The 57,341-nt window shown below is 43.2% G+C and carries 57 protein-coding genes (2 of these 57 cut by a window edge); 24 read left to right on the top strand and 33 right to left on the bottom strand.

Translation table 11 applies throughout. From position 1 onward, the window contains the following. The 5 genes from ACFS5N_RS18340 to ACFS5N_RS18360 all read right to left on the bottom strand — a co-directional run. Nucleotides 1–426: the 5' portion of a hypothetical protein gene (locus tag ACFS5N_RS18340; protein WP_377189150.1), read on the bottom strand. It extends 384 nt beyond the left edge of the window; the window shows 426 of its 810 coding nt (coding positions 1–426); the start codon lies at nucleotides 424–426; its stop codon lies beyond the left edge, outside the window. 187 nt (nucleotides 427–613) lie between these two features. Beyond that, nucleotides 614–1,579 carry an ROK family protein gene (locus ACFS5N_RS18345; protein WP_377189153.1) on the bottom strand — a complete coding sequence of 322 codons (966 nt, stop codon included), beginning with the start codon at nucleotides 1,577–1,579 and terminating at the stop codon, nucleotides 614–616. A gap of 1 nt (nucleotide 1,580) precedes the next feature. After that, nucleotides 1,581–3,056: a family 43 glycosylhydrolase gene (locus ACFS5N_RS18350; RefSeq protein WP_377189156.1), complete on the bottom strand. Its 1,476-nt coding sequence runs from the start codon at nucleotides 3,054–3,056 to the stop codon at nucleotides 1,581–1,583. A 171-nt stretch (nucleotides 3,057–3,227) separates the two neighbouring features. Further along, on the bottom strand, nucleotides 3,228–4,607 hold the full coding sequence (locus ACFS5N_RS18355) for a sugar porter family MFS transporter (protein WP_377189159.1): 1,380 nt from the start codon (nucleotides 4,605–4,607) through the stop codon (nucleotides 3,228–3,230). A gap of 84 nt (nucleotides 4,608–4,691) precedes the next feature. Continuing rightward, nucleotides 4,692–5,705: a LacI family DNA-binding transcriptional regulator gene (locus ACFS5N_RS18360; protein ID WP_377189162.1), complete on the bottom strand. Its 1,014-nt coding sequence runs from the start codon at nucleotides 5,703–5,705 to the stop codon at nucleotides 4,692–4,694. Nucleotides 5,706–5,811: 106 nt separating this feature from the next. Between ACFS5N_RS18360 and hemW the strand changes: the two genes are divergently transcribed. The 4 genes from hemW (at nucleotide 5,812) to ACFS5N_RS18380 (ending at nucleotide 9,853) form a co-directional block, all read left to right on the top strand. Continuing rightward, entirely contained in the window at nucleotides 5,812–6,933 is a 1,122-nt protein-coding gene (hemW, locus tag ACFS5N_RS18365; RefSeq protein WP_377189165.1) for a radical SAM family heme chaperone HemW, read from the top strand. A 155-nt stretch (nucleotides 6,934–7,088) separates the two neighbouring features. Continuing rightward, nucleotides 7,089–7,631, top strand: coding sequence for a fasciclin domain-containing protein (locus ACFS5N_RS18370; RefSeq protein WP_377189168.1), 543 nt, complete (start codon nucleotides 7,089–7,091; stop codon nucleotides 7,629–7,631). 208 nt (nucleotides 7,632–7,839) lie between these two features. Continuing rightward, nucleotides 7,840–8,721, top strand: coding sequence for a cupin-like domain-containing protein (locus ACFS5N_RS18375; protein WP_377189171.1), 882 nt, complete (start codon nucleotides 7,840–7,842; stop codon nucleotides 8,719–8,721). A 250-nt stretch (nucleotides 8,722–8,971) separates the two neighbouring features. Beyond that, nucleotides 8,972–9,853 (top strand): cupin-like domain-containing protein, encoded by an 882-nt coding sequence (locus ACFS5N_RS18380; RefSeq protein WP_377189174.1) that lies wholly within the window; start codon nucleotides 8,972–8,974, stop codon nucleotides 9,851–9,853. Between the two features lie 623 nt (nucleotides 9,854–10,476). Here the strand turns inward: ACFS5N_RS18380 and ACFS5N_RS18385 are convergent. Then, a complete protein-coding gene (locus ACFS5N_RS18385; protein WP_377189177.1) occupies nucleotides 10,477–10,899 on the bottom strand; it encodes a YybH family protein in 423 nt (140 codons plus the stop codon). 53 nt (nucleotides 10,900–10,952) lie between these two features. Between ACFS5N_RS18385 and ACFS5N_RS18390 the strand changes: the two genes are divergently transcribed. Beyond that, nucleotides 10,953–11,831 carry a carbohydrate kinase family protein gene (locus tag ACFS5N_RS18390; RefSeq protein WP_377189180.1) on the top strand — a complete coding sequence of 293 codons (879 nt, stop codon included), beginning with the start codon at nucleotides 10,953–10,955 and terminating at the stop codon, nucleotides 11,829–11,831. Here the strand turns inward: ACFS5N_RS18390 and ACFS5N_RS18395 are convergent, their stop codons facing one another. Together ACFS5N_RS18395 and ACFS5N_RS18400 are read right to left on the bottom strand one after the other, a co-directional pair. Beyond that, nucleotides 11,832–12,200, bottom strand: a complete 369-nt coding sequence (locus tag ACFS5N_RS18395) for a hypothetical protein (RefSeq protein ID WP_377189183.1) — start codon at nucleotides 12,198–12,200, stop codon at nucleotides 11,832–11,834. Next, nucleotides 12,201–12,485 (bottom strand): GNAT family N-acetyltransferase, encoded by a 285-nt coding sequence (locus ACFS5N_RS18400; RefSeq protein WP_377189186.1) that lies wholly within the window; start codon nucleotides 12,483–12,485, stop codon nucleotides 12,201–12,203. A gap of 285 nt (nucleotides 12,486–12,770) precedes the next feature. Here ACFS5N_RS18400 and ACFS5N_RS18405 point away from each other — a divergent pair, with 285 nt between their 5' ends. The 5 genes from ACFS5N_RS18405 to ACFS5N_RS18425 all read left to right on the top strand — a co-directional run bounded on the left by ACFS5N_RS18405 (nucleotide 12,771) and on the right by ACFS5N_RS18425 (nucleotide 18,369). Continuing rightward, the gene (locus ACFS5N_RS18405) at nucleotides 12,771–13,868 is read left to right on the top strand and encodes a vWA domain-containing protein (RefSeq protein WP_377189886.1); all 1,098 of its coding nucleotides are present in this window, start codon (nucleotides 12,771–12,773) and stop codon (nucleotides 13,866–13,868) included. Nucleotides 13,869–14,030: 162 nt separating this feature from the next. Further along, nucleotides 14,031–15,542: a sigma 54-interacting transcriptional regulator gene (locus ACFS5N_RS18410; RefSeq protein ID WP_377189189.1), complete on the top strand. Its 1,512-nt coding sequence runs from the start codon at nucleotides 14,031–14,033 to the stop codon at nucleotides 15,540–15,542. Between the two features lie 5 nt (nucleotides 15,543–15,547). Continuing rightward, a complete protein-coding gene (locus tag ACFS5N_RS18415; protein WP_377189192.1) occupies nucleotides 15,548–16,807 on the top strand; it encodes a metallophosphoesterase in 1,260 nt (419 codons plus the stop codon). 21 nt (nucleotides 16,808–16,828) lie between these two features. Further along, a complete protein-coding gene (locus ACFS5N_RS18420; protein ID WP_377189195.1) occupies nucleotides 16,829–17,710 on the top strand; it encodes a UbiA family prenyltransferase in 882 nt (293 codons plus the stop codon). 35 nt (nucleotides 17,711–17,745) lie between these two features. Then, entirely contained in the window at nucleotides 17,746–18,369 is a 624-nt protein-coding gene (locus ACFS5N_RS18425; protein WP_377189198.1) for a class I SAM-dependent methyltransferase, read from the top strand. A gap of 178 nt (nucleotides 18,370–18,547) precedes the next feature. Here ACFS5N_RS18425 and ACFS5N_RS18430 read toward each other — a convergent pair whose 3' ends face one another. Genes ACFS5N_RS18430 through ACFS5N_RS18440 form a run of 3 tightly spaced genes read right to left on the bottom strand, consistent with a single transcriptional unit; the run spans nucleotide 18,548 to nucleotide 22,761 of the window. After that, nucleotides 18,548–19,240, bottom strand: a complete 693-nt coding sequence (locus ACFS5N_RS18430) for a response regulator transcription factor (protein WP_377189201.1) — start codon at nucleotides 19,238–19,240, stop codon at nucleotides 18,548–18,550. 2 nt (nucleotides 19,241–19,242) lie between these two features. Next, nucleotides 19,243–20,886: a sensor histidine kinase gene (locus ACFS5N_RS18435; RefSeq protein ID WP_377189204.1), complete on the bottom strand. Its 1,644-nt coding sequence runs from the start codon at nucleotides 20,884–20,886 to the stop codon at nucleotides 19,243–19,245. 12 nt (nucleotides 20,887–20,898) lie between these two features. After that, complete coding sequence (locus tag ACFS5N_RS18440; RefSeq protein ID WP_377189207.1) at nucleotides 20,899–22,761, bottom strand: S9 family peptidase; 1,863 nt, start codon at nucleotides 22,759–22,761, stop codon at nucleotides 20,899–20,901. Between the two features lie 180 nt (nucleotides 22,762–22,941). Here ACFS5N_RS18440 and ACFS5N_RS18445 point away from each other — a divergent pair, with 180 nt between their 5' ends. The 3 genes from ACFS5N_RS18445 to rfbC are packed head-to-tail and all read left to right on the top strand — an operon-like array spanning nucleotide 22,942 to nucleotide 25,647. Next, complete coding sequence (locus ACFS5N_RS18445; protein WP_377189210.1) at nucleotides 22,942–24,741, top strand: tetratricopeptide repeat protein; 1,800 nt, start codon at nucleotides 22,942–22,944, stop codon at nucleotides 24,739–24,741. Between the two features lie 44 nt (nucleotides 24,742–24,785). Beyond that, entirely contained in the window at nucleotides 24,786–25,088 is a 303-nt protein-coding gene (locus ACFS5N_RS18450; protein WP_377189213.1) for a DUF4286 family protein, read from the top strand. Nucleotides 25,089–25,092: 4 nt separating this feature from the next. Then, nucleotides 25,093–25,647 carry a dTDP-4-dehydrorhamnose 3,5-epimerase gene (rfbC, locus tag ACFS5N_RS18455; RefSeq protein WP_377189216.1) on the top strand — a complete coding sequence of 185 codons (555 nt, stop codon included), beginning with the start codon at nucleotides 25,093–25,095 and terminating at the stop codon, nucleotides 25,645–25,647. Nucleotides 25,648–25,799: 152 nt separating this feature from the next. On the opposite strand, the gene ACFS5N_RS18460 is transcribed toward rfbC, so the two are convergent. From ACFS5N_RS18460 to ACFS5N_RS18550, 19 genes are all read right to left on the bottom strand, one after another. Further along, nucleotides 25,800–26,648: an OmpA family protein gene (locus tag ACFS5N_RS18460; RefSeq protein WP_377189219.1), complete on the bottom strand. Its 849-nt coding sequence runs from the start codon at nucleotides 26,646–26,648 to the stop codon at nucleotides 25,800–25,802. Between the two features lie 17 nt (nucleotides 26,649–26,665). Beyond that, complete coding sequence (locus ACFS5N_RS18465) at nucleotides 26,666–27,328, bottom strand: DUF2461 domain-containing protein (protein ID WP_377189222.1); 663 nt, start codon at nucleotides 27,326–27,328, stop codon at nucleotides 26,666–26,668. A gap of 100 nt (nucleotides 27,329–27,428) precedes the next feature. Next, nucleotides 27,429–27,704 carry a hypothetical protein gene (locus ACFS5N_RS18470; protein WP_377189225.1) on the bottom strand — a complete coding sequence of 92 codons (276 nt, stop codon included), beginning with the start codon at nucleotides 27,702–27,704 and terminating at the stop codon, nucleotides 27,429–27,431. A 118-nt stretch (nucleotides 27,705–27,822) separates the two neighbouring features. After that, on the bottom strand, nucleotides 27,823–28,395 hold the full coding sequence (locus tag ACFS5N_RS18475; RefSeq protein WP_377189228.1) for a DUF420 domain-containing protein: 573 nt from the start codon (nucleotides 28,393–28,395) through the stop codon (nucleotides 27,823–27,825). Nucleotides 28,396–28,509: 114 nt separating this feature from the next. Then, the gene (locus ACFS5N_RS18480; protein ID WP_377189231.1) at nucleotides 28,510–29,169 is read right to left on the bottom strand and encodes an SCO family protein; all 660 of its coding nucleotides are present in this window, start codon (nucleotides 29,167–29,169) and stop codon (nucleotides 28,510–28,512) included. Between the two features lie 41 nt (nucleotides 29,170–29,210). After that, on the bottom strand, nucleotides 29,211–29,558 hold the full coding sequence (locus ACFS5N_RS18485; protein ID WP_377189234.1) for a cytochrome C oxidase subunit IV family protein: 348 nt from the start codon (nucleotides 29,556–29,558) through the stop codon (nucleotides 29,211–29,213). A gap of 22 nt (nucleotides 29,559–29,580) precedes the next feature. Continuing rightward, nucleotides 29,581–30,306 (bottom strand): cytochrome c oxidase subunit 3, encoded by a 726-nt coding sequence (locus ACFS5N_RS18490; RefSeq protein ID WP_377189237.1) that lies wholly within the window; start codon nucleotides 30,304–30,306, stop codon nucleotides 29,581–29,583. A gap of 25 nt (nucleotides 30,307–30,331) precedes the next feature. Beyond that, entirely contained in the window at nucleotides 30,332–30,910 is a 579-nt protein-coding gene (locus ACFS5N_RS18495; protein WP_377189240.1) for a cytochrome c oxidase subunit 3, read from the bottom strand. Then, complete coding sequence (gene cyoE / locus ACFS5N_RS18500; RefSeq protein ID WP_377189243.1) at nucleotides 30,910–31,800, bottom strand: heme o synthase; 891 nt, start codon at nucleotides 31,798–31,800, stop codon at nucleotides 30,910–30,912. The genes ACFS5N_RS18495 and cyoE overlap by 1 nt, the downstream gene beginning before the upstream one ends. After that, nucleotides 31,797–32,858 carry a COX15/CtaA family protein gene (locus tag ACFS5N_RS18505; RefSeq protein WP_377189246.1) on the bottom strand — a complete coding sequence of 354 codons (1,062 nt, stop codon included), beginning with the start codon at nucleotides 32,856–32,858 and terminating at the stop codon, nucleotides 31,797–31,799. The genes cyoE and ACFS5N_RS18505 overlap by 4 nt, the downstream gene beginning before the upstream one ends. 154 nt (nucleotides 32,859–33,012) lie before the next feature. Further along, nucleotides 33,013–34,788 (bottom strand): cytochrome c oxidase subunit I, encoded by a 1,776-nt coding sequence (locus ACFS5N_RS18510; protein WP_377189889.1) that lies wholly within the window; start codon nucleotides 34,786–34,788, stop codon nucleotides 33,013–33,015. A gap of 117 nt (nucleotides 34,789–34,905) precedes the next feature. Further along, nucleotides 34,906–36,087 carry a cytochrome c oxidase subunit II gene (locus ACFS5N_RS18515; RefSeq protein WP_377189249.1) on the bottom strand — a complete coding sequence of 394 codons (1,182 nt, stop codon included), beginning with the start codon at nucleotides 36,085–36,087 and terminating at the stop codon, nucleotides 34,906–34,908. Nucleotides 36,088–36,131: 44 nt separating this feature from the next. Beyond that, nucleotides 36,132–37,391, bottom strand: coding sequence for a quinol:cytochrome C oxidoreductase (locus tag ACFS5N_RS18520; protein WP_377189252.1), 1,260 nt, complete (start codon nucleotides 37,389–37,391; stop codon nucleotides 36,132–36,134). A gap of 12 nt (nucleotides 37,392–37,403) precedes the next feature. Continuing rightward, nucleotides 37,404–37,979, bottom strand: coding sequence for a c-type cytochrome (locus ACFS5N_RS18525; protein ID WP_377189255.1), 576 nt, complete (start codon nucleotides 37,977–37,979; stop codon nucleotides 37,404–37,406). Continuing rightward, complete coding sequence (locus tag ACFS5N_RS18530; protein ID WP_377189258.1) at nucleotides 37,972–38,508, bottom strand: DUF3341 domain-containing protein; 537 nt, start codon at nucleotides 38,506–38,508, stop codon at nucleotides 37,972–37,974. The genes ACFS5N_RS18525 and ACFS5N_RS18530 overlap by 8 nt, the downstream gene beginning before the upstream one ends. 9 nt (nucleotides 38,509–38,517) lie before the next feature. After that, nucleotides 38,518–39,990, bottom strand: a complete 1,473-nt coding sequence (nrfD, locus tag ACFS5N_RS18535; RefSeq protein WP_377189261.1) for an NrfD/PsrC family molybdoenzyme membrane anchor subunit — start codon at nucleotides 39,988–39,990, stop codon at nucleotides 38,518–38,520. A 19-nt stretch (nucleotides 39,991–40,009) separates the two neighbouring features. Further along, nucleotides 40,010–43,054: a TAT-variant-translocated molybdopterin oxidoreductase gene (locus ACFS5N_RS18540; protein WP_377189264.1), complete on the bottom strand. Its 3,045-nt coding sequence runs from the start codon at nucleotides 43,052–43,054 to the stop codon at nucleotides 40,010–40,012. A gap of 41 nt (nucleotides 43,055–43,095) precedes the next feature. Next, the gene (locus tag ACFS5N_RS18545; RefSeq protein WP_377189267.1) at nucleotides 43,096–44,367 is read right to left on the bottom strand and encodes a cytochrome c3 family protein; all 1,272 of its coding nucleotides are present in this window, start codon (nucleotides 44,365–44,367) and stop codon (nucleotides 43,096–43,098) included. A gap of 606 nt (nucleotides 44,368–44,973) precedes the next feature. Beyond that, entirely contained in the window at nucleotides 44,974–45,954 is a 981-nt protein-coding gene (locus tag ACFS5N_RS18550) for a deoxyhypusine synthase family protein (protein ID WP_377189270.1), read from the bottom strand. A gap of 174 nt (nucleotides 45,955–46,128) precedes the next feature. Here ACFS5N_RS18550 and ACFS5N_RS18555 point away from each other — a divergent pair, with 174 nt between their 5' ends. Further along, complete coding sequence (locus ACFS5N_RS18555; RefSeq protein ID WP_377189273.1) at nucleotides 46,129–47,268, top strand: polymerase; 1,140 nt, start codon at nucleotides 46,129–46,131, stop codon at nucleotides 47,266–47,268. Between the two features lie 184 nt (nucleotides 47,269–47,452). On the opposite strand, the gene ACFS5N_RS18560 is transcribed toward ACFS5N_RS18555, so the two are convergent. After that, nucleotides 47,453–48,238 carry an O-methyltransferase gene (locus ACFS5N_RS18560; protein WP_377189276.1) on the bottom strand — a complete coding sequence of 262 codons (786 nt, stop codon included), beginning with the start codon at nucleotides 48,236–48,238 and terminating at the stop codon, nucleotides 47,453–47,455. Between the two features lie 41 nt (nucleotides 48,239–48,279). Here ACFS5N_RS18560 and ACFS5N_RS18565 point away from each other — a divergent pair, with 41 nt between their 5' ends. From ACFS5N_RS18565 to ACFS5N_RS18585, 5 genes are all read left to right on the top strand, one after another. After that, on the top strand, nucleotides 48,280–49,137 hold the full coding sequence (locus tag ACFS5N_RS18565; RefSeq protein ID WP_377189279.1) for a transglutaminase-like domain-containing protein: 858 nt from the start codon (nucleotides 48,280–48,282) through the stop codon (nucleotides 49,135–49,137). Between the two features lie 117 nt (nucleotides 49,138–49,254). Further along, nucleotides 49,255–50,304, top strand: a complete 1,050-nt coding sequence (locus ACFS5N_RS18570; protein WP_377189282.1) for a sensor histidine kinase — start codon at nucleotides 49,255–49,257, stop codon at nucleotides 50,302–50,304. 15 nt (nucleotides 50,305–50,319) lie between these two features. Then, the gene (locus ACFS5N_RS18575; protein WP_377189285.1) at nucleotides 50,320–51,345 is read left to right on the top strand and encodes a hypothetical protein; all 1,026 of its coding nucleotides are present in this window, start codon (nucleotides 50,320–50,322) and stop codon (nucleotides 51,343–51,345) included. A 2-nt stretch (nucleotides 51,346–51,347) separates the two neighbouring features. Then, entirely contained in the window at nucleotides 51,348–52,022 is a 675-nt protein-coding gene (locus ACFS5N_RS18580) for a LytR/AlgR family response regulator transcription factor (protein WP_377189288.1), read from the top strand. Nucleotides 52,023–52,165: 143 nt separating this feature from the next. Then, complete coding sequence (locus ACFS5N_RS18585) at nucleotides 52,166–53,233, top strand: branched-chain amino acid aminotransferase (protein WP_377189291.1); 1,068 nt, start codon at nucleotides 52,166–52,168, stop codon at nucleotides 53,231–53,233. Between the two features lie 143 nt (nucleotides 53,234–53,376). Here ACFS5N_RS18585 and ACFS5N_RS18590 read toward each other — a convergent pair whose 3' ends face one another. Further along, nucleotides 53,377–53,661, bottom strand: coding sequence for an ATP-dependent Clp protease adaptor ClpS (locus ACFS5N_RS18590; RefSeq protein WP_377189892.1), 285 nt, complete (start codon nucleotides 53,659–53,661; stop codon nucleotides 53,377–53,379). A gap of 81 nt (nucleotides 53,662–53,742) precedes the next feature. Here ACFS5N_RS18590 and ACFS5N_RS18595 point away from each other — a divergent pair, with 81 nt between their 5' ends. Continuing rightward, nucleotides 53,743–54,591 carry a hypothetical protein gene (locus tag ACFS5N_RS18595; protein WP_377189294.1) on the top strand — a complete coding sequence of 283 codons (849 nt, stop codon included), beginning with the start codon at nucleotides 53,743–53,745 and terminating at the stop codon, nucleotides 54,589–54,591. A 130-nt stretch (nucleotides 54,592–54,721) separates the two neighbouring features. Here ACFS5N_RS18595 and dcd read toward each other — a convergent pair whose 3' ends face one another. Further along, nucleotides 54,722–55,258: a dCTP deaminase gene (dcd, locus tag ACFS5N_RS18600; protein WP_377189895.1), complete on the bottom strand. Its 537-nt coding sequence runs from the start codon at nucleotides 55,256–55,258 to the stop codon at nucleotides 54,722–54,724. A 75-nt stretch (nucleotides 55,259–55,333) separates the two neighbouring features. On the opposite strand from dcd, the gene ACFS5N_RS18605 reads away from it, so the two are divergent. The 4 genes from ACFS5N_RS18605 to ACFS5N_RS18620 all read left to right on the top strand — a co-directional run. Continuing rightward, on the top strand, nucleotides 55,334–55,972 hold the full coding sequence (locus ACFS5N_RS18605) for a 4'-phosphopantetheinyl transferase family protein (protein ID WP_377189297.1): 639 nt from the start codon (nucleotides 55,334–55,336) through the stop codon (nucleotides 55,970–55,972). Between the two features lie 4 nt (nucleotides 55,973–55,976). Further along, nucleotides 55,977–56,708, top strand: coding sequence for a lipoyl(octanoyl) transferase LipB (lipB, locus tag ACFS5N_RS18610; RefSeq protein WP_377189300.1), 732 nt, complete (start codon nucleotides 55,977–55,979; stop codon nucleotides 56,706–56,708). Nucleotides 56,709–56,911: 203 nt separating this feature from the next. Further along, a complete protein-coding gene (gene parS, locus ACFS5N_RS18615) occupies nucleotides 56,912–57,319 on the top strand; it encodes a type II RES/Xre toxin-antitoxin system antitoxin (RefSeq protein WP_377189303.1) in 408 nt (135 codons plus the stop codon). Further along, on the top strand, nucleotides 57,316–57,341 hold the 5' end (the start) of the coding sequence (locus ACFS5N_RS18620) for an RES family NAD+ phosphorylase (RefSeq protein WP_377189306.1). 433 nt of this gene lie beyond the right edge of the window; only the first 26 of its 459 coding nucleotides appear in the window; it begins with the start codon at nucleotides 57,316–57,318; the stop codon falls past the right edge of the window. Before parS ends, ACFS5N_RS18620 begins: the two co-directional genes overlap by 4 nt.

Raw genomic sequence — 57,341 nt, forward strand, 5'->3', positions numbered from 1 at the left:
CCGGTTACCGCTGATCAGGATTTTTAAACGGCCATGAGGATTTTCAGGACTTAACAGATAGGCATCCAATGGCTTTAACTCTTTTACCAATGCAGGTAACACCTTTTGGTAATCGGCCTTAATATCGATCAGTAAATTAAGGCGGCGGCTGGTGTCACGACGCAATTCATAGGCAATCGGATCGAGATACATACCCTTAAGCGTGCGCTCAGGAAACAAATACTTATCGCTATGTGAAACAAGTAATGTGCCGTCAACCAGGAATATATCAGCCTCGATTGAATTAAAACCATTAGTATACGCCCGGTAAAAGGGGATGCTATTGGCGTAATCATTATGCGAGTGGATAAATTTTGCCTGTGCAAAGCTTTTAGAACCGGTAAGCAGCAAAGCCACAGACAGTAACAAAGAGTGTTTCAATTTCATGCCGATAAAACTAGGATATTTCGGTAAATAATGAGGTTACCAAATGGTTAAATTTTAGGGATGTTAGACAGGTTGGCGCAGTTATTTTAAAGTTTGTCATCTCGACCAACAGAAGAGATCTATACACGCGCAATTCTGGTCTATGTATAGATCTCTCACTTCGTTCGAGATGACATCCGGATATATTCTACTCCCCACTCATCACTGCCAAACTCAAAGCCGCCATATCACCAATACTCTCCCCCAATCCGGCTGGAACAATCCGGCAAACCTCATGAGCACCTACATAAGATTCGCGATGAATGACCTGCATCATCCACTCATCCAGCAAAGATTTGGCGCGACCGTAAATACTACCCATAATGATCACCTCCGGGTTCAATATATCAATCAGCAACGACAGACCGCGGCCCAGGTACTCAGCGCAAGTGTTGTAAATATCTATCGCCGTTTCGTCACCCAGGTATGCCGCTTCTGCTACTGTCTTTGCCGTAAGTTGACTTAACTCGTCCATACCTGTACAGAAACTTACCTTTTCTCCTACTTGTAGTTTTTCGCGCACTTTGATTTGCGCCAATTGGGCTATGCCACCACCGCTGCACCAACCCTCGAACGAGCCGGCCTTGCCAAAACCCACCGGCCCCATGTCCGACAGGCGCAGGTGGCCCACCTCGCCGGCAAAATCTGAGGTACCTGAGTAGAGTTTGCCATTCAGGATCAGGCCAGCACCCATGCCGGTGCCAAAAGTCAGAAAGATCACGTTTTCGTAACCCTTCCCGGCACCGTATTTCCACTCGGCCACGGCGCAGGCATTGGCATCATTTTGCAGCAGGGCATTACGGCCAAAGCGTTCAGTCGTCATTTTTACTATCGGGATATTATCCCACCCGGGCAGGTTGGGCGGCGATAGGATCAAGCCCTTTTTGCTGCTTAACGGCCCGCCGCAACTGATGCCGATACCTTGCAAACCGGCGTTAGTTAAATGGTGCTTTGCCAGCAACTCATCGGCCGTAACAAATAGCTTCTCGATCATAGCATAAGGCGGTTGCACCGTGGGCATGGCTATTTTATCGACGATCTCTAAGCTATCGCCCCGCTCCCGACCCAGAACCACGGCACATTTGGTACCGCCAATATCAAATCCTAACAGCATATCAGTCTTCTTTAAGCGCGCTAACTTTTACCGACTTAAACTTAACATTTCCATGTTTGGCAAAAAAATACAATTGCGTGCCTTTTTGCTCAGGACAACGGTTTACAATAGTACGTTTTCTGTTGATGGACATATCGATAATATCATCCTTCATCACAATATCCAGCTTAACCGGCTTGTCCAATCCGTCAACCGCGCGAATCATCGTGTTACCGAGCCATACGGTTTTGTCGTGTGGTGAAAAGCTAACGCGATATCCATGATCGGCCTGATCGTCGGCACGCAGGTAAAAACCGTAATCAGCAATTGAGGCAGGATCGATCTCCATAGTGATACGGCAATTAACCGGGATATTGTCGGCATGTGCTGAGCCGATACCGCTGGTGGTACGGATTGTTATACCACCCATACCATCGGCTTTAGTATGGCCATCATCTTTTATATTTAAACTTACAAGTACGCCTGTAGCAGGGATCATCTCTTCCGGGAAACCGGTTGACAATGTACCGTCCGGTTCCTGGAGCAATTCGCGAAAAACCATATTGCCGCCAAAGCGCTCACCGTTGTTGTCTTTATTCTGATCGCGGCTCGGCATCCACGCGCCAACTATCCTACGGCCATTTTTAAAGGCAGCAGTCTTGGCCACGTTAACCCATTGCTCGTTAAGGGTTTGATACCTCGGCTCCTGCCACGGCCCGTACGCGCTGCGTGACATCACATAGTAAGTATCGCCGCTATCGCCATAAACCAGGTAGTACCAGCCATTCCACAAAAAGTAATCAGGGCATTCAGGTACCGAAGGCTGACCGGTTAATACCGGATCAAGCACGGTCCAGTTTTTAAGGTCTTTTGATACCATGTGCACCAGGCTGCCGCCCTCGTGGCGCAAAGGCGTGTTCTCTTTCCAGCTGGCTACAAACAAATGAAATTCGCCGGTCTTATCGTCCACAAAAACTTTAGGGTCGCGAAAATCGCGCTTGCTGTAACCCGGCGCCGAGGTGTAAAACGGATTTGGCTTTTGTTTGTCGAAATGGATGCCGTCTTTACTAATGGCATAGCTTAACTGTTCGTTGACCTTGCCATCGTTAATTAATCGCGTAGCATAAAAAGCGTAGTATTTGCCTTTGTAATAAACAACCGAGCCTGTACAGATCGATTTTTCCCATTGCTCGTCAATACCCAATACAATGGGCTCCTGTTTCCAATTTTTCAAATCTGTAGTGGTACTCAAAGCCCACTGGTGGCCGCCTAAACCACCCAGGCTGGCATGATGAGCCGAGTCAAGCAGCCAGTACATCGAGAATTGGCCGTCTTTGTAAAAGGGCATGCAATCGCCTACAAACAAATTGCCTTTTGGCCGCCAGTACTGCAGGTTTTTGGTGGCTTGGATGGTTGGGTCGTACTTAACACCGAGCTTTTGGGCCTTCAGGCTGATGGCTCCTACGGCAAGGGCTAATAGTAGGATGTATTTTTTCATGTGTGTGGTTTTATATGATCATTTTAATCCCCTCCCTCGGGAGGGGTGTGTTGACTTGCGCGGTGGAAGGGAGGGGTTTCGCCGCTACGTGTGTACATCGTTTAAACCCCTCCCTTCCCCTCCCGAGGGAGGGAATCGCACAGCCTCTGCTTTTTCTATTGCATTATTAGTTTACAAATCCCTCGGGCTGCCTCCCTTTCGCCAGTGCGCCTCAATTTCTTCGAGCGATTTACCTTTGGTTTCAGGAATATAAATCCGCCCCCAAAACATACCGATTAAACAAATGCCCGAATAGAAAAAGAACGTTTGCGATACCCCAAAGGCATTCACCAACTTAAAGAAAGTAAAGGCAACAACAGCGTTGAACCCCCAGTGCGACAAAGAGCCAATGCTCATACCCACCCCGCGGACGTTTAACGGAAACACTTCTGAAATAAGCAGCCAGCCCAGCGGCGCCAGACTTATCGCAATAAAAATGATATAGCATACAATACTAAGCACGGCAAAAATCGGCAAACTGGCACCCAATGCCTCCTTAAAATGAAAGCAGATACCTAGTAAAGCAAGCGAAGGGATCATGCCCCATATACCGATCATGTACAGCTTACGACGGCCAACTTTGTCCAGCAACATCACCGACAGAAAGCAAGCCAGCACATTGACCGTACCGATGATAATGGCCGGTAAAATAGATTCGGTATTACTTACTATACCTGCCATTTTAAAGATGATGGGCGAATAATAAATGATGGTATTTACCCCTGAGAACTGCTGGAAGAAGAATATCCCAACAGTAATGATCAAAGCCGGGCGCAGCCATGGCTTCAATATCTCGCTGCTGCCCGCCTGGTGTTTATCGAGTTCTATGTCGCGTTTCAGATCGGACAGCGTTTGCCGGATCAGATCGGGATCTTCGACCTTGTTGAGCACAGCCTCGCCTTCGGCCCAGCGGTTTTTGCTGATAAGCCAGCGCGGCGTTTCGGGTAAAAAGAACATACCGATGAGCAGGATCAGCGCCGGGAACAGTCCGACAAAAAACATCCAGCGCCATGATTGCAGGTTGGCATCGTTACCCAGCAAATAATCGGTAATGTACGATACCAGGATACCGATAGTGATCATCAACTGGTTTAAAGTTACCATAGCCCCGCGCCGGCGGGTTGGGGCTATCTCGGCAATATACATGGGTACTACATAAGATGTAATACCAATTGCAACACCGATGATAACCCGCATCACCATCAGGAAATTGATGTCGTTGGCATAGGTACAACCTACGGCCCCTATGGCAAAAATGATGGCGTTAACGATGATCATTTTTTTGCGGCCCAGGTAGTCTGACAGTTTACCACTGCTGACAGCGCCTATTACGGCGCCGATAAGTACAGTGGTAGTTACCCATTCCAGGCTGGAGTCGGGCAGTTTCCAGTACTCTTTCATAAAGGGCAGCGCACCGGATATTACCCCGGTGTCAAAGCCAAAGAGCAAGCCGCCCGTAGCCGCCACCACCGAGATGAGCAGCACGTTTGATCTGTTTTTTGTTGGTTCCATTTATCTTCTTTTTTGGGTTATAATTTGGTTTTAGTTTTCAGCATGTTAACAACTTTAAACGTTTAAAGTATTTGTCAAAAAAATTTATTCCCTACATGAACGTCCTATAACAAGCGTCGATTCTAAGCTCAATTGCCGGTTAATTTTATTATGGTCTATCAAACCTATCAGCGTATCAACCGCTGCTTTGCCCATAGCTTCCAGTGGCTGTTGTAAATGCGTAACCGGGCAATAAAACAACTCAAAGGCTTCTGACTCATCAAAACTCATTACTGATAGCTGCTCAGGTATTTTTACGTTTTGTTTGTTCAGATATTTCAACCCATTGATTGCCAACGTATCGGTAGCGAAAAATGCGGCGTCGCAAGGTTCGGAGTGGTTCAGGATCAGGTCTAGTCCGCGCTTAATATCTGCTGCCCTGTCGCTGCTGCACACCTGTTGTAACCAGTGATCCTGAAAAGCTATACCATAATCTTTCAAAGCATCCAGATAACCCTGGTTGCGCTGATGCAGATGGTAAAAACTTGTTTGATAATTAAAAAACGCAATGCGCCTGTGGCCCTGTTTGATTAGGTAAGCCGTAGCATCATATGCGGCTTTGTGGTTATTAAGCGTTACGTGATTTGCCTGTATCTCAGGGAAATTTCTATCCAGCAGCACAAATGGCACGCCCGATTTTTGCAACATTTTAATCTGTGGCTGCGAATTCTCTACCGGTACCAGGATTAGCCCGTCAACCTGGCGATTAATGAGCGCGTTTACCAGTTCCTCGAAACTATCCTCGCTCTCGTTCGAGCTACCGAATAATACCGTGTAATTAGCTTTTTTAGCCTCAGCCTCAATAGCCCGGGTAATACCGGTGCTAAAACGGTAATTAATATCGGCCACTACCAAACCAATGGTATGCGTTTTCAGCATTTTTAAACTCTTGGCTATCTGATTGGGTCGATAATTAAGCTCTTCGGCAGCTTTTTTAATGCGTTCGGCGTTTTCTTTGCTTACCTGCTTTTGCTCGGCCTGTCCATTCAAAACATACGACACCAGGGCTATGGACACACCAACGTGTTCGGCAATATCCTTGAGTCCTACTTTTTTCATGGCGAGATTTTAATAATTGGTAAGGCCAAAATTATTACTTTAAACGATTAAAGCAAGAGTCAGGTCAAAATTATTTCCATTTATTCAGAAAGCGTACCTTTGCAGCATGGCTGGCATCTACTTACATATCCCCTTTTGCAAACAGGCGTGCCATTACTGTGATTTTCATTTCAGTACCTCGTTAAAATATAAGGAAGACCTGCTGCAGGCGCTGGTTAAAGAGCTGCATATACAAAAAGATTATTTGCAAGGCCAAACCATCGAGACCATTTATTTTGGCGGAGGCACGCCTTCCATTCTGCCGCCTGCCGATATTAATTTGCTGCTCGATACCATAACGCAATTGCATACCGTTGCCGAAAATGCTGAGATCACTTTAGAAGCTAATCCTGACGATCTGGACAAAGCCAGGATACAGGGCCTGCGCCAAACACTGGTGAACCGTTTCAGCATTGGCATACAATCATTTTTTGATGAGGATTTGCTGTGGATGAACCGTGTACATCGTGCACATGAGGCTGAGGCTTCTGTAAAACGCGCGCAGGATGCCGGTTTTGAAAATATTACGATCGATCTGATTTATGGCTATCCGCTGCTTACCGATGCCAAATGGAAACACAACCTGGATAAAGCTTTTGAGCTGGAAGTTCCGCATGTTTCGTCTTACTCCATGACCGTGGAGCCGCAAACGGCACTGGCCTCATTCATCCGCCAACATAAGCAGCCGGCTATGAATGAGCAGCAAAGCGCCGAACAGTTTAGCTACCTGATGCAGGCCATGCAAACACGAGGCTTTGAACATTACGAAATCTCTAATTTTTGTAAACCCGGCCATTACAGCCGCCATAATTCCAATTACTGGCGGGGCGTGAGTTATCTGGGGATAGGCCCTTCGGCACATTCTTACAATGGTGAAGTGCGGCAGTGGAATATCGCCAATAATCCTAAATATATCCAGTCGATATTTACTGATCAACTGCCTGCCGAGATTGAGGAATTAACTGAAACCAACCGCCTTAATGAATATATCATGACCTCGTTACGCACCAGTTGGGGTTTAGATCTGGAAGCATTGAACAACATCGCCGCAGGTGCGGCAACTGAGCTTACCAAAACGGCGACCCCGTATTTTGACAAAGGCTGGATTACTCAAAATCAAAATATTATCACGCTTACCCCCACCGGCAAACTCTACGCCGACCACATTGCCGCCGAGCTGTTTTTTTAGACATTAGTATCCCCAAAACTATACAGTTGGCGCGCATTTACGCATTAACATGCCGCTTGGTTTTCAAGTAGTTACAACCGGGAGTTATAACAAAAAACAATCCGCCGTGCAACCGCTGCCGTATTTTCCATCAAACAACAAATAACAATAAAACCATGAAAAAATTCATCATTACAGCGTTTGCACTTGCGGCTATCGCTATTGCTCCTAACACTTATGCGCAAACCAAAATGGTTGGCGGCGCGGCTATGTATCCTACCAAAAACATTGTCGAAAATGCCGTGAACTCAAAAGACCACACCACCTTAGTTGCTGCGGTTAAAGCGGCCGGTTTGGTTGAAACTTTAGAAGGAAAAGGCCCATTTACCGTATTTGCACCTACAAATGAAGCCTTTGACAAATTGCCTAAAGGTACTGTGGAAACTTTAGTAAAGCCTGAGAACAAGGCAACCCTTACCAAAATCCTGACGTACCACGTGGTGGCGGGCAAATTAACAGCAGCCGACTTATGGGCAAAAGTTAAAGCTGGTAAGGGCGAATTAACCACCGTGCAAGGCGGCAAGCTTTGGGTAAAAGCCGATGGCAAGAAATTATACCTGGTTGATGAAAAAGGCAATAAATCATGGGTTACCATTGCCGATGTAAACCAGAGTAATGGCATTATTCATGTAGTAAATACTGTACTGATGCCTAAATAAAGAGCTTATGGTTTAGCGGTAAGCAGTTGGCGTTGTTCGTTAGCCGAACTGGAAACCGCAGCCATAAATAACTGAGACAAACTCAGTCAAAAGGGTGGCCCGGCGCATTTGCGCCGGGCTTTTTTTGTCAGTATAATCTCATAAAACCGCTTTCCAATTTTCCTAATTTCCTGCTTTCGATTAGTTTTGCGTGTTAATTAATTGCAAAATGGGCATCAATTTAACTCCTATAGACAGGGTTGACACAATATCTAAAGAAGATTTTGTTAATAATTATTTAAAGCCGCGCAAGCCCCTCGTTATCAGAAAAGCGACCGAAAGCTGGCCCGCTTTACAAAAATGGACCTTTGACTATTTAAAGGAAACTGTTGGTGACAAGACAGTTCCGTTATACGATAGCTCAAAAGCCGACCCTTCAAAACCCATCAACGCATCGGCTGCCGAAATGAAGTTTGCCGACTATATCGACCTGATCCAGAAAGAACCCACCGATCTGCGCATTTTTTTATTTGACCCCATTAAACATGCTCCCGGCCTGCTGGATGACTACCGCGCACCCAGCGATTTGATGGGCGGCTTTTTGGATAAATACCCCAATATGTTTTTTGGCGGTGCAGGTTCCATCACTTTTATGCATTATGATATCGACCTTGCCCATATTTTCCATACACACTTTAACGGCCGCAAGCATGTTATTTTGTTTGATAATAAATGGAGCGAGCGCCTGTACAAAATTCCATTTGCTACTTACGCGTTAGAGGATTACGACATTGAGAATCCTGATTTTGCCAAGTTCCCGGCGCTTGACGGCATTGAAGGTATTGAGGCCTTTCTTGAACATGGCGATACTCTTTTTATGCCTACCGGCTACTGGCACTGGATGAAATACCTGGACGGTTCATTCTCTATATCATTGCGTGCCTGGGATAAATCATGGGCCATAAAAGCTAAAAGTTTATATAACCTAACTATACAGCGCAAGTTTGACGATGTAATGAAGAAAAACTTTAAAAACCGCTATATGGACTGGAAAGAGCAACTGGCCATTAAACGTGCCGGTAAAGCATTGGCCGAAGGCGAGCCGAGGTAAAAATCTTATTTAAATCGAGGGGTGTCACCCTGAAGCTCTCGAAGGGTGAGCGTCGGCCTATACGAAGCAATTTGGCCTTTGCGCTCATGCTTCGAGAACCTCAGCATGACACCCCTGCAATTACACCTCCCCATTACCAAACCATAACAATAGCTTAATATACAGCATTTTTTAAATCTGTTAATTTGTTGTATCAAGGTATATTCTGCAAAATATTTTTGTAGAATGATACTTGCCGATCAACAAAAACATGTGTTTTAAACTAAGTGCGATTGATACTGTAGATACCATTTCTCCGCAAGATTTCAAGAAGAATTATTTAGATGCCCGCCGTCCGCTGGTAATTAAAAACCTGACAGCCAGCTGGCCCGCTAAACAAAAATGGACGCCCGAATACTTAAAAAAAGTTGTCGGCAGCCAGATTGTCCCCCTGTATAATAATGCCAAAGCCGATCCGTCAAAACCTATCAACTCGGCTACAACCCAAATGCCGTTCAACCAGTATATTGACCTCATCATGAGTCAGCCTACTGAGTTGCGCATTTTCTTTTTTAATATTTTCAAAAAAGCGCCTCAGCTTTTAAACGATATTGAACTACCAAAAGATTTAATGGGCGGGTTTCTGGAAAGCATGCCCGCTATGTTCTTCGGCGGATCAGACTCGGTTACCTTTTTACATTATGACATAGACCTGCCCCATATTTTTCATACTCATTTTGGCGGAAAAAAGCATATCATTTTATTTGAAAATAAATGGAAACGCAGGCTGTACTGTATCCCCAATGCCACGTACGCACTTGAGGATTATGATGTAGCCAAACCCGACATTCAAAAATTCCCGGCATTGAATGGGATTGAAGGTATCGAGGTATTCCTGGAGCACGGCGACACGCTTTTCATGCCCACCGGCTACTGGCATTGGATGAAATACGTTACTGGCGGCTACTCGTTAAGCCTCCGGGCCTGGGACGCTTCGCCTGCGCGTAAAATCGCCAGTGTATATAATCTGGCAATTAAGGGGGCTTTTGATAGTGTGTTGAAAATGGCCTTTAAGGGTCGTTACGCTAATTATCGGGAACAACTGGCGGTTAAGCGTGCTGATAAGGCGTTGGCTGCGGGGTTACCGAGATAGTTTTCTAATTGGGAAGTCGTCGGATTTTTGCACATGCTAAGCTGTATCCCTAGTTTGTGCATCGTCCCGCTCAATCGCCGCGGGTGGGCTTTGTTCTTTTGCTTGATCAAAAGAACCAAAAATCAAGTCAGCTGTGATGCTTCTTTGCGCTCTGAGGCCTTTGCCCCGCAAAGCAGGTAAAACCAGGGCAGGGGCCTGTTGCCGCCATTTGTCGCACAGAGCCTACGCTTCAGTCAACATTCCCGACAGCCCTGCAACCGCACAGGGCCACCATTATTTTACCTGCTTCCGTCCGAAGCTGCACAGCTGACACTGGTGCACACATTGAGCATAGCGCTAAAATTGAAGAAAATCAAAAAACAAGCGTAAAGGCCTGCCAATCCACCGGGCCGGGAGTATGGCCTGTGCGGCTGAAGCGATTGGATTGGCTTGATTTATTCACAGGTTGTTATTTTTGTTGTGAATGAGATCGCTGCGCTAAGTATTTGGTGCTTTTTCATCTAAGGAAAAAGTACTAGGCCTCCCGCGGCCATGAGCGGGACCATCTGCACAACTAGGAATACTCATCAATGAGAGGAGGAATAACCAGGTTTCTTTATCAATCAAGTCACAGTGCTTTCTCGTTAACTTGTATGGTCACAAACAATCATCCACTTTCCGTTAATCTTTTTAAACCAAAGCGTGTAATATCCTTCAAGCATTTTAGCTGCCTGCTTTACGTGCCAGCCACCAAAAACAAAAGCGTTTTTTGTATCCAGCACCTCAACCTTAAGGATATCAAAAGTTAGCACGCCCATGGCTGCTTTATCCGGGTAACCACGTTTATAATTATTAAGCGTGTTTTGCCAGCCATAAGTTGGAGCCGTTTTGCCGACAAACATCAGTGAGTCTGACTTCCAGTAACCTTGCATAAAACCTTCCAGGTCACCGCGGTTCCAGGCCTCTCGCTGGGTATTCATAACGTTGATGATGGCCTGCCTGTCCTGGGCCTTTGCCAGGCTTAATGTACTAATGATCAATACAAATACGAGCAAATATTTTTTCATGATCTAAATATACCGATTTACTGTTAGCTTTGGCGCAGGTTCAAATCCGTTTTATGAAGAAAAATATACTATGTTTTGGTGAAGTGTTGTGGGACACCTTTGGCGAAGAAAAAGTGGCCGGCGGCGCTACCATGAATGTGGCTTTCCATTTAAACCAGCAGGGTGCGGGTGTGGCTTTTGCCAGCAGTGTAGGCACTGACAGCTCGGGAAACGATCTGGTAAATTTTTTGAAAGACAACGGCCTTTTTAATGAACTGATACAACGCGACGAAACGCTGCCAACCTGTGAGGTAACGGTACAGCTTGATGCTCAAGGTCACGCCACTTACGTCATTCCGCAGCCGGTGTCCTGGGATAATATTAAACCTAAAGCAAATCTTAGCCGCTGTGCCAAAGAGGCTACAGCTATTGTGTTTGGCAGCTTAGTTTGCCGCGGCACCACTACGCGTAATACGCTGTTAAATTTATTGAACGATACCAAAGCGCTGAAGATATTCGACGTTAACTTGCGTGCCCCGCATTATACCTCGCAGACTATTGAGACGCTGGCGGCTCGTGCCGATGTGGTAAAAATGAACGAAGAAGAAATAGACCTGCTTATCAATAATAAAAAAAGCGACCTGAAGGACAAGATTAATGAGTTCCGCCAAAAATATCATGCACAAACCATTTGCGTTACCCGCGGTGCAGATGGCGCTATGGTATGGCATGATCATGAATTTTATGAGCATCCCGGATTTAAGGTAAGCGTAGCAGATACTGTAGGCGCCGGCGACTCATTTCTGGCTACCTTTATAGCCGGTTTACTTAATAAGCTGCCAATACCGCAAATATTAGAGCGCGCTTGCGCCGTTGGGGCTTATGTAGCCAGCAAACGAGGCGCTACGCCCAGATACGTTGATGGTATAGTTGATTTAATAGCTGCGCGATAATTACCGGCTTAAAACTAACTTAATAATCCGCCATCGTTTGTTCGTCCAATATCTGGCAATGATAATTTGGGGCAAACTGTCGTAACTTTCCAGCATGTTGTTCAGGATAAAGTAGTCTGAATGCCCATTGGCCCGGAAAGCTAGTTGGTCTTTATCATCAGGTAAATTGCTATCAGGATAAAACAATACAGATTTACCGCCGGCCACAAGTTTGATCTTACTGGCAGCCAGATAACCACTGCCCAGGGTAAAATAGAATTCATGAGTATCCGGCATAGCCTTATATTTGACCGCGGTGTAAGCCTTTTGCGCCGAAACTAAGACCGGCATCAGCAAAAATAAGGTTAATATGCGCCGTACCTTGCTCATCTAACTATAAATTAACCGCTCCCATTCGGGGTGTCGTTTCAAATAAGCTTTAACGTAAGCGCAATAAGGCACCATTTTAAAACCGTTGTCTTCCAGAAAATGAAATACTTTTTCAACCAGGGCGGCGGCTACGCCGTGGCCTTCAAGCTCGCGCGGCACTTCGGTATGGATAAGAAAGTATACACCGTCGCGCAACTGGTAATCTATAAAAGCCCGGTGGCCGTCCACAAATATTTCAAAGTTGTGAATGGCGGTGTTGTTTTGGAGTTGAGTGTCTTCGTACATATGTTAAATATAATAACAATTTTGTTGCACTCTGTTTCATCTTGTTTCATATAAAAAACACAACAAACTATTCTTCAAGCGGTTACAATACATTAACGTTTCACTTGTTTCAATTTGTTTCAATTGTTTCACATCTGCGTGAAACAAAACACTTTGGCCGCTATTGCCTGACTAAATATAGCTAGCCCGCCCTTTGTCACGGAAGGTTAACAATTGAACTTTATAAGCTCGTCAAGTAAACTTTTGCGCAAAATAATGCGTTACTTTATATTAGAAAGGCAAAATATGCGTGGTTTCGGATTTTCGAAGTTTACACCCAACCAAATTCCCAAAGGCGGGTTCGAAGAATTATTAAAGCTGTTCCTGGAGTTGCTCAATTATACATCGGGCGATGCAGGTGAGGCCTTGGCCTGGCTTAATGAACTGGACAAGCAGTACAAAATTACCAATGACGACTATGGTATCGGCGATTTCGTTGACGAGCTGAAACAAAAAGGTTATCTGAGCGACGATAACCAAAACGGCGGCTATAACATTACGGCTAAAACCGAGCAAAGTATCCGTCAGTCGGCATTGGAAGAAATATTCGGCAAACTCAAAAAATCGGGCAAAGGCAATCACCGCTCACCACAAAGCGGACAGGGCGATGAACGCAACGCCGAACGCCGCGAGTTTGAATTTGGCGACAGTCTGGATCAGATAGATATGACTCAGTCTATTCATAACGCCCAGGTTAATCACGGCATCGGCGATTTTATGATGACTGAGCGCGATCTGGAAGTGGAGGAAATGGATTATAAAACACTCACCTCTACTGTCCTAATGATCGACATATCTCACTCCATGATTCTTTACGGCGAAGACCGTATCACGCCGGCCAAAAAAGTTGCTATGGCACTGGCCGAATTGATCCGCACAAAATACCCAAAGGACACCCTGGATATTGTAGTGTTTGGTAACGATGCCTGGCCGATTACCTTGCAGGATCTGCCGTATCTGCAAGTTGGCCCGTACCATACCAATACCTACGCTGGCCTGGAGCTGGCTACAGATTTGCTGCGCCGTCGTAAAACATCAAATAAACAAATATTTATGATAACCGACGGCAAGCCTACCTGTTTAAAGGAAGGCGCCCGTTATTATAAAAACAGCATCGGCCTTGACCGTAAGGTGGTCAATAAAACGCTTAACATGGCTGCGCAGTGCAAAAGGCTTAAAATACCTATAACCACATTTATGATAGCAAAAGACCCTTACCTGCAGCAGTTTGTGCGACAGTTTACTGAAACCAATGGCGGCAAGGCGTTTTACAGCTCATTGAATAACCTGGGCGAATACATTTTTGAAGACTACGCCAGGAACCGAAGGAAGAATGTTAGGTAATTGTGCTGATAAGCAGATGCGTAAATTTGCAGATGATTAAAATATAACATATTGTCATTTAGACCATCGGGAGAAATCTATACACATGCTAAGCAAACGCGACACATATATGTATAGATCTCTCACTATCGTTCGAGATGACAAATGCATTAAAAAAGACTTATGAACAAACTTGATATAAAAACTTTAGGCGAACTTAAAAACAGCGGCTACAAAAGCGAATCGGTTAAAGACGAGCTTCGCCGTAATTTAATTACCCAATTAAAGAAGAAAGAAGAGGGCGGTTTTGAAGGTATTGTAGGCTTTGAGGACACCGTTATTCCTGATCTTCAAACTGCTATCCTGTCGCGCCACAATATTTTGTTACTGGGTTTGCGCGGACAAGCCAAAACCCGTATTGCCCGCTTATTGGTAAACTTACTTGATGAGTATGTACCTTATATTGAAGGTTCAGAACTGTTTGACGACCCTTTGAACCCCATATCGTGGTTTGGGGCCAGCATTGTTAAGGAAAAAGGTGATGATACCCCTATCGGCTGGATACACCGAAGCGAGCGCTATACCGAAAAACTGGCTACGCCTGATGTTACCGTTGCCGATTTGATCGGAGATGTCGACCCGATCAAGGCGGCTACTTTGAAACTTACTTATTCAGACGAGCGTGTAATTCACTTCGGGCTGATTCCACGCGCACACCGCGGGATTTTTGTGATTAACGAATTACCTGACCTGCAAGCGCGTATACAGGTATCGTTATTCAATATCTTACAAGAAAGAGACATCCAGATACGCGGCTTTAAATTGCGCTTGCCGTTGGATATCCAGTTTGTATTTACTGCAAACCCTGAAGATTACACCAATCGCGGCTCTATTGTTACACCATTGAAAGATCGTATCGAGAGTCAGATACTGACCCACTACCCGCGCTCGATCGAAATTTCGCGCAAGATCACCCAACAGGAAGCTACTCTTACTCAAGAACAACGCGCCACCGTTGAGGCCGACGGCCTGGTAAAAGACCTGGTTGAACAGATAGCTTTTGAAGCTCGTAACTCTGAATATATCGATAAAAAATCGGGTGTTTCAGCACGTTTAACAATATCGGCTTATGAAAACCTGATCAGCAATGCCGAGCGCCGGATGATCATTAATCATGAGGATAAAACATTTGTGCGCATTGCTGATTTTCTGGGGGTCATTCCGGCCATAACCGGCAAAATAGAACTGGTTTACGAGGGTGAATTGGAAGGCCCGGCTAAAGTAGCCAATATCCTGATTGGTAAAGCTATCAAGACTTTGCTGCTTAAATTTTTCCCTGATCCGGAAAAAGCAAAAAAATCAAAAGGCGCAAACCCATATGCCGAGATCATCAACTGGTTTAGCGATGGCAATACGTTAGCCGTTCTGGACGATCTGCCTTTAGTGGAATACAAAAAAGTATTAACATCAGTAAGCGGCCTGAAAGAGCTGGTTAAACAATTCCATCCGCGTTTGGTAGAAAGTCAGCAATTAATCTTAATGGAGTTTGTACTGCACGGCCTGGCCGAGTTCTCGCAATTAAGCAAAGGATTTTTAGATAATGGCTTTGCGTTTTCGGATATGTTTAACAGTTTATTTAATTTGCAGCCAGATGACGATGACGATCTGGACATAGATGACGATCGTCGTTATTAACCACGATGCAAAGTCAGCTGTTTACCATAATTTTGCTTGGCGCAGGCCTGTTTTTATTTGATCAGTATTTATATCATGGCTTTATTGCCGCGTTTAAAAATAAGCGAACAGTTGGTCACAAATTATTCAGACCGGCTTATACGCTGCTATCATTAGTTATTATTATAGGCACCATTTGCGGTATCTATGTAAACCTGCCTGTAGGTGTACGGGCGGGTTTTTTACTGCTGTTTTTTGTGCTGATGATTGTGAAGGCAACCTTCTTTCCATTTGTAGTGGCCGATGATATCCGTCGGCTGATAGCAAAGCGCAAACAACAATCCAAAAACAGGGCAGCACAAAACACCATGCCCCGCTCTGAGTTTTTGATGAAGGCAGGCCTGGTAACCGGTGTGGTACCGTTAGCGGGTATAGGTGCGGGTATTTTTGCAGGAGCCTATGATTATCATGTCATCAAACAAGATCTTTACCTGCCCAACCTGCCAAAGGCATTTGACGGCATGATCATCGGGCAGATCTCTGACATTCACTCTGGCAGCTTTTATAATAAAAAGGCGGTACTGGGTGGGGTTGAAATGCTGCTGGGTCAAAAACCGGACGTTATATTTTTCACCGGCGATTTGGTGAATGCCCGTACCGACGAGGTTTACGGTTACCAGGATATCTTCAAAAAAGTACAAGCGCCGTTGGGGGTTTTCTCTATACTGGGCAATCACGATTATGGCGACTATTATAAAAATTGGCCATCATTAGCAGCCAAAAAGAAAAACCTGGATGACCTCATTGTTACTCATAAAAATATGGGTTGGGATTTACTGCTTAATGAAAACAGGCGCTTAAAAGTAGGTAATGAAGAAATAGGTATTCTGGGGTGTCAAAACTGGGGCGAGCTTACCCGCTTTCCCAAGTATGGCAAAATGGAGCCAACTGTTAAAGGCACTGAAGAGCTGCCGGTACGCTTGCTTTTATCGCACGACCCATCGCACTGGCGGGCGCAAATACTACCGCATTACCCCCAGATAGATGTGATGTTTGCAGGACACACACACGGTATGCAATTTGGCGTACGTACCGAGCAATTTCAATGGAGCCCGGTGGAGTATGTCTACAAAGAATGGGCGGGTATTTACCGCGAGGGGCAGCAACAATTATACGTAAATGTGGGTTACGGCTTTTTAGGTTTTCCGGGCAGGGTTGGAATTTTGCCGGAGATTACGATATTTACACTTCGATCTGCTCATGACCCGTCACTTCAAAAGGTTTAAAGAGTGGCGGCTAGCCTGTAAATGAAAAAACTATATAATTCTGTTTTTGACTTTATACTCTTCAGCAATGTTTTCATAGCATTGTGTGCGGTGTCACAAGGGGCGGTGACGTTTTATTTAATCGGTGCGAAACCTGTTTATACCGTATCTGCCTTACTTTTTGTATCAACTATTGGCGTTTACAATTTATCCATTTTATTGTACAAGCCACAGCTAACTCGTACCGACAATCGTCGAACCCAATGGTTCTTCGCTCATCACAGGTTAATGATCACCTTTACCATTGTGTCGGCGTTATCGCTTATCCCGCTGTTTTTTTTGGTTTCAACAGCATCCAGATTATTACTGATCTTCCTGGGGCTTATATCAATAGCGTATAGTCTGCCTCTATTTACTTTGGGCGAACACAAGTTTGGCCTGCGCAACATACCAGGATTAAAGCAATTTTTAATCACCCTGGTTTGGACTGCCAGCACTGTGCTCCTCCCTATTTTTGAAGCGCAGGACATGCATCTTACCAATATCTCCATGCGCGATACCACGATTTTGTTGGCAAAACGGTTTTTACTGATAGCCGCGCTAACTATCCCCTTTGATATTCGCGATTTGTTTGAAGACCGCGAGTCTGGTCTTAAAACGGTTCCCGTATTAGTGGGCGAAAAACGTGCTTATTTGTTTTGCCAGTTTTTATTGGCCGGATATATCATCTTTCTGTTTTTATACCGCAACAATGGTTTTAATGCCAATTTTATTTCGCTTACTATTACCGCGTTACTGGCCGGCTGGCTCATCTTTAAATCTGAGTGGAAAAGAAATGAATATTATTACTTTTTTTATTTAGATGGTGTGCTGATATTACAATATATAATGTTACTGGCATTTAATTACGTTATGCCGGCTTGATTTTGGCATAAGCCTTTGCTAAGATAACTTCACCCATGGCATCAAACTATGATAATTCGGCCTGGTTTTATGACTGCTTGTCGAAAGTGGTATATGGCGATGCTTTGGTGAGGGCTCAGGTTTATTTGCTGCAGTATATACCGCCCAACTCATCTGTACTTTTGGCCGGGGGCGGTACAGGGTGGATACTGGAAGAATTAACCAGGAAATATTCATCCGGGCTGCAAATCACCTACGTCGAAATATCGTCCAATATGATGGCGCTCTCTAAAAAAAGAAACTGGGGGCAAAATCAGGTAACATTTATCAACGCGCCGGTCGAAGCTGTTGCCATCCATCAAAAGTTTGATGTAGTTTTTACCCCGTTTTTGTTTGATAACTTTAAGGAAGATACGCTGCAAAAAGTGTTCAGCCATTTGCATCAGTTATTAAAACCACAAGGCATTTGGTTAAATACTGATTTCCAGCTCACCGGCAAGTGGTGGCAAAATGTGTTACTGCGAAGTATGTTTTTGTTTTTTCGGGCGCTGTGCAGTATTGAAACTTCGGTGTTGCCTGATATTAACAAGCGGTTCAAAGACAAACATTATGACGTTGTTGCTGAGCGCACTTTTTTTGGAGATTTTATTTTGTCGATGGCTCTGCGGAAAGTGGCTTGACTTTAGACTCCGTAACGTCATGCCGAACTTGTTTCGGCATCCCACATGCTTAGCAGGCGGCAACCTATCCTGTGGGATCCTGAAACAAGTTCAGGATGACATAGTTATCAGAAACAAAAAAATTCCGGCGAGCTTTTATCAAACCGCCGGATTCGTCAAAATATATAATTCTTTGGTACTAGCTCTGATAAGCAAACTTATAACCCACACCACGCACAGTTTGCAGGTATTGCGGATAATCGGGATTGGTTTCTATCTTTTTGCGAAGGCGCACAATATGCATATCCAGCGTACGGGTATTGACATCGGCGTTATAGCCCCATACTTCCATCATTAGCTCTTCGCGGTTTATTACCTTATTTTTGTTTTTCAGGAAGTATAGCAGAATGCGGTTCTCCAATATTGTCAATTCTATTTTGCGGCCATCGCGAATAAGCAGGTGCGTATTGGGATGGTGCTCCATATTGGCAAAAGTATAAGTCTCAGACTTATCATTATTCAGCGTAAACTTGATCTTGTTTTCAATCAGCGCTACCAATACATCCATGTTAAAGGGCTTGGTTACATAATCTGTCACACCAAAACCATACGCGGTTATTTTGTCAATATCCTGTTGTTTGGCGGTTGTCATGATTACAATACCCTCGTAGCCTTTGTTACGTACGTTGGTGCAAACCTCGGCGCCTTGTTTGCCTGGCAACATCCAGTCTAACAATACAATATCAGGCTGCTCGGCCAAAATCATCTTTTCAGCTTCGTCGCCATTGCTGGCTTCTAAAACTTTATACCCTTCAGACTCTAAACGCTCTGCAACTAAAAAGCGCAGGTTTTCATCGTCTTCAACCAGTGCAATTTTAATTTCTTTATTCATATTTAACTTTCATATGGAAGCGTTACTACAAATTCGGAGCCTACGTCAACCCGGCTTTTTACGGTGATATCACCATCTAAAAAGTTAACCAGCTCCTTACAAAATGCCAGGCCAAGGCCCACACTCCCGTTTTGATTATATTGGTTCTCTAATCTATAAAATTTCCTGAATATATTATTCAACTCATTTTTGGGAATTCCTATTCCTTTATCGATAAATGAGAAAACAATATTACGTTTCTCTAACGATACCTTTATAAATAACTCCTTCCTGTCAGGATGCGAATATTTATAGGCATTTTCAATCAGGTTTTGAAATACACTACCCATCAGTACGGTATCGGTATAAAAAAACCTGGCCTCCGGATCAATAGCATAATCCAGCTTAAACTGCGGATATTTAATTTTAAAAGTATCTATGTAGCCTTTAACAAAGCTCTCAATCTTAACCTTGTCTCTTTTTATGGTGATAGATTTATTCTCGAGCTGCGTAAATGATAACAACTTATTCATTAACTCATTTAGCTTGTCGGCTTCTTCGTCCAAAATCTTGCCATAGTGTTTACGCTGACGATCAGTAAGTTCATTATCTCCCTTTAAATTCGAGCCGGCTATTTTAATTACACTTACAGGTGTTTTAAACTCGTGCGTAAAGTTGTTGATGAAATCATACTGCAGTTTAAACAGCTTCATATTCACACTAAGGTTGCGGTATATAAGCCAGCCTATCAGCATAAGCACCGAATAAATAAGCAGCAAAACGCCTGCAATAGGTAAAAAGCGATGGTATACTTCGCTGTTTAAATAATCGCGCGGTGAGCTAAAATATAATTTATAGTCAGAAAAAGCGCCGGGCAAGGGCACCTCGTCAGTCAATATTTTGGTATGATCAATATCGGGCGGATCGTAAGATACCTGGCGGATAGATACCGAGCTATACAATTCAGGATGTACATTTTTTATCTTAACCTTGGTGGGTTCCAGGTAAAACGTCATCATGTTTTGCTTATAAAAAGCCTCAGAGCTGCCGGCACCTTTTAACAGATCATGGTAGGCTTTTAAATCGGCATTTGAGGGTATATTAAGAAAGCTGACCTTCCCGGGACGGGTGTTATAAAAAAAAGCCTGCTGATCTGGCCCCGGGCCTCTCAGCGTATCGTAACGGGCAACATAGCTATTTAACCTTTCAGCCATCTGCCTGAAATCATTTTGATTGGCGGCATCTTCAAGACGGCTTTTTTTAAAGTACTTTTTATGAGGGTAATATTCAAACACGGAGTGTGCCTCTATTTTAAGATTATTACCCATATACCTTCCCCGCGCACTTACCACAATCTGAAAAAAGACCAGCTTGTTAACAAAAGGATAATTACGAAAAACCGAATCGGCATAGTAAGCTGCCGAGGCAGAATCCAGCAAACCTGAATAAAGGTTTATTTCAAAAATCTTGTTCTTATAAAGGTCGAGATAAGGGCCGATAGTTTGATCGGCGACATTGGTTTTTTTTGAACTGAATTCGTTCTCAACGCTTTTTGAGGTAAACTGGTACCCGACAACTAAACCAACCACAAGAACGGCGGTTATCAACGCAAGAAAAGCAACAATCAGCGAGAAATTTTTCCGGAATACGGTATTTTGCCCTGTCATGGCCAAATACAGTTAAGGTTTAACATGCAGGTTGGTATACAGAAACTTTTCCATCTCCAAATAGCTCTGCTTACGCTTGTCCTCACCGTTGTGTTCTGCACCATGCTCATTCTTGTTCAGAAAGTATTTTACACTAACGTTATGTTTCTGTAATTCACGAATATAATGATTTACTTCACTTATGTTAGCGCGTAGGTCTTTAGCATCCTGAAAAAACAAAATGGGCACTTTTGGCTTGTCGGGATGAAAAACCGGCGATATATTTCTTAACAATTCGGCATCTTTTTCCGGGTCGCCAATGGTAGCGTACATTTTTTGTAATTGCGGGCGATAATAAGCCGGCGCAGTTTTTATATAAGTAAAGAGATTAATCAAACCATTCTGCACTATTGCGCAGCTATATAACTTGGGGTTAAAGGATATGGCATAGAGTGCACTGAAACCGCCAAACCCGCGCCCATAAATAGCTATTTTTTTGGGGTTGGCTATCTTTTTTGCAATGAGCCAATTTACACCATCCGTAATATCCTGTTGTATTTTACCGCCTACTTCTTTAAAGCCCGCACTGTAAAATACTTTGCCGTATCCACTTGAGCCCCGATAATTCATCTGGAAAACAGCGAATCCGCGGTTAGCAAAAAATTGTATATCGGCACCGTAGTTCCATGTGTCGCGCACACCAAAAGGCCCGTCATGTGGAATAACTATCAACGGTAAATTTGTTTTAGCCTCGCCTTTAGGCAAAGTTAAATAGCCGTTAATAACCGTACCGTCACTTGCGGTGTAAGCTATTGGCTTTTTCTCGCATAACTGCGCGGGGTCAATTACACCATTGTCAATAAGCTTGGTTAGTTTGTTATTAGTACATTCATAAAGGTAAACTGCGCCCCTGCTGCGGTCAGTATACGTAGAAACTATAAAACGATGTTCGGCCGTGTCCCTGTCGGTTATATTAACTTCATAACCCTTAAGCTGCAAATACAGATTGGTATACCAATCTTTAATATAAGGGTTAAAAAAGTGCTTTTGAATTTTATCCTCTTCCCATTGCGCCATCTCCAGGCGGTTTCTGGCTTTTGAGTAATCAACCCGGTTAATGTCAACGTGCGGGTCGGCAAATATTACGCGCTGTTCTTTACCAGTTGCAGCGTTAATTTCGACAAAGGCGGTTTTATCCCGGCCCACATTTGAAAGCGCGTAGAAATTCTCGCTCTCACCGTCAAAGGCAATCATGCGCACGTAGTTGCGAAAGTTATTATTGATAATGGGCCTGAACCTTTCCTTATCATTTTTACGATATAAAATAGTTTCGTCAACCCCATTGGTTGATTTTACCAGGCGGATGCCTCCATCGGCGTCAACCAGCCAATCAGTAATATTACCTGGGTTAACCAGGTAAGTTTTTAGCTCGCCGGTTTTAACATTAAGGCGGTAAACATCAAAGTTTGCCGAGTCGCGCATGTTCATACTGATGGTAACCACGTCGGGGGTAAGCTTGTTGCGGTTCATCACCCTTAACCCGGCTTTACCAACAGACAACAGCGTGCGCGTTTTACCGCTCGCCAGGTCATAAACCATCATCGTATGGTTGTCGTCGGTGTTTTGGCTAAAAAGTATCTGGTTGTCGTAGGTCCAGGTGTAATCTCCCCGAACCGGGTAATCGGTAAATGAAGTAGCCTGTATTTCTTTTCCATCATCAATTGACTGCAAAAACAGGTTTTGACGATGATGATAATTTTTCAGGTATGATATGTATCTGCCATCGGGCGATATTTTAAATGCCACCTTTTCAGGGCTTTTATAAAACTCATTTACAGGTATTTCATCTTTCTTAGTATCATTGCACGCACTTAGGGCAATTACGGCAAAAACCAAGATTAAACTCTTTATATTCCTCAACATTCTGTATTCTAGTCCGGGCATTTTCAATCAGTCAAGGTACCACAAATATTTAATTTCGCCGATATGTCACTACAATTTTACCCGTTGAAAACGTTATAGAATAATCGGTGTTGCATGCACATTTGTTAACATTTAAATCTCTATTTTTAGATTATGAAGCGATACTTGGTATTTGTTATGCTGTTGTGTTTTTGCGCCTCGACAGGCCTTGCGCAAAGCCCTGACGCTGCACTGGCTAAGCAGTTCAGTGCCAATGGCGAGTACCAAAAAGCACTGGATATTTACCAGAAGCTTTATAAAGAAAATAACGAGGTTTATTTTAACAACTACATCAGCACGCTCATATCGCTCAAAAAATTTGACGAGGCCGAAAGCGCAGCAAAGAAAATGATCCGCAAACATCAGGGATCAACCGATTATGTTATCATGCTTGGGGCTATCTATACCCAGCATTCGCAAACAGAAAAAGCCAATGCTTTGTATGACGAACTGATTAAAAACCTGCCGGCCGACCAAAGTGCGGTAACCATGCTGGCTTCGCAATTTTACCAGGCCGGTAATACAGACTATGCTATTAAAACGTTTGTACAGGGCCGTAAAATTCTGCATACTGACGACGCCTTCAGTTACGAGCTGGTAACGCTATACCGTTTTAAGCGCGATAAAAATGCCCTTACCGAAGAGTATCTGAATATCCTGCCTAAAAACCCATTGTTTTTAAACCAGGCAGAAAATACTTTCGCCACACTTTTTGAAGGTGCTGATTATGAAATATTGCGCGTGGCCTTACTTAAACGCATTCAGAAAGACCCGCAGCAAACCGTTTATGTCGACCTGCTGGTATGGCAGTTTTTGCAGCAAAAAGACTTTGACCAGGCGCTTAATCAAGCTTTGGCATTGAATCGGCGAATGAATGATGATGGCAGTGACATATATCAGCTGTGCAGTACGCTGGTTATTAATGAGGCATATGATACAGCCATCCGCGGATATGAGTATCTGATTGGTTTGGGTAAACAAAAGCCGTACTATGTAACCTCGCGTATTGAGCTTATTAATACCAAAAATTTAAAGATTACCGCAGGCAAATTTGTGCCTGCCGACCTGATAGAACTGGAAAAGGATTACCAGGATTTGCTGGCCGAGTTTGGCAAAACACAATCGACAGCTTTTGCTATGCAACGTTTGGCAAATCTCGAAGTTTTTAAATTGCATAAACTGCCAGAAGCACAAAAAGTACTGGAAGAAGCCGTAGCCATACAAGGGCTACAGCCTAACTTGTTGGCTACTTGCAAGCTTGACCTGGGCGATGTATATCTGCTAAACGGCCAACCATGGGAAGCTACGCTATTATACAGCCAGGTTGAAAAAGATTACCCCAACAGTAACCTAGGCCAGGACGCCAAATATCGCAATGCCAAGTTTGCATATTACACCGGCGATTTTACCTGGGCCAAGGGTCAGCTGGATGTTTTAAAGGCGGCCACCTCGCAACTGATTGCCAATGATGCCCTGAATTTGTCCTTGTTGATATCAGACAATATAGCAGTTGATTCTACCGGCGCTGCATTAAAAATGTATGCCAGGGCCGATCTGCAGATTTTTGCCGAACAACAGGATAAAGCCATCCTGATATTGGATAGCATCAATGTCAAATACCCAAACAATCAATTAAGTGATGATATTTTAATGGCCAAAGCACGCATCGCCATACAACAAAAAAATTATAGCGATGCAGTGGCCGACTTGAAAAAAATTGTTGCCGAACACCCTAACGATCTATGGGCTGACGATGCCGTTTTTATGCTGGGCGATATTTATGAAAACCAGTTAAATGATAAAGAACAAGCCAAGACATACTACCAAAAAATAATAACCGATTACTCGGGAAGCCTATACATTAATGATGCACGTAAGCGTTTCAGAATATTGCGGGGCGACGCTTCTTCCTGACAATTTACCCAAACCTTATCATTGGTAATTTGTACTTTTGGCGTATGGTCATTTATAACGAAACCATCATTGTGGACGAAGGTATTCACAAACAATGGTTAAGCTGGATACAAGCCGAATACATACCCCGGGTTATGAAAACCGGCTTTTTTAGTTCATACAAAATTTTAAATGTATTGGATTCGCCTAATGAAGGGGTAACCTATTGCATTCAATACACTACCGATAAACGCGAAAAATACAACCAGTTTCATGCAAACCATTGGTTAGCATTGCAGGCACTTCATCAGCAAAAATTTGAGAACCAATTTGTGCTGTTTCACACTTTGATGCAAACTGTAAACTAAAACTATGAAATTTATAAAAACCGGTATCGAGGGCTTAATGATCATTGAACCACAGATATTTAAAGATGATCGCGGCTATTTTTTTGAGAGCTACAGCAAAACTAAATTTGAGGCTGCTGGCATTAATATTGACTTTGTACAAGACAACCAATCGTTTTCTCAAAAAGGTACTGTACGCGGTTTGCACGCGCAGTCTGCACCGCATGCGCAAGCTAAACTGGTGCGTGTAATACAAGGCCGCGTATTGGATGTAGCTGTCGACGCACGTAAAGGCTCACCTACCTATGGCAAATATGAAACCGTCGAGTTGAGCAGCGAAAACCAACGTCAATTTTTAATTCCCGAAGGGTTTTTGCATGGTTTTGCCGTACTGGAAGACAATACCATCTTTGCTTATAAAGTAAATAATTACTACGCTAAAGACTGCGAACTGGGCGTACTCTGGAATGACCCTGACCTGGCCGTTGACTGGGGCATCGATCCATCTGAGGCAATTGTTTCTGCCAAAGATGAGTTGCTGATTAAGTTTGCTGATCTGGATAGTCCGTTTACTTATTAACGAGATACATACTTTAAATAATAAAGGCTAACCAAATGGTTAGCCTTTATTATTTATCCCTAAGAAAAGGTGTCATGCTGAGGCTCTCGAAGCATGAGGGCAGGCCATCGCTTACCCTTCGAGGGCCTCAGGGTGACACCCACCGCCATTAGTTAATTCTTAATCAAATTATACAGCTCATCCAATTTCGGACTTAAAACAATTTCGATACGACGGTTTTTAGCGCGCGCTTCGTTGCTATCTGTAGGGTCAATAGGTTGATATTGACTTTTACCGGTGGCGGTTAAGCGTTGAGGGTCGATATGTTCAGTTTCAGTAAGGTAACGGGTTACTGAAGTGGCACGTAGCACACTTAGATCCCAGTTATCTTTAATCTGGCCCAGGTTAATTACTTTTTTATCATCAGTATGTCCTTCAACCGCCATGTTAATGTCGGGTTCTTTATTGAGCACTTCGGCCAGCTGCTTCAAGGCGGCTTTACCTTTCTCATCAATAACAATACTGCCCGAAGGGAACAACAGTTTATCTGTCAGAGAAACATACACTTTACCATTGCGGATGTCGACCGATAGCCCACTTTGCTGGAAACCTAACAACGCTTTTTGAAGTTTTTCTTTCAATGCATTGGTTGCCTCATCGCGTTTACGTAAAATATCTTCAACTTCTTTTAAACGTTGTTCGCGTTTTTTCAGGTCGGCCGATAATTGGTTAACCTTTGAGTTTGTTGAGCTCAGGTTATTGTTCAGATCATTATAGTTACCTTTCAATTTGGCGAGATCGTCCTGCGTACCAGACAGGTCACCTTTTAATTTTGCTATCTCGTCGGTCAACCGCGCTGAGTCGGCCTTTAATGCCGAAACCTGCGCTTCCAAAGTCTGCGTTCGGGTGGTCAGCGAGTCTCGCTGGGCAAGCATTGATTTGTATTTTTTTGTAGAAAGTACTACACATGAGTGCAGTGTAAACATCATTAACAGGGCAAATACTAAATACTTTAACTTCATAGATATGGGGTTTTAAATTAGGCTATGGCGTTTCTTAAAAATACATTCAGTGGATAGATCTTGCTGCATAGCTCAGCAATAGTTTCGGCAGCTTTTGGGCTTTTAATTTCTTTGTCGGTCAGGTTATGCAGCACAATAAAGCTTTTTAATTTCAGCAATTCTATATTCTCATTATCCGGCGCGTAATCGCGCGGTACTGTTTTTAGTTTTTCGCCATCTCTAAAATCGCCAAATAACTTTACAAACTCCGGCTCGTCAATAATTGCTTTCAGATCGTGCGCATTATAATCAATTTCCTGGCGGATGGCTTTTAAGTGTGTCGCCTCGGGCATCCAGTATCCGCCAGCTATAAATAATTTGCCGGGCTGTATATGTAGGTAATATTCGGCGCCCCCCAGTTTGGTACCGGTGGTTGGTAAACTAATACCGAAGTTGGTTTTATAAGGCGTCTTGTCTTTGCTGAAACGGATATCGCGGTAAATACGCATCACACACTTTTTGCCTTCCAGATCGGGCGATAGTGCCGGATCAATTTTGTGCATTAATTTGAGCAGTTCATCGGTAAGCGCCACAACATTTTCCCGGGCGGCCTCATAACGGCCTTTATTGGCCATAAACCAGTCGCGGTTATTATTTTCTACTAATTCACTTAAAAAATCAAGGGTTGGCTGTTGTATCATTTATTGTGGTGGATGTTTTAGATCGTGAATATCTAACAGGCAAATATAAATATCCTGCAAAAAAAATAGCCGACCATTTCGGGTCGACTATTTGTGTATCTTAATTTAAGTTAAACTTCTCGTCGCGCATATTAAGGTCTATATTTTTGCGGCGATATTTTTTGTACCAGATATATGCTAGGACAGCCACGGCCAGATACGGAGCGCCCAGCAGGTACATAATGCCGTTATTCAAACCCTTAGTGGTTGTATTGCCATTTTGCGCGTTCGACTCAACAGACGTAGTACACATAGCACACTGCGCACGCACCGGCAAAACGCTGCAGGTTAGCAAACCTGCTACAAAAAGAATCAACAATAATCTGTAGGCTTTCATGATGCAAAAATAAGTATTACTCGCTGTCATTTCGAACGGATGTGAGAAATCTTGTACGAGCCGCAAAGCAAGGCGTATAAGATCTTTCGCTATCGCTCAAGATGACAAATCTGGTTATTTAAAAATGGTAATACGGGGATATCATTAAATAAACTATTACACCGGTTACGGTTACGTATAACCATATCGGGAATGTCCATCTTACCAGTTTTTTGTGCTTTTCAACCCGCATTTGCAAGCCATAATAAAAGCTTAGTAATATTAACGGCAATACTACAGCCGCCAGTATAATGTGTGTTATTAATATTACAAAATAAACGTAACGTATACTACCTGCTGCGGCCTTTTCTGCTGCAGTCACCAAGCCGTTACCATCCATATCTCCATAGCGCGTTTCAGGAGCTAACCAGTGAAACGCAATATACGATACCAGGAAAAGCGCCGACAGGCAAAACGCCAAAATATTTACACGCTTGTGCCAGGTAATGTTACCATGAGTAATCAGATACAAAGATATCAGCAACAAAATGCTGCATGTGCCATTAACCCAGGCGTTAAATAATGGTAATGCGTACATTACTGACGGGGTAACCGCCGGCTTTGGCAATACCTTCATACTTAATACCAATACCACCACAAATACAAATACAGAAACGGCGGCTACGAAGCGGAATATAAATTTATCGGACATTTTACTAGAGTCAGGGATCAAGCGACAAGAATCAAGATCCCTTATTTATTGTATGATGCTATTATTTTGTCGCAAACCCAGCCTCTTGTCTCCTGGTTCTTGACGCTTATTTTCTTAATACAGTGGTTCGTCTTTCTTTCTTAGCTCCTCGGCAATCAATACTTTGATCTCATCGTTAAGCTTGGTGATATCTTTGGTTGATGTACCTGAATAGTAGCCGCGGATATGCTTTTGCTGATCTATCAGGATAAGCTTATCGCTGTAGATAAAATTATCATTATCAACCTTTGTGGCGTCAACCAAAAAACCTTTTCGGGCCAGCGGATAAATGGTGGCGGTGTCGCCGGTAAGGAAATACCATTTAATACCCGCCGGATTATACTTTTTAGCATACTCCTTCAATACCGGCGCCGAGTCGCGCTGCGGATCGACAGTAATGGAAACGAAGCAAATCATCTTATTTTTGGCATAGTCAGACAGCAGCGCATTCACATTATTATTAATGGTAGTGCATACCGTAGGGCAATGCGTGTAAAAGAAATTGGCAACAAATATCCTGTTATCAAAACTTTTATTAGTGATGGTGTCGCCGGTTTGGTCAACCAGTTTAAAGTCTGGCAGCTTATGGTAAATAGTGTCAGGGATAACCTTGCCATGAAACTTATGACTAGTTTTTGCTAACACCTTAGGGCCGAAAAAAGGCAATGGCAAATACCGATTTTTACCTTTAACATTTAGTAAATAATATAAAAATCCCGGTAATGCAAGTATCATTACCAGGATTATTATCTTTTTTGAAGAGCTTAAATTAGCCATTAATGTCTCAGTGTAATCCAGTGGTGACTTTCGTTGGTCAATACCAGGATCAAACCGATAATGAATAAAATAGGCACAATGATAGAAAACACTAAACCTTTCTTTTCAAATTTAAGGTGCATAAAAAACGCAACAATTAAATAGGCTTTGAACAAGGTTAAAACTATATATAAAGGATTAGCCCAGTTCATCGGAACGATTTCCTTCGGTACCAACACCAACGCTATGATAAACTCAACGCAAGTGATCAATGAAAGATAGACAGCAATCTTAATGATTTTGCTTTTGGTCATGGTATCACCATGCGCATGTTCATCGTGGTGTAATTCTGTTGTTTCTGACGACATAATATATATCAGGTTAAAATGATCAAACTAAATAAAAGAAAGTAAATACAAATACCCATACCAAATCTACAAAGTGCCAGTAAAGGCCAACTTTTTCGATCATCAAATAGCTGCCGCGTTTTTCATAAGTACCAGCTAATACGTTGATGGTGATAATGATATTGATAATAACACCGCTAAATACGTGAAAGCCGTGGAAACCGGTAATAGTAAAGAACAGGTTGGCAAACTGATGTGCGGTCATTTGTTGTTGTGCCAGCGGTACACCTTTTTCAAAAAACTCTTTTAAAGTTTCGGCATTGGGGATAGCTGACCACCAAAAGCCTTCGCTGTGCAGGTGAGTCCACTCTAATGCCTGGCAACCCAGGAACATAAAACCACCGATGATAGTAGCAATCATCCAGCCTACTACTTCTTTTTTGGCATTACGATGGCCGGCCTCAACCGCTAGTACCATAGTAACAGAACTTAAGATCAGGATGAAAGTCATCAAACCTACAAACACCAGCGGAGCGCCATGCTCTATTGATGTACCCGGTACTGACTGAAACACTTCAGCTGCCATAGGCCATGTTGAAGCGCTAAATCTAATAGCACCATAAGCTATCAATAATGATGAAAAGGTAAACGCATCCGAAAGGAGGAAAAACCACATCATCATTTTGCCATACTCAACATTATACGGAGATCTTCCGCCTGCCCATGGCGTTGTTTTTAGTTCATCAATTTGTGATACTGCTGCACTCATTTGTTTTAGCTATAGAGTTATTAATTTATTGGTTCAAAAGTAAAAAAACATACAGATAAATCCATATAATATCGAGAAAATGCCAAAAAATAGATGTCATTTCCATACGATATAAATTTCTTACCTGTGGTATACGGTTCATACTGCCGCTTACCGCGCTGATGAGCCATGCAAGGCCCCCAATAATGTGCAGTAAGTGCAAGAAAGTCATTACATAAACAAAAGAACGTGTTGCATTAGGGTCAACCAGGTAAATGTGCATTTTATATGCCAAAGTATACCAGCCATATACCTGCAATATCAAAAACACGATACCTAAACATATGGTTACCCACAATAGGCTGGTTTGCTTGGCAAACTCCAGGCGCTTAGCCGCTCTTGAGGCCATAAACAGTGTAATGCTGCTGGCAATTAACACTATGGTACTATATCTGAATGATGACGGTAGTGTAATATTGAGTCCGTGAGCCTTGCTACCCCCTACATAAACAATAAACCCGCTGGTTAGCGCCGCAAAAAGCATGAACGAGGTGAATATAAATATCCACATCACAAACTTTTTTGCACCCAGGTTTACCTTTTCTTCTTGTATCGTCGCCATCATCACTTAGCTATAAAATCAAACAAAAACATTAACTGCACTACAGGTAAATAAAAGAAAGAGCCAAACATCAGCTTACGTGCCTCCTTGATTTCCAATGTGCGTAACAGGCCTATCGCCTGCCATAAAAATATCAAACTACAAATTAATGATACACCGCCAACATAGTAACCTCCATAACCATAAATAGTTGGCAGTAAACTTACCGGTACCAGTATCACCGCAAATATTACGGTTATGACGGCGCTTCCCCTATCGCGTTTTTGGGTTGGCAACAAACGGAAACCCGCAAGTTTATAATCATCATCCAAAACCCAAGCTATGGCCCAGAAATGCACAAACTGCCATATAAATTGTATTGAAAACAATATCAGTGCAATTTCGTCAATACGGCCATGCGGTTGGCCGGCCACATAACCAATTAAAGCTGGCAACGCCCCTGGTATTGCCCCAACAAAAACCGCAATAGGCGATTTACGTTTTAGCGGCGTATAAGCAAATGCATATAACAATATCGAAAACACCGAAAGCAAGCCGGTTAAAATATTCAAAGAACCTAAAAGATAAGTACCGGCCATACCCATTCCCAAACCCAAAACCAATCCCTGTCCGGTAGTCATTCGTCCGGCTGGCATCGGCCTATCTTTGGTACGCTTCATCAGCTTGTCCAGATCAACCTCAATAACTTCGTTAAAACAGTTAGCCGCAGCTGTAACCAGGAAGCCTCCAATTACCAGCTTACCCCAGTTTTCCCACATAAAAGAACTATACAATGCGCCCCATGTATTGCTTCCGTTGGCTTTCGCTGCAATAATGAAAGATATCGATGCGGAAAAAACCACCAAAAAGGTAAGCCTGAACTTGATCAGTTTTGAAAAATCGCCCCTTGTCATCTGCTTCCCCCGTGTATATTAACTGATTTGTATAAGTTAAGCATTAAATAATACTGAGCGCCAAATACAACACTGGCCAATAATATGTGCACAGCTTGTGCATAAGGAGGTAAAGCTAAATATGACAATATTATACCCGTTACAATCTGCAATATCAGCATCAAAAATGTAAAGCTCATAATTTGCTGTTGTAGCGAATGCTTATTAAATCCTCTGCGAATTAAAGCATATAACATTACGTTCAGTACCAAAACCGCAATGGCCAGATCGCGGTGATGTGTAAATATTTCGCCGGCGTTCTTGATCCACTCGTTACGATACCCACCTTGAAAACGGGTTGATACAGCGTCGATTTTCTCCCGCACCTCAGTACCAAACGCAATTTGCAGCACACTGACCACCAAAGCCAATATGGTAATGAATTTGGTAACCGGGTTAACCGCAAGTTTTGGCCGGCCGCTTACTTTAGCAAGGTGATACGTTGAAATACAAATAGCCAGTATCGCCAAAGCCAGAAGCATGTGCACCGTAACAATCCACGATACCAAATTGGTTGATACCACGATAGAGCCTAGCCAGGCCTGAAAAAATATCAGTATTAAGTTAAATACGCTTAAAAACGGTATCAGCTTGTTAACCTTACGATAACTAAATGAATAAATAGCCGTCAACAATAATGCAATACCCGATACAGCACCTACCAAACGGTTGGCATATTCGGTCCAGGTTTTGGCAGCGTTGAATTCTTCTGGAATCAGTATAGACCTATCTTCGCGTAAGCGGCGGGCAAGATCGGTATAGCCAAAAAAGTCTAATGTCTTAGCAAACCGCAGGTTTTTCTTTTGGCGGCCCTCTACATATTTTTCTTTGTAGTTAGCCGGCAAATCAGATACCGACGCTGGCGGTACAAGGCAGCCGAAGCATTTAGGCCAGTCGGGGCAACCCATGCCCGAGCCGCTGCTGCGTACAATGCCACCGGCTAATATTACCAAAAAAAGCAGAACCACACTTACCAGGTTGGTCTTTCTGAATCTGTTTTTTGATTTTGGACTGCTCATTAAATATTTTATAACTAAGAAGGGTATCTATCTCTGTAAGCCCTAGTCTTTAAGTCTTAAGTCTGGAGTTGCTTACGCGATTTGACTTTAGACTTTTAACTTGTTGACTTAAACAGGTACAGATACCCTTTAATATCAGATCAGTAATTTAAAATTACTTTACTTCTTGACTTGCCTGCTGGGTGCTTGACCACTTGCTCAAAGCCTCTAAGCCTGCGGGATTGTCTTCAAAATCATGAGGCACGTTTGAGCTCATGGTTTGTGAAAGCGGAACAGTTTGAGGGATGTAATCCTCTTCAGCACCAGGCTTGCTATAGTCATATGGCCAACGGTAAACGCTTGGAATTTCGCCAGGCCAGTTACCGTGAATACGTTCAACAGGTGTAGTCCACTCCAGTGTATTTGCTTCCCAAGGATTTTGAGTAGCTTTTTTACCCCAGAATATAGAATGAATAAAGTTGAAGATAAACGCAACCTGGGCACAAGCAGCCATAATAGCGGCCCATGTTATAAACACGTTTACTGACAACCAACGCTGCATTGAAGCAAACTCAGTGAATGCATAGTAACGACGCGGCACACCATCAAGACCCATAAAGTGCATTGGGAAGAATACCAGGTAAGCACCAATAAATGTTAACCAGAAGTGCAGGTAACCTAATTTCTCGCCCATCATACGGCCAAACATTTTAGGGAACCAGTGGTAAACACCGGCCAGCATACCAAATATGGCAGCCGAACCCATTACCAGGTGAAAGTGAGCTACAACGAAATAAGTATCGTGCAGATTAATGTCTAACGCAGCGTTACCTAAGAAGATACCGGTTAAACCACCTGAGATAAAGAATGATACCATACCTACAGCAAACAGCATTGCAGGTGTAAACCTGATGTTACCGCGCCATAAAGTAGCCAGCCAGTTAAATGTTTTTACTGCCGATGGAACGGCGATGATCAGCGTAGTGATCATGAATACACCACCCAGGAACGGATTCATACCTGTAACAAACATGTGGTGACCCCAAACGATGAACGACAACACGGTAATACCGATCAACGAGTAAACCATGGCATGATAACCAAAGATTGGCTTACGAGAGTTTACAGACATAACCTCCGATGAGATACCCATCGCAGGCATAATTACGATATATACCTCCGGGTGACCCAGGAACCAGAACAAGTGCTGGAACAAGATAGGGCTACCGCCTTCAAAAGGCATAACCTGGCCATTTACAACAATGTCAGATAAATAGAAGCTGGTACCGAAGCTACGGTCGAAAATTAACAATACAACACCTGCTACCAATACCGGGAATGATAAAATACCCAGGATAGCAGTCAAAAAGAATGCCCAGATAGTCAAAGGCATTTTCCAAAGGTCCATACCTTTTGTACGCATGTTTAATACGGTACTTACATAGTTGATACCACCCATAAGTGATGAGGCTACGAACAGCACCATACTGATTAGCCACAAGGTCATGCCGAGGCCTGAACCTTTCATGGCCTGAGGCAAGGCAGAAAGCGGCGGATATATTGTCCATCCCGGGCCTGCCGGGCCTTTTTGTACAAAGAATGATGATAACATGATCACACAAGCCATAAAGAAGAACCAGTATGATAACATGTTCATGAAAGGCGATGCCATATCGCGGGCACCAACTTGTAACGGAATCAATAAGTTACTGAAGGTACCGCTCAAGCCTGCAGTTAACACAAAGAATACCATGATGGTACCGTGAATGGTAACTAACGACAGGTAAAACTCCGGATCCAGACGACCCTCAGGAGCGAAACGGCCTAATAAAGTTTCCAACAGAGGAAATGCTTTATCAGGGTATGCTAACTGAATCCTGAACAGGATTGACAGTAGCATGGCAATAACCGCCATAGTAATACCTGTGATCAGGAATTGCTTGGCAATCATTTTATGATCCTGGCTAAATATGTATTTAGTCAGGAATGTATCGTGGTGATGCTCGTGACCCTCTTCGTGATGTGCTACTCCGTGATCGTGAACTGCTAATGTTGACATAATCGCTAATTAATTGTTTAACGCTAACCTATTATCTGTAATACTTTTCTTCTGATCTGCTTGCGCGAGTTTCAACTCTGTACGTAACGCCGGGGTCAGGTACGGTTTCAAGTGAGCAACCCATTGGTTGTACTCATCCTCTGTCACAACGCGCACTACCTTCTGCATATTGTAGTGGCTGCTTCCGCAAATTTTGTTGCAATAAAGCAGGTACTCAAATTTAGGGTCATCTACTTTTCTACGCATTTCTTCAGTAGTAATAGTAGGTGTAAATTTGAAGAAGGTTGGCAAACCAGGCACCGCGTTTTGTTGTACACGGAAGTGCGGCATATAAACGCTATGTATTACGTCCTGTGCAAATATGTTTAAGCGTATGGTTTTGTTTACAGGTAATACCAGGGTATCTGCCTGCAAATCGTCCATACTGTTTTTATCTTTAAAGTCAATACCCAATTTATTGGCACCGGCAGTTAATCTGAAATCTTTTTTACCCAACTTACCATCAGCACCAGGGTAGCGTATTTCCCATGCAAACTGGTGACCGGTAACGTCGATATTCAATGATGCAGGTCCGCCTTTAGCGTCTGAACTGTTTTCAACATCTTGCCAGGTAAAGAAACCAAAGATAACCAGGATAGTTAAAACGATGGCCGGGATAATTGTCCAAACTTTCTCAATAGTATTGTTGTGAGGCAAAAAGTATGCTCTGCGTTTGTCAGAATGCCTGTATCTGAACAAGAAGGTAAACAGTAATATTTGCGTGATTACAAATACAATCAAAGTAATGATGGTAGTTGTCAGAAACATCGCATCAATGCGTACACCATGTTTTGAGGCAGCTTCAGGTAAAGTCATGCTTCCCTGCTCTGTGATATCCCAATAGGCGCCATACATACCCACAACCAGGAAGATCAGGAATAAGGTGCCTATAATGTTATTCCAGTTCATGCCTTTTTTGCCACGTATCTGCTGGCTAAGGTCATAAACTTTCAATATTCTGCCTATGATAGCGATTACTGTTGCAGCTACTACAAAAAGCAGTACATAGTAACCTACCCCTAACCAGTTAACACCTGGCTTGGCAGCAGCATCGGCAGTTTGTGTTTGTGCCATCAGCAAGTTTGTGCCGCTAAGCATAAACACTGCTAAAAACGCAAATAACTTTTTAGAATTTATTTTGTTGAATGCCATTGTATTGGTCGTTTGGTATTCTGAATTGAGTTGCAAATTTAATATTATATATGGTGATGTAAACTCTCTTGCAGGAACGGGTGGTTTTTAGGCACCATTGATTTAAACTTGCTCAGTGCGTTAAATACCAGGAAGGTAAATAAGCCGGCAAATCCTACGAAAGTAAATATCTCTTGTATAAAAAAGCCTCTGCCTTTAGGGCCTACTGTACCTGGCATAATCATGATATAGTAATCAAGCCAGTGACCCAGGATAATAATGATACAAGCTGCTCTTAAAACACTTTCGTGGCGTTTTGAGTCGCGGGACATCAATACCAGGAATGGTGTTAAAAAGTTAACCACAATGTTTAACCAGAACCAAGGCTGGAACTCAGGCTCCCATCTTTTGTAGAAGTAAGCAGCTTCTTCAGGAATGTTAGCATAGTAGGTTAGCAAGAATTGAGCAAACCACAGGTAAGTCCAGAAGATAGAGAAACCAAACATCAATTGGCCCAAGTTATGCAGGTGGTCTGAAGTGATCCACTGCATATAACCTTGTCTGCGCAAAGTGATAGTTACCAAAGTGATCACTGATAAACCGCTTACCCAAAGGGCAGCAAAGTTGTACCAGCCAAACATGGTTGAGAAATAGTGTGCGTCTAACGACATGATCACGTCGAAAGCAAACAATGGAACGGTAAAACCGAATATTGCTAAGAAAGCACAGGCTATGTTAAAGCTCTTTTTGTAGTTAAACATACCGCCTAACTCGTCTTCGTTGTTTGAGTATTTTACCAGCATCAAGCCTAAAATGCTGTATGCTACCAGGTAAAATGCTAAACGTAAAAAGAAGAAAGGAATGTTCAGGTAACCAGATTTACCAACGATAACTTTGTTATAAGCTTCGTTACCCGGAGTAGTGATAGCTTTAGGAGCCCACTCTTTGTACAGGTAAGTACCGGTAATAGCGTGTCCGCCCTCTTCGGTAGTAACCGGCTGGTGCATAAAAATACCTGCGGCTACAACTACCACTAATATAACAGCGGCATAAGGTAACACTCTGGCAAAAGCCTGAGGTACGCGTAATAACGAGGCAGACCAACCAGCCTGTGCAGCATATTGTACAGCGCAGAAAAATATACCGGCTATACAAACGCAGGCAAAATAGTACCCGTTTAACAGCAGGTTAGCAAATTCGCGCTCCGGCCCCATTATAAAGCCAACTATAGCTCCTATAACACCTATAACTATAGCTATAAGGCTGTAGGTTTTTAGCTTGCCGCCAAATTCGTATTGTTCGTTTATAGTATTATGAGTTTCCATTAAATTCAATTCTTATAAAGTTTGTAAATGGTGAACATACAGTACTACTTTCCATCTTTCCTCAGGGTTAAGTTGTGATGCGTATGAACCCATCGCATTTAAGCCATAAGTAATGGTGTGGTATATTTTACCATCGGTTAAGTCTTTCATTGCACCACCGCGTGATGACTGTCCTTTAGAGTATGATGGCGGCGGCGGGAAACCGTGCGTGGTTACAATACCATCACCTTCACCGGTTTTACCATGGCACGGCGAGCAGAAAGTCATAAACAATGCTTTACCCTCTTCCATGTTTTTTGCGGTTGGAGCCAATATACTTTTAACCTCAATGCTGGCCTGGTTATAGCCATCCATTGTTTTTGGATAATCAAATCTTGTAAAACCAACAGGCGTCGTACCTGCCGGTGGCAATTGTGCCGTTTTACCGTCCTTAAAATTCGGATTAGCTTGATCCGGATCAAAGGCTATCTTCTCATACATATTGGGAGCATATTCCCATCCGGGACTTCTTTTATTCTTGCATGACGATGCTACAATAGCCGTAACAACAGTAACAACTGCAATACCCAATACTTTATATTTATTCATAGCTAACATATTTTCTGTCGTTATGCTTAATTTCAACTGCTCCTGCTTCTTTCAGGATATTAGTGATATCATCGTGCGGTACGTCTGTTTTAGCGTCAATAGCTATTACAAAACGGTCGTTTGTAGCACGCAGGTCCATTACTCTTGGTGCGCGGCCCGGGAAAAGGTGCGTAGAGTAGAAAAAGGTAAAAGCCATACCAAATGACGCGAATAATACCGACCACTCAAATGTTACCGGGATAAAATCCGGAACGGCAAAGTGAGGCTTACCGCCAATGTTCATTGGCCAGTCGTATACCAGGAAGTAGCATACAAGGCTAAATATGGTTGTACCGCCTAAACAGCCAAACAAAAACGCTGCGTAACCTAAACGTGAATCTTTTATACCCAACTTTGCCTCAATGCCGTGAATGGGCATTGGTGTATATACATCATAAATAGGGACGCTATTTTTCTGTAATTTGTCGATACCGTGCATCATTACATCCGGATCGTCAAAAAGGCCTAATATAAATTTAGTGCTGCTCATAGTCTTTGGTTATGCGTTTTCGTAAACTGATATATCAACGCTGTCAAATTTCTTCAATGAGTTTTTGTAGAATTCTACTTGCTCAGGATCCAGGTGACCGTCTTTAATTTGTTTCAATTTGTATTCTTCGCTCTGATCTTTAAGTAACAGTTTAACCTCAGCCATCGCTATTGATGGTAACACGCGGATAAATAATAAGAACAAGGTAAAGAATACGCCTATTGAACCGATAAACACCGATACGTCAACCCAGGTTGGGTAAAACATAGCCCAGCTTGACGGAATGAAATCGCGGTGAAGCGATACCACGATAATCACGAAACGCTCAAACCACATACCGATGTTTACAATGATTGACAGTACCCATGACATAGTGATATTGGTACGTACACGTTTGAACCACATTACCTGGGTCATCAATACGTTACAACCGTACATCATACATGCAGCCCACCAGTACGGACCGATGAAACGGTTTAAGAAAGTATATTGCTCATATTCACCACCTGAGTAGTAAGCAATGAAGAACTCAGTGATATAAGCCACACCTACTACCGAACCTGTAACAAGAATGATCTTGTTCATTGATTCGATGTGGAACATGGTGATGTAGTTCTCTAAGCCTAATACCTTACGGGTTACTAACAATAGTGTTTGTACCATCGCGAAACCAGAGAAAATCGCACCAGCAACGAAGTATGGAGGGAAGATGGTAGTATGCCATCCCGGCTCTAACGAAGTCGCGAAGTCCATAGATACGATAGTGTGTACGGAAAGTACCAGCGGAGTTGAAACACCTGCCAAAATCAATGACACGGTTTCAAAACGTTGCCAGGTTTTTACCGATCCGGTCCATCCGAATGAAAGGACAGAATAGATACGGCGGTACCAGCCTGTACCACGGTCGCGGATAGTTGCAATATCTGGCAACAAACCAGTGTACCAGAATACTAATGATACAGAGAAGTATGTCGAGATCGCAAATACGTCCCAGATCAATGGTGAGTTAAAGTTAACCCAAAGTGAGCCATATTGGTTAGGCAATGGTAAACAGTAAAGCGCCATCCATGGACGACCCATGTGAGATACTACGTAAGTAGCGGCGCAAATTACCGCGAAAATGGTCATCGCCTCGGCAGAACGGTTAATTGAGTTACGCCATTTTTGGCGGAACAGTAACAATACCGCAGAGATCAACGTACCGGCGTGACCAATACCTACCCACCACACGAAACCGGTAATGTCCCAGGCCCAGCCTACTGTTTTATTCAAGCCCCAAGACCCGATACCATACCAGAAGGTCCAGCTTACTGCAAACACCCACAGCAAAGCGCCTAACGATGATACGGTAAAGCCAATCCACCAGGCTTTGTTTGGTTTATTTTCAACGGGATTTAATATATCATCAGTTACCTTGGCATAGGTAATATTCTCGCCGGTAACTAATGGTTCCCTTATTATTGATTCTTTATGAGATGCCATATTATAGCTATTGTAAAGATTAAGCTTCTAATTCAGTTGTGTTTCTAACCTTAACCTGGTAACCAATACCTGGCTGTACGTTCAATTCTTCAAGTACGTAGTAGGTTCTCTCGCTGCGTAATGCTTTTGATACTTCTGATTCAGGATCATTACCATTACCGAAAATGATAGCATTTGCAGAGCAGGTTTGCTGACAAGCCATTTTAATATCACCGTCTTTTACAGAACGTTTTTCCATTTTAGCTTGCAGTTTACCTGCTTGTATACGTTGAATACACATGGTACATTTTTCCATAACACCACGGAAACGGGTGGTTACGTCCGGGTTCAGTACCAATTGTGTGTGTTGTTCTTGAAGATAGTTTTCAAAACGTGAATCGTTCCAGTAGTTGAACCAGTTGAAACGACGCACTTTGAACGGACAGTTGTTAGCGCAGTAACGTGTACCTACACAACGGTTATAAGCCATGTGGTTCAAACCTTCTGAAGAGTGAACGGTAGCCAGTACCGGGCATACAGTTTCGCAAGGTGCATGATCGCAGTGCTGGCAAAGCATTGGCTGGTGAGTAACCGATACATTGTCGATGTTTTTCAACTGATCGATCTCGTGCTCCTCAGTTACGCCTTTACCATCCTCGTTAAAGGTGTAGTAACGGTCAATACGTATCCAGTGCATCTCACGACGACGGCGAACCTCGTCACGACCAACAACCGGAACGTTGTTTTCAGCATTACAAGCTACCACGCAGGCACCACAACCGGTACAAGCATTTAAGTCGATAGCCATAACCCAGTTAAAGGTTGGACGGTCATAGTTTTCCCACAATGATTTGTAGTCTTTGTGCTCGCCGTCTTTACCGCTGTTTACATAAGCGTTCTTTTTGTATTCAGTAAAAGTAGCTTCGCGGATAACGTTACGTCCTTCGTATGAGTGGTGAGTTTGTGTCTGAGCCAGTATAATCTGATCGCCGGTTGGAGAAACTTTGGCAACAGCTGTAGTTTGTATAGTGCCATTACGGAAAGTATGCAGCGGGTAAGCATTTTTACCAACGCCCGATTCAATTACCTTACCACCTTTGGTACGGCCATAACCAACAGCTACAGAGATGGTACCTTTTGCCTGGCCAGGTTGTAATAACACCGGTAAAGCAATGCTGGTTCCATTAGCGTCGATAGTAATCACGTCACCTTCTTGCAGGTTCAATGCTTTCAGGTCTGTCAATGACATGGCAGCAAAGTTGTCCCAGGTAACTTTTGATACCGGGTCAGGCAACTCTTGTAACCAAGGGTTGTTTGCTTGTTTACCACTGCGCAATGCAGAGCTTTGGTATAAGTGCAGCTCGTAAGCACCGTCGCCGGCAGTTTGCTGTGCACTTTGAGTAAGGATAGTTTGAGCAACCGCATTCAAATCTTTACTAAATGCGTAAGTGCCTGCTGGTTTTGGTGCTGCGTGCACAAAACCGGTTTGCAATACAGTTTCCCAACCTTTTTGACCAGATAAGCCACCTAACGGAAGGATATTAGCGTCCCATTTAGCTCTTACATAATCATAATAAGTTTTGGTAGCACTGTTGCTCCATATCATTAAACTTTCTTCGGCCTGACGGGTGTTGTAAACCGGGTTAATGGTTGGCTGCATTACGGTGTAGTAACCGGCAATAGCGCTGTCATCACCCCATGACTCTAAGTAATGGTGGTTTGGCGCAACTACCGTACATAAAGCAGCAGTTTCGTCAAGGCTAGGGTTGAAAGATATTTTCAGTGGAACTTTTGCTAATGCATCAGTTAACTCCTTGGTGTTATAGTAATCATAAACCGGATTAGCATCCAGGAACATCACAGCAGCAATCTGACCTTGTTTGGCTTCGTTTACAAACTCAGCGAAATCGGCGTCATTGCCTTTGTATTGGTTTGAGTTGTTATCCAAGTCAATAGTAGTACCGTAGCTACCTAAAGCAGCGTTAATGGCATTAACCAATACCTGAATAGCAACATCATTTGAGCCGGCAACAACCAATGCTTTACCTTTTGCAGCCACCAATTCTTTAGCAGCAAGTGTTATGGCATTATTAGTAGCATTATCAGCCAATTTCTTGCTACCTGGTAAAGTAGTACCGGTGATAGCATTGTACAGATTCATTAAAGCAACACCTTCTTCAGATGGTTTTAATGCAATGCGTGTATCGGCGTTGGTACCGGTCAGGCTCATACCAGTTTCAAACTGGATGTGGCGAGACATCTTTTTAGCCTGCAGCGACTTGTTGTTACGGTTTGATACGTACTGACGTGTAAACTCTTCGCCAGAGATCCAGGTTCCCAGGAAATCAGCAGCAAAGCTTACAATAACGTCGGCCTTGTCAAAATTGTAGTGAGGCAATACCGCTTTACCAAAGCTGTTTTGGTTAGCCTGGATAATACCCGTATAAGAAACCGCATCGTACTGTACGTGTTTAGCGGTTGGATATTCTGTAATAAAATCAGCAATTACAGCTAATGTAGACGGGCTGCTGATAGTTGATGATACGATAACAACCTTTTTGCCTGCATCTTTAATTTTTGCAAGCTCCAGTTTAACATAGTCGTCAACTTCACTCCAGGCATGGCCCTCGCCATTAACTAATGGAGATTGCACGCGGCTTACGTCGTACAGGTCTAATACTGATGCTTGTGCCTGCGCGCTCAAACCGCCTTTAGCTAAAAGGTCGTTAGGGTTACCCTCAACTTTAATAGGGCGCCCTTCACGGGTTTTAACCAAAATTGCGCTACCTTCATAAGTTGATGAGTAATAGTTAGCGACACCCGGAGTAACCTCTTCAGGCTTGATCAGGTAAGGGATTGATTTGTGAATAGGAGCTCTCTGACATGCTGCCAAAGTAACCGCGCCTACACCAAAACCTACTGCCTTCAAAAAGTCGCGGCGAGGAGTTTTTCCTAATAAACCTTCTCCACTCAAAACATCTTCGATTGGAACTGGTTCCGCGAATTCATGTTTATTTTTCTCAACAAATTCTGGTGTTTTGTTTAGCTCTTCTAAACCTTTCCAGTATTTTTTATTGCTATCCATTTAAGCTATAGTATAAACTGTAATGCTAAGTTCTGTTATTATTAATAGTGACATTTGCCGCACTCGATACCACCCAATTGAGCAGGAGTTACTTTCACACCTTTTTTAATCAGGTCGTGAACAGCAATCATGTTCTCGTAGTAAGCGTTGCCTTTCATATTAATATCTGTGCGTTTGTGGCACTGTATACACCATTTCATTGTCAATGGCGAGTATTGGTAAACCTCTTTCATGGTTTCAACCGGGCCGTGGCATTGCTGACATTTAATACCACCAACTTTTACGTGTTGAGAGTGGTTGAAGTAAGCAAAGTCTGGCAGGTTGTGAATGCGGATCCACTGAATAGGACGAGCTTTAAGGCTGTCATATTTCTGCGTAGCCGGATCATAACCCAATGCATCATAAATTTTGTGAATCTCTGGCGACTCGGTTTTAACAACCTTGTGGCAGTTCATACAAACGTTTAATGACGGAATTGAAGCGTTTTTAGATTTGTAAGCACCTGTGTGGCAATATTGACACTGGATTTGCATCACACCAGCGTGCAAATCGTGAGGGAACTTAATAGGTTGTACCGGCTGATATCCTTGTGGTACGTGAGTGTCCCACAAAATAACCCAGGTCCAGCTGCTCATGGCAACAGTACCGCAGAACAGGATAAAGAAAACAAGTTTCTTATTTTTTATGATTCGCTTTAACAGCGCGTATTTGTCAGCAGATTCTTCAGCAACCGCTTCTTCTTCAACAGGCAATAATCTTTTACCTTCCAAAAGGCGCTCTAAAGTAGCTACAACCTTGTTCAGTACCAGAATAACAACCAGTGCGATAATGATTACACCAATAAGGGCGTAAACGGCAAGGTTGCTCGGGCCTTTGTCTTCAGTCACAGCGCCGGCAGCCGGGCCTGCTTTTTTCTGATCTTCCTGGATCTTTTTCCAATCGGCACGAACATAAGCTAATATGTCAGAGACATCGCCGTCTGAAAGTTGCGGGAAAGCAGGCATCGGGGTTTGACCGAATTGATTGAAAATATCAACCGCTTTTTTATCACCAGCTTTAACAAGAGCCTGGCTGTCGTGAATCCAGCTGGCTAACCATTTGTCATCAGTATCTGATGATATGACCGGGCCCAAAGCAGGGCCTGTCATCCGCGTGTCTATCTTGTGACAAGACGTACAACCAGCAGACTTGAATGTTGCTTCGCCTTTCGTAGCGTCGCCTTGTGCCTTAGCAGAAACTCCCCAAACAGTAAAACAGGCAAGCAGCAAAACTGTCTTCGAGAATTGTTTAAAAATCAATGAGATGCTTCTCATAAAGTTGTATTAATGCTAAATATTTATTTGTAAAGTGTGTGAAACAGAGGTTCGGCCTTAGCTTTTCTCGGAATTTTCAGCCACAAAAGTATAATTTATTAAATAATCGCTGACAAATAAATGACAGTAAACACTAATTTATAATTATTCTAAATAATCTATATGACGGGTACTATTTACACAGTAAAAGCATTTTTTATAACCCATTTATAAGCAATTAATTAGGTGTTTTTTTGATGATGGTTTGGTTGATGACGATTGAGAAAATAATATCGAAAATTTTCATCATTATTACCCCGAAAGCTGCCAAACAGATCCCTTATTTGTGACCATCGTCACTCGCCGACGCCGTGACACTAAACATTTCCTGTGTTGCAACATTAATTTAGCCGGAAAACGAAAATGCTGTCTGCTGACATACTCCTGTCTATCGATCGAAATAAATAACATACCTGTCGCGGAGCATCGCGAACGATCTTGTATAAGCTATAAGTGTGGCTATAAGATTCTTCGCGATGCCCGTATGACAAACTATTTAAATTTCTTACTAACAAAAAAGGTCCTTCCGCTCGGAAGGACCTTTTCATTATATTTCAAGCTCGTAGTTTATTGTCCCAGCAACCAGGCGAAGATCAGCGGAGCCACAATAGTCGCGTCGCTTTCTACAATAAACTTAGGCGTATGGATATCCAGTTTACCCCAGGTAATCTTTTCATTTGGTACCGCTCCTGAGTACGAACCGTATGATGTTGTTGAATCAGATATCTGGCAGAAATAGCTCCAGAACGGTATTTCAGGCATTTCCATATCCTGGTATAACATCGGCACCACGCATATCGGGAAATCGCCCGCAATACCGCCACCAATCTGGAAGAAACCTATCCCCTTGCCTGACGAGTTTTTAACGTACCAGTCGGCCAGCCAGGCCATATACTCGATACCACTCTTCATGGTTGAAGCTTTGATCTCGCCTTTAATAACATACGAGGCAAAGATGTTACCCATAGTTGAGTCTTCCCAACCCGGCACTACAATTGGCAGGTTCTTTTCGGCAGCGGCCAGCATCCAAGAGTTTTTCGGGTCTATCTCATAGTATTGTTCCAAATCACCGCTCAGTAACATTTTATACATGTATTCGTGCGGGAAATAGCGCTCACCCGACTGATCGGCCTCGCTCCATATTTTATGAATATGTTTTTGCAAACGACGGAAAGCTTCTTCCTCAGGGATACAGGTATCGGTAACGCGGTTGTAATGGTTCTCTAACAGATCCCATTCATCCTGCGGACTCAGATCGCGGTAGTTAGGCACACGTTTGTAGTGCGAGTGCGCTACCAGGTTCATAATATCTTCTTCAAGGTTTGCACCTGTACATGAAATTATAGCTATTTTATCCTGACGGATCATCTCGGCCAGCGAAATACCCAACTCGGCGGTACTCATAGCACCGGCTAAGGTTACCATCATTTTACCACCTTCCAGTAAGTGGGTCTCGTAGCCCTTAGCGGCATCCATTAACGCTGCAGCGTTAAAATGCAGGTAATTTTTTTCAATAAACTGAGATACGGGTCCTTTAGTTGTGCTCATTTTTTTATTGTTATAAATATTGCGCAAAAGTAGACATTTTAGCGTTACCCCGATTTTAAATTTCAAATGTGATAGCAGCTGTCTTCTATCCTGCCGCATATCGACCCAAATAAATCTTGATGATGTCTGTTATTATATGTAGGGTAAGCTCTATCTTAGGACCCGCAACGCTACATGAAAAAACTTATCGCTTTATTGGCTATCACCGGCATTATGGCAAACGCTCGTCCGGCCGAAGCTCAAAAGATCATCCCTAAGTTTATCCGCAAAATGTATTTTGAAAAAGATACCAGCAAACACAGCAGCTTCGTGGTGTTGCCTGTATTATCATCGGCGCCTGAAACGGGCATTGAAGCTGGCGGCGCGGCGTTGTACTCTTTTTATTCAGACACCCTCCATCATGACACCCGGGTATCTAACATATATGGTTACGCCACCGTCACCACCAAGGGTCAGAACCGTTTAAGTTTAAGTACAACCTACTGGTCGCCGCAAAACAAGTATCATTATTCGGCTTCTATCGGCCGGATGGATTTCCCCTTTACCTTTTATGGCATAGGCAACAACACCGCCAAGGCCGATGGCGTGAATGTTGGCCAAAAGCGTTACCGTTTAATGCTCGAGGCCCAAAAACTGGTGACTAAAAATATTTATATAGGATTGGTGGGCGGTGGCTATAAATACAATTTCGACAGCAACAACCTGACGAGTATTTACTATAGCTCGCAAGTGCAAGACCGAGCCGGCGGCACCTATTTATACCTGGGCCCCAGCTTTATTTTTGACACGCGCAATAACAACACTTACACCACCAAAGGCATGATGCTTAATGCTTATTACCAGCTACTGCAGGGTGTATTTGGTAATAACAACTACCAGGGTGGTTTTTTAAATGTAGAGTATACCGCATTTCAGCAACTAAGCAAGCGTTTTGTTTTAGGGTTCGACGTGCAGGAACAAAGCCTTACCGGCGCACGCTCTCCTTTTTATTTGCTGCCGCAGATGGGTAGCGACGAAATGATGCGCGGCTATTACGGCGGTCGCTACCGCGATCGTAACTTTATAGCCGGGCAAACAGAGCTAAGATACCGGCTTAACGAACGCATTGGCGTTGTTGGTTTTTTGGGTACCGGCGAGGTGTTTCATAAGTCATTTACCTTCCAGGCGCTTAAACCTAACTACGGCGGTGGTTTACGCTATTTCTTCGATGTAGAAAAAGGCCTGAGCATTCGCGCCGACTACGGCATAGGCCAAAAACCATTTGGCGAACAGCGTGAAAGCGGGTTTTATATGGGATTGGGAGAAGCGTTTTAGTAGATGTGCGGATATGCAGATATGTAGATGTGCGGATATGCAAAGAGATTAAGACGCCATGTAGAGCATAGCGAGAAATCTATACATGGCAGTAACTTTGCTTAGCTTGTGTATAGATTTCTCCCTACGTTCGAAATGACAAATTATTATTATTTGCACATCTGCATATCCGCACATTTGCACATTAAATCTTAATCATAAAATCCTCTTTCACCTGTCCTTTTCTAAAGTAAACCAGCCCAATCCAAAACAAATCGACAGTTGCTGTTACTTTAGGATGCGCTTTGATCTGCGCCCAGGCTTCTTTCATGCCTTCGCTCCAGTAAATGTCGTCGAATATTAACAGGGTATTTTCATGAGCTTTGGGCAAGGCCCATTCAAAGTATTTTAGGGTAGCGTCTTTTTGATGATTGCCATCAACAAACATAAAGTCAATCTGGTCGAGATTATCAATTACGCCCTTCAATGTATCGTCAAAGTTCCCAACGATGAGTTCGATGTCTTTTTCATCTGCTTTGTCAAAGCTTTCGGCAGCTACTTTAGCCGTTTGCGGGCAACCTTCAAAAGTGTATACATGTGCTTTCGGCGCAGCTTTTTGCAGGTAAATACTGGTTGTACCCAGGCAGGTACCCAGCTCAATAATACTCTTTGGCTGCAAATCGGCCACCAGGCGATAAATAAGTTGAGCCAGTTTTGGTGGCTTCAATGCATTTTTGGCAATGTCGGCTATTCGCTTTTGTTTATTGTTGTTGAAATGCGAACCGGCACCCAGATCGGTAACGGTTATCGTGCGGGTGTCATTTAACAATCCTCGCCTGATAGTCTCGATATCAGCATATACTTTTTTGGCATGGAAATCGTATATAACTTCATCAACCAACCTGTAAACAAACGGAGAGTGCAGGCCATGCCTGGTTTTTGCTTTTAAGCGATAGCGTAGGTAGTCCTTAGCGAACCTCAAATTAAACATGGTTGTAAAATTATATAAACGTTCGTATTTTAGCTGTACTAATGATTAATATAACCGAAGTAAATTCATTAATACGCCTTCTGGACGACCCCGATCCGGAGATATATAACCATGTTCATGACAAATTGTTGTCGTATGGCAGCGAAGCTATTGAACATCTGGAAACTGCCTTTGGTGAGGCCTTTGATAGCATTCAGCAGGAGCGAATTGCCAATTTGGTACATGAAATTCAGTTCGGTATTGTTAAAAACGACCTGAAACTATGGTACCAGGGCGGCGCTTTTGATCTGTTACAGGGTATCCTGATCGTTAACCGTTATCAGTATCCTGATTTGGACGAGCAAAAAATCATTAATCAGCTTGAAGCCATTAAACGCGACATATGGATACAGATGAATAATGAAGCCAGCCCGGTTGAACAGGTTAAGCTCATTAATCATGTGTTTTACCACATGTATGGCTTTAGCGGCAATACTACTAATCATCAAGACCCGCAAAACAGTTACCTGAGCCAGGTGATGGAAACCAAAAAGGGCAACCAGATCTTACTGGCTATTATCTATTCCATCATAGCTCAAAAACTGGATATACCGGTGCACGGCGTAAACCTACCGCAGCATTTTATACTGGCATACCTTGACGAAAGCAAGGAGAGCGAGTTTGAAAGCGGTATACTTTTTTACATTAACGCTTTTAACAAAGGTTTCATTTTTGGCCGCAGGGATGTTGATATGTTCCTGAAACAGCTGAACCTGAGCTTCGACAAGCAATTCTACGAGCCTTGTTCAAATACTGATATTATTCGTCGTGTACTGCGCAATCTCATCAGCTCTTACGAGCACCTTGGCTCGAGCGAGAAGGTTGACGAACTGAAGCAAATGCTGGCTATTATCGAGTGATTCGATCCTTCTTTTTCTTCTTCAGGCTATTCCGTCACATCGTTGTGCGGTTTCGTCCCAATTGTTTGAGTTGCTGCGCGATAGCTTTTAGGTTTGCAGTATACTAAACTTTGAGTAATGGAACAGAAAATTGATTTTGGAAGAACAACTTTCAATTCAGCGTTAACAGATGGCATCATATTATCTGTGATCTGGTTATTGGTATTCTGGTTATTTACCGCGCTAGGCAAAGACGACTATTACCTGATATGGATTATTGATGTTTTGCCCTTCATTCCCCTTTACACCTATTTTTCGACTAAAGCTATTCCAGATCTGCTTGGAAAAGGAGAAGGCTACTGGCGTTATTTTTCGCGGTATATTGTAAGTGGCTCATGTATAAATGTTGCTTTGATTTCTATATACTGCCTAATGTTTCGGGCCCAAACACCTTTTGTATGGATGCTTTTATACCTCATCTTCTTTTTGCTGGCTTTTTTTATGGTAGCTCCTGCAACGTGGATCGTATACAGTAATCGCCAATCAGTATATAAGCTAAAAACCGACTTGGGTAAATCAACTGCCGATCTTGGCTTTCTTCGCTCACAAATCAATCCCCACTTCTTGTTCAATGTGTTAAATACGCTTTACGGCACAGCTTTGCAGGAGGAAGCCCCCCGCACATCTGAAGGTATACAGAAGTTGGGCGACATGATGCGCTTTATGCTACAGGAAAACATGCAGGATAAAATTCCACTTACGCGCGAGGTGGAATACCTGACCAATTATGTCGAACTGCAAAAGCTGCGCGTGCAGACATCGCCAGATATTGTAATTGAACTGAATATTGAAGAGCAGCACAATTACCTGTTGATAGCCCCCATGCTGCTGATACCGTTTGTAGAGAATGCCTTTAAACACGGCATTAGTTTGCAGGAACCATCGTATATCAAGATCAGCCTGCATACCGAGGGTAATAAGTTATATTTTGACGTTTACAATGGCACCCATGCCAAAAAAGAAAACGATCCTGAAAGTAATAACCATGGCATAGGTCTGGACAACGTAGCACAACGGCTTAATCTGTTATATGCCGGCGAGCACGAATTGGTGATCCACGAAAGTATGAAAGAGTTTTTTGTTCATCTGGTAATTAACCTGACGGGAGAAATCGCTATCATTGAATAATTATCTCAACGGTAAATGAAAAAGCTTTCCATCCTTTTAATTCTTGTCAGCATTAGTTTTAACCTGTTTGCACAGTTTAAACTTAGCGGCAAAATTCAGCATTATACCGGCAATGCCGAGCTAAAGATCAATATACCTGTGGTATATGGTTTTGACGAGGCAAACTCTATTAAAATACCGGTAAAAAAGGACGGCTCTTTTTCTATTGATCTTCCGGTCAAAAATCAAAAGTTTGCAGATCTTATTTTTCAGCAAACGTTTCATTTGATATTATTAGATGCCGGTAAAAGTCTGAAAGTTGAATTAAGCGAAACCGACAAAAGCTTCGCGCTCAAAAACGGGACGGCCCTGGCCGAAAATAGTTTGCTGCAAAAAGTAAACATAGAGGAATATCCCTTCTTTTTGAAAGATGATTATCCTTACGGAAAACAAAGCCCGGCCGAGCTGAATAACAACTTGATAAAACCATATTACGCTGCGCGCGACAGGAAGATAACGCTGGTCAATCAGTCGCCCATCAGCCCAAAAACTGAAAAACTAATCATCGGCGAAATTAAAAGCGCCGTGTACAATAATCTTTATGAACTGGTTTTATTCGGTGGCCCCGATCAGCAAAAAATGATTAACCTGGTTATAAGCGCCTTCGATCAAGCCGACCCTAATCCTACTATCATGCCGGCAGGGCCGCAATATTACCTGTTTGCGCATTGCTATTTATGGTACAAACAAACCAGGGCATCCATAAAAGTTAAATCGCAAAATATTAAACCCGGCCAGTTGATGCCTGATTATAACATCACTGTGGCAGAGTTTAATGCACTTAGCGGCAAATACGGGCAACTATACATTAACTGGCTTACTGCTTCCAGGTTTTTGCCCAATGCGGTTGTTGAGCAATTGGGTTACAAAATTATTAACAGCGCCGTTAAAGGTGGTAATAAAGACTTGATTAATGAATTAGTAAAGAGCTATAAACGCAAATTCCCTAACAGCCAGCGCCTTGCTGCTATTAACAAACAGCTAGCCGGCATAAAAAAATAAAAATGCTCACCGCCATAGCCATTGATGACGAACCACTTGCGCTGGAAGTTGTGCGATCGCACGCCGGGAAGGTACCGTACATTGATTTGCTGGCTTGCTTTACCAATGCTTTTGAGGCAATAATCTATTTACAAAAACAACCGGTCGATCTGCTGTTTCTGGATATTAAAATGCCCGATATCAGCGGTATAGAATTACTGAATAGCCTGGGCAAAAAACCTTTGGTAATTTTTACCACGGCTTACTCTGAGCACGCTGTTGAAAGTTTTGAACTGGATGCTATGGATTACCTGCTGAAACCATTCTCATTTGCCCGCTTTTTGAAAGCTTGTAACAAAGCTAACGAGATCATAAACCTTCGCGGCGCTGCCAATAAAAAGGATTACCTGTTTCTGAAAACCGGGTACGATCAGGTACGCGTAAACTTTAATGACATTTGCTACCTTGAAGCTACAGGCAATTACGTGAACTTTGTTTTGAAGGATAAATCACATCTGTCGCGCATGACCATTACTGAGGTTGAGCACCTGCTGCCTATTGATAAATTTGTACGCACTCACCGTTCATTTATAGCAGCTATTGATAAAATAGACAAGATTGAGCGCCACCAGATTACGGTTAACGGCGCCATTTTGCCCGTAGGCAGTACTTATTATCTAAACCTCAATCTTACCTGATATTTCACTTCCTTTTAGCGCGTTTATGTCACCGCTATGCAATGAAATACAATGCATGCATAACAAATTTTATTTTCCTTTTGCTAAACACGCTGTAAATTAGGTAAATTGCACGTCCTGTAACTAAACAAATACGTAAAGCAATGACTGATACCCTGGACATCAAAATCACCAGAACTAACAAGTCGCGTTTAACAGAAACCGACTTCAACAACCTGGTTTTTGGACGCACATTTTCTGACCACATGCTGGTTGCTGACTACAGCGACGGCGAATGGAAAAATTTTCAAATTGTTCCTTATGGCGAAATTACGGTCAGCCCTGGTATTTCTGCTTTACACTATGGCCAATCGTTTTTTGAAGGCATAAAGGCTTACAAACATGCCGACGGCAAGGTTTCTATCTTCCGCCCGGATAAAAATGCGGCCCGTTTCAATAAATCGGCCGAACGTTTGTGCATGCCGACAATTCCTGAAGACGTTTTCCTGCAAAGCCTGGCTGCGATTGTAGATATTGACCGCGACTGGATACCGGGCGCACCTGGTCACTCATTATACATTCGCCCGTTCATGTTCGCTACCGACCAGTACCTGGGCGTGGCGCCATCAAAAACCTACAAATACATGGTTTTACTGTGCCCGGTTGGCCCTTACTTTACCAAACCGCTGCGTGTTAAAATCGAAACACACTATACCCGCTCTGCCGAAGGCGGTATGGGTTATGCAAAATCATCGGGTAACTACGGCGGTTCAATGTACCCGGCTAAAAAAGCTACCGAGGAAGGTTTTGACCAACTAATTTGGACTGATGCTAAGGAGCACAGATACATTGAAGAAATGGGCGCCGCTAACGCGATGTTCGTGATTGACGGTAAACTGGTAACTCCGCCTGCTTTGGATACCATCCTTGACGGTGTAACCCGCGATACCGTGATTCAACTGGCGCATGATTTTGGCGTACCGGTTGAGGTGCGTAAGGTTTCTGTAGATGAATTGATTGAAACCGCTAAAAACGGCAAGCTAACTGATGCCTTTGGTGCCGGTACTGCCGCAACTATCGCTCCTGTAGGTTCTATCTATGCCAATGGCGAAGAATATTTTTTACCTGCACCAGAGACCCGCGAATTCTCTCAAAAAGCCCTGAAAGCTTTGGATGCTATCCGTTATGGCAATGCGCCTGATACACATGGGTGGAATTATTTGGTTGACTAAAGATTAGTTATTAAAGATTAAAGATTGGTTTGATCTTCACCATTAAGGATAAAAGAAGGCTCCGTGATAATCACGGAGCCTTTTATATTTTAAAAGAGCTGCAAAACTCTAATCTTCAATCTTTAATAACCAATCTTTACCCCTTACTCTACACTCACCGTCAGGCCTTCTTGCTGTAATATTTTGCGGTAAACCTCCACCTCGGTAAATGAACCTTCCAGGATGGCGCATTTGCCTTCATTGTGCACTTTCCAGGCTATACGCTCGGCCTGGGCCTCAGAATAGTCCAGGTATTTCATCATGCAATCTATGACATGATCAAAAGTATTAAAGTCATCGTTCCATAAAATAAGGCGATGCATTTCTTTAAATCCCGCCAGCAACTCCTCGAGCGTAAAGGTCTGTTCTTGTGTTTCTGTAGTCGACATCATGAGCGGCCACAAAATTAACCAAAAACCGCAATAAATGCGCTAAAATGTTGTTTATGTTTTGTTTTACAACACCTATACATGAAAAGCATTTATTCCGTGGCGCTCGGTTTGGCGGTCGCGCTATCATTTTCAGAATCCGGCAGCTTTGCCCAAATCAACAGTTTAAAACCGGCTCCGGCTAATGTCAAGATAGATGGTATCGCGTCTGAATGGGGCGACTCTTTGAGTTTTACCAACCCCGAGACCGGCCTGCACTATACGCTGGCTAACGATAAAGAAAACCTGTATCTGGTTGTAAAAACCGGTGATCCGGCACAGCAACACGCCATCTTTACCGGCGGGCTTACCCTGGGCATTGATACCAAAGGGCATAAAAAAACATCATACTCCGTTTTATTCCCTTATCCGGAGGGAGAGCCTGCCCTTTCTTTCAGCCCTACTGATGAGGAAAAGAAACAAGAGGTTACCGAGCTTAAACTAAAACGCATACAGGCTGAAGGTTTTAAAGATGTTGAGGTGGATGTATTTACACAGGAAAACCTGTATGGTATAAGAGTGGCCGTAAATTACGACCAGCATGGTGACCTAATTTATGAGGAGCAGATCCCGCTAAAGATGTTTCATGCCGACATCAACCCCAAAACCGAGTGGGCCTTTAATATCAAACTAAACCGACCAGAACCAGCGGCTAAAAAACCGATTGATGGCGATGACAAAGATCAGGCAAGCAGCGGTCGCGGTGGCCGTGGCGGCGGTATGGGTGGTAGTCGCGGTGGAATGGGTGGCGGCGGAGGTATGGGTGGCGGCCGTCATGGTGGCGGGGGCGGTATGGGTGGTGGCCGCGGTAGTTTTGGCGCCAGCCCCGGTAGCCAGGGCTCAGGGCCGAAAGGTGTTGACTTCTGGGCTAAATATACTTTGGCAAACTAATTCAATTAGCCCTTATGTCATTTCGAGCGAAGCGAGAAATCTTAAACGAGCGGCTTAGCAAAATGTATAAGATTTCTCCCGTTGGTCGAAATGACATATAGGTACATTACAAGTATAAGTTAAGGACTTCTTAAAACTTGTTCTTCCACATCATGCTCTCAACCGGGCGGGTAGTTTTGTTATTGTATTTGGCGTTACCTTTGATGTTGTAAGTAGTTTCAATATCGCCCTCAACCACAAAATAAATTAGTTGACCGATAGGCATTCCAGGATAAATCCGAACAGGCTGTGCGCATGATATTTCCAATGTCCAGGTGTTTGAGAAACCAACGTCGCCTTTACCCGCAGTGGCGTGAATATCAATACCTAAACGGCCCGTGCTTGATTTTCCTTCTAAAAATGGCACATGCCTGTGTGTTTCGGTGTACTCAACAGTTACTCCGAGGTATAAAGTATTAGGTTGCAATACAAAGCCCTCCTTCGGGATCTCAAAATTTTCAATCTCGTTATGCACCTTGGCGTCAAGAACGCGGTTTTTATAGGTGGCAAGATATTTACCCAAATGTACGTCGTATGAGTTGGTACCCAGACACTCTCTTATAAATGGTTCAATAATGATATTACCTTTGTCAATTTCTTCAAGAATGCGCTTATCAGACAGTATCATAAATGAGGGAAGTATTTTGGGTAAAATTAGAATTATTTGCTCTATGTTTGTCATGCTTTTTTGCAATTTTAACACATGGCTATAGCTTACCGACAACGGGTTGACGATGATACAGAATTTGCGCTCTGGCAGATAGAGGAACAGGCCGAAGATCTGTATAATCAGTTGCAGCTCAACGATCAGGAAAAGGCTTTTGTCGAAAACATCAGCAACGGTAAGCGCCATCTGCACTGGTTGGGGACGCGTGTATTACTACGCACTATGCTGGATACGAACGAATATATTGACTGCAAGGTTGATGAGCATGGAAAACCCTACCTGGTATCGCTTCCCTACCATATTTCGCTAAGCCATTCATTTGATTATGCTGCGGTAATGATAAGCCGTAAAAGCCCGGTCGGTATTGACATTGAGCAGGTAAAAGAGAAAGTAGAACGTATTGCTCCGCGATTTTTGTCGGCAGCTGAATTGAAGTTTATCGATCCAAATAAAAAAATAGACCACCTGTATGCCTGCTGGTGCGCTAAAGAGGCTATTTATAAGTGCTACGGCCAAAAGGAGGTTTCTTTTATGGACGATATTGCGCTGAAGCCGTTTTCGTTTACGGGCGAGGGTCAGGCCAATGCCATTTTAACCAAGGGTGATATCAAAATTGATTACACCGTTGGATATTTGCAGTACGATGGCTATATGATTGGCTATGTGAAGGGATGATATCATGAAAAACACAAAGGTAACGGTACAGGATTGGGGGTTGATTGATTACAAGGAGGCCTGGGCTAAACAGGAAGAGTTGTTTAACGCTACCATAGCGCTCAAAATGGAAATCCGCAATCGCGAGTTGGCATTAGCTGCGGGCGACGAACAGCCAGAAGAGATCATTACACCCAACTATCTGGTTTTTTGCGAACACCCGCACGTGTATACGCTGGGCAACAGCGGCAAGCCCGAACATTTACTGTTGGACGAACAAGGTCTTGAAGAAAAACACGCTACTTATTACCATATCAATCGTGGTGGCGATATTACTTATCACGGGCCGGGGCAAATTGTGAGTTACCCTATCCTGGATCTGGATAATTTCTTTACCGATATTCACTTATACTTACGCACGCTTGAAGAAGCCGTAATACTCACTTTGGCTGATTATGGCATAATGGCATCTCGTTATCCGGGCTATACGGGCGTTTGGCTTGACCCCGATAATAATCGCGCCCGGAAGATCAGCGCGATGGGTGTACGCTGCAGCCGCTGGGTTACTATGCACGGGCTGGCGTTTAACGTCAATAATGATCTTTCTTATTTTCAAAACATCATCCCCTGTGGCATTGAAGATAAGGCTGTAACCTCTATGAAAGCCGAACTGGGTTATGAGGTTGACATCAAACAAGTACAGCAGAAGCTTCAGGAGCATATTGCTGCACTATTCGGGATGGAGTTATCAGCCTAAAATTTGTACATTTTATTAGTGTTGTATTTCGGCCTTAACAGAAAAAATCGCTTCGGGCGATTAATACACGGCGCGTAATCTACCTTTTCTCAGCGAAGTAAATTATAACACACGCTGATTCAAGAAACTTATTGGTAAAAAATTTGTTTATTTTTGACAAGTGTCGTAAATTTGATGACATTTGACGTAAAAAGAGGCAAACAATGAGCAAGTCAAAACCATATAAATTTGTTGACGACGACACTTTTGATTTAACCAATATGGTTAGAGAGGGCGTGTCTTACCCTTACTTTACCAAACTTTCAAACCAGATACATCTGGGTATGGAAGAGTGGTCGTCATACCTGCACCTTTCTGAACGCACTATACAGCGTTACAAAAAGGAGAATAAATCTTTTGATCCCTTATATTCTGAGCGCATATTACAAATTGAGTTGCTTTACAAAAAGGGCATTGCTGTTTTTGGCGTAGCCGAAAACTTTTACACCTGGATGGATACCATTAGCCTGCCTTTAGGCAATGTAAAACCAAAGCAGCTTTTAGATACCGCATTTGGCATTAACGCCATTTACGACGAACTGGGGCGTATTGAACACGGCATTTTTGCATGATTGTTTACAGACTGGCCAGGCA

Origin of the sequence: Mucilaginibacter ximonensis (genome assembly GCF_042686265.1) — a bacterium.
In the GTDB taxonomy this organism is placed as follows: domain Bacteria; phylum Bacteroidota; class Bacteroidia; order Sphingobacteriales; family Sphingobacteriaceae; genus Mucilaginibacter; species Mucilaginibacter ximonensis.

What these genes read in the sequence shown, in the direction of transcription:
- ACFS5N_RS18345 (WP_377189153.1), bottom strand. Translation starts at nt 1,579, where the DNA reads ATGCTGTTAGGATTTGATATTGGCGGTACCAAATGTGCCGTGGTTCTG.
- ACFS5N_RS18350 (WP_377189156.1), bottom strand. Translation starts at nt 3,056, where the DNA reads ATGAAAAAATACATCCTACTATTAGCCCTTGCCGTAGGAGCCATCAGC.
- ACFS5N_RS18355 (WP_377189159.1), bottom strand. Translation starts at nt 4,607, where the DNA reads ATGGAACCAACAAAAAACAGATCAAACGTGCTGCTCATCTCGGTGGTG.
- ACFS5N_RS18360 (WP_377189162.1), bottom strand. Translation starts at nt 5,705, where the DNA reads ATGAAAAAAGTAGGACTCAAGGATATTGCCGAACACGTTGGTGTGTCC.
- hemW (WP_377189165.1), top strand. Translation starts at nt 5,812, where the DNA reads ATGGCTGGCATCTACTTACATATCCCCTTTTGCAAACAGGCGTGCCAT.
- ACFS5N_RS18370 (WP_377189168.1), top strand. Translation starts at nt 7,089, where the DNA reads ATGAAAAAATTCATCATTACAGCGTTTGCACTTGCGGCTATCGCTATT.
- ACFS5N_RS18375 (WP_377189171.1), top strand. Translation starts at nt 7,840, where the DNA reads ATGGGCATCAATTTAACTCCTATAGACAGGGTTGACACAATATCTAAA.
- ACFS5N_RS18380 (WP_377189174.1), top strand. Translation starts at nt 8,972, where the DNA reads ATGTGTTTTAAACTAAGTGCGATTGATACTGTAGATACCATTTCTCCG.
- ACFS5N_RS18385 (WP_377189177.1), bottom strand. Translation starts at nt 10,899, where the DNA reads ATGAAAAAATATTTGCTCGTATTTGTATTGATCATTAGTACATTAAGC.
- ACFS5N_RS18390 (WP_377189180.1), top strand. Translation starts at nt 10,953, where the DNA reads ATGAAGAAAAATATACTATGTTTTGGTGAAGTGTTGTGGGACACCTTT.
- ACFS5N_RS18395 (WP_377189183.1), bottom strand. Translation starts at nt 12,200, where the DNA reads ATGAGCAAGGTACGGCGCATATTAACCTTATTTTTGCTGATGCCGGTC.
- ACFS5N_RS18400 (WP_377189186.1), bottom strand. Translation starts at nt 12,485, where the DNA reads ATGTACGAAGACACTCAACTCCAAAACAACACCGCCATTCACAACTTT.
- ACFS5N_RS18405 (WP_377189886.1), top strand. Translation starts at nt 12,771, where the DNA reads ATGCGTGGTTTCGGATTTTCGAAGTTTACACCCAACCAAATTCCCAAA.
- ACFS5N_RS18410 (WP_377189189.1), top strand. Translation starts at nt 14,031, where the DNA reads ATGAACAAACTTGATATAAAAACTTTAGGCGAACTTAAAAACAGCGGC.
- ACFS5N_RS18415 (WP_377189192.1), top strand. Translation starts at nt 15,548, where the DNA reads ATGCAAAGTCAGCTGTTTACCATAATTTTGCTTGGCGCAGGCCTGTTT.
- ACFS5N_RS18420 (WP_377189195.1), top strand. Translation starts at nt 16,829, where the DNA reads ATGAAAAAACTATATAATTCTGTTTTTGACTTTATACTCTTCAGCAAT.
- ACFS5N_RS18425 (WP_377189198.1), top strand. Translation starts at nt 17,746, where the DNA reads ATGGCATCAAACTATGATAATTCGGCCTGGTTTTATGACTGCTTGTCG.
- ACFS5N_RS18430 (WP_377189201.1), bottom strand. Translation starts at nt 19,240, where the DNA reads ATGAATAAAGAAATTAAAATTGCACTGGTTGAAGACGATGAAAACCTG.
- ACFS5N_RS18435 (WP_377189204.1), bottom strand. Translation starts at nt 20,886, where the DNA reads ATGACAGGGCAAAATACCGTATTCCGGAAAAATTTCTCGCTGATTGTT.
- ACFS5N_RS18445 (WP_377189210.1), top strand. Translation starts at nt 22,942, where the DNA reads ATGAAGCGATACTTGGTATTTGTTATGCTGTTGTGTTTTTGCGCCTCG.
- ACFS5N_RS18450 (WP_377189213.1), top strand. Translation starts at nt 24,786, where the DNA reads ATGGTCATTTATAACGAAACCATCATTGTGGACGAAGGTATTCACAAA.
- rfbC (WP_377189216.1), top strand. Translation starts at nt 25,093, where the DNA reads ATGAAATTTATAAAAACCGGTATCGAGGGCTTAATGATCATTGAACCA.
- ACFS5N_RS18460 (WP_377189219.1), bottom strand. Translation starts at nt 26,648, where the DNA reads ATGAAGTTAAAGTATTTAGTATTTGCCCTGTTAATGATGTTTACACTG.
- ACFS5N_RS18465 (WP_377189222.1), bottom strand. Translation starts at nt 27,328, where the DNA reads ATGATACAACAGCCAACCCTTGATTTTTTAAGTGAATTAGTAGAAAAT.
- ACFS5N_RS18470 (WP_377189225.1), bottom strand. Translation starts at nt 27,704, where the DNA reads ATGAAAGCCTACAGATTATTGTTGATTCTTTTTGTAGCAGGTTTGCTA.
- ACFS5N_RS18475 (WP_377189228.1), bottom strand. Translation starts at nt 28,395, where the DNA reads ATGTCCGATAAATTTATATTCCGCTTCGTAGCCGCCGTTTCTGTATTT.
- ACFS5N_RS18480 (WP_377189231.1), bottom strand. Translation starts at nt 29,169, where the DNA reads ATGATACTTGCATTACCGGGATTTTTATATTATTTACTAAATGTTAAA.
- ACFS5N_RS18485 (WP_377189234.1), bottom strand. Translation starts at nt 29,558, where the DNA reads ATGTCGTCAGAAACAACAGAATTACACCACGATGAACATGCGCATGGT.
- ACFS5N_RS18490 (WP_377189237.1), bottom strand. Translation starts at nt 30,306, where the DNA reads ATGAGTGCAGCAGTATCACAAATTGATGAACTAAAAACAACGCCATGG.
- ACFS5N_RS18495 (WP_377189240.1), bottom strand. Translation starts at nt 30,910, where the DNA reads ATGATGGCGACGATACAAGAAGAAAAGGTAAACCTGGGTGCAAAAAAG.
- cyoE (WP_377189243.1), bottom strand. Translation starts at nt 31,800, where the DNA reads ATGACAAGGGGCGATTTTTCAAAACTGATCAAGTTCAGGCTTACCTTT.
- ACFS5N_RS18505 (WP_377189246.1), bottom strand. Translation starts at nt 32,858, where the DNA reads ATGAGCAGTCCAAAATCAAAAAACAGATTCAGAAAGACCAACCTGGTA.
- ACFS5N_RS18510 (WP_377189889.1), bottom strand. Translation starts at nt 34,788, where the DNA reads ATGATTGCCAAGCAATTCCTGATCACAGGTATTACTATGGCGGTTATT.
- ACFS5N_RS18515 (WP_377189249.1), bottom strand. Translation starts at nt 36,087, where the DNA reads ATGGCATTCAACAAAATAAATTCTAAAAAGTTATTTGCGTTTTTAGCA.
- ACFS5N_RS18520 (WP_377189252.1), bottom strand. Translation starts at nt 37,391, where the DNA reads ATGGAAACTCATAATACTATAAACGAACAATACGAATTTGGCGGCAAG.
- ACFS5N_RS18525 (WP_377189255.1), bottom strand. Translation starts at nt 37,979, where the DNA reads ATGAATAAATATAAAGTATTGGGTATTGCAGTTGTTACTGTTGTTACG.
- ACFS5N_RS18530 (WP_377189258.1), bottom strand. Translation starts at nt 38,508, where the DNA reads ATGAGCAGCACTAAATTTATATTAGGCCTTTTTGACGATCCGGATGTA.
- nrfD (WP_377189261.1), bottom strand. Translation starts at nt 39,990, where the DNA reads ATGGCATCTCATAAAGAATCAATAATAAGGGAACCATTAGTTACCGGC.
- ACFS5N_RS18540 (WP_377189264.1), bottom strand. Translation starts at nt 43,054, where the DNA reads ATGGATAGCAATAAAAAATACTGGAAAGGTTTAGAAGAGCTAAACAAA.
- ACFS5N_RS18545 (WP_377189267.1), bottom strand. Translation starts at nt 44,367, where the DNA reads ATGAGAAGCATCTCATTGATTTTTAAACAATTCTCGAAGACAGTTTTG.
- ACFS5N_RS18550 (WP_377189270.1), bottom strand. Translation starts at nt 45,954, where the DNA reads ATGAGCACAACTAAAGGACCCGTATCTCAGTTTATTGAAAAAAATTAC.
- ACFS5N_RS18555 (WP_377189273.1), top strand. Translation starts at nt 46,129, where the DNA reads ATGAAAAAACTTATCGCTTTATTGGCTATCACCGGCATTATGGCAAAC.
- ACFS5N_RS18560 (WP_377189276.1), bottom strand. Translation starts at nt 48,238, where the DNA reads ATGTTTAATTTGAGGTTCGCTAAGGACTACCTACGCTATCGCTTAAAA.
- ACFS5N_RS18565 (WP_377189279.1), top strand. Translation starts at nt 48,280, where the DNA reads ATGATTAATATAACCGAAGTAAATTCATTAATACGCCTTCTGGACGAC.
- ACFS5N_RS18570 (WP_377189282.1), top strand. Translation starts at nt 49,255, where the DNA reads ATGGAACAGAAAATTGATTTTGGAAGAACAACTTTCAATTCAGCGTTA.
- ACFS5N_RS18575 (WP_377189285.1), top strand. Translation starts at nt 50,320, where the DNA reads ATGAAAAAGCTTTCCATCCTTTTAATTCTTGTCAGCATTAGTTTTAAC.
- ACFS5N_RS18580 (WP_377189288.1), top strand. Translation starts at nt 51,348, where the DNA reads ATGCTCACCGCCATAGCCATTGATGACGAACCACTTGCGCTGGAAGTT.
- ACFS5N_RS18585 (WP_377189291.1), top strand. Translation starts at nt 52,166, where the DNA reads ATGACTGATACCCTGGACATCAAAATCACCAGAACTAACAAGTCGCGT.
- ACFS5N_RS18590 (WP_377189892.1), bottom strand. Translation starts at nt 53,661, where the DNA reads ATGTCGACTACAGAAACACAAGAACAGACCTTTACGCTCGAGGAGTTG.
- ACFS5N_RS18595 (WP_377189294.1), top strand. Translation starts at nt 53,743, where the DNA reads ATGAAAAGCATTTATTCCGTGGCGCTCGGTTTGGCGGTCGCGCTATCA.
- dcd (WP_377189895.1), bottom strand. Translation starts at nt 55,258, where the DNA reads ATGATACTGTCTGATAAGCGCATTCTTGAAGAAATTGACAAAGGTAAT.
- ACFS5N_RS18605 (WP_377189297.1), top strand. Translation starts at nt 55,334, where the DNA reads ATGGCTATAGCTTACCGACAACGGGTTGACGATGATACAGAATTTGCG.
- lipB (WP_377189300.1), top strand. Translation starts at nt 55,977, where the DNA reads ATGAAAAACACAAAGGTAACGGTACAGGATTGGGGGTTGATTGATTAC.
- parS (WP_377189303.1), top strand. Translation starts at nt 56,912, where the DNA reads ATGAGCAAGTCAAAACCATATAAATTTGTTGACGACGACACTTTTGAT.